Source organism: Butyricicoccus sp. (assembly GCF_977037065.1).
The window spans coordinates 1-57,671 of record NZ_CDRQNY010000002.1; the positions used below are offsets into that span (position 1 = coordinate 1).

Consider the following 57,671-nt stretch of genomic DNA (forward strand, 5'->3'; position numbering starts at 1 on the left):
TTTTCTTCCCTTGTATAAATTCCGAGATACATGCTCCCGGAATTTATGAATTTGCAAAGCAAATTCGATTGAATGCGTGCTGCCGCACGAAGCATAAAAATCGAATATTGCTTTTTCGACAAGCTGAAGCCTCGGAGATGTATGCTCCGAGGCTTTTCCTATTGTATCGTACCCGCAGATACGCTATAATAAACCTATCTCCGGAAAGAGAGGGAACCCTGATGTTTGAATGGTTTACAGAATTTATGGAATCGCCGATGGGAAAGCTGATTTCCACGGGAATACTGGCCGTGGCGGTGCTGCTCCTAACGCTGGCGGCGGCCGGACTGGTCAATCGGCTGATGAAAAAGCTGGTTGACCGTCACCGGAAAACGAACAGCAGTATTGCGACTGTCTTAGGATTTGTGCGCTACATAGCGGTTGCTGCGGTGTACTTTGCGGGCGGCATGGTCATCGTAGGTGCGATTCCGGTGCTGTCGAGTGCGGTGCGTACTCTGCTGGCTACCGGCGGTGTGATCGCGGTGGTTGCCGGTCTTGCTGCACAGGAAGCACTCGGCAGCGTGGTCAGCGGCATGATGATCCTTGCATTCAAGCCGTTTAAGATGGGCGATGTCGTGCGCTATGTCGATAATGACATCACCGGCACGGTCGAGGAGATCACGCTGCACCATACTGCGGTCCGCACGTTCGAGAACAAGCGCGTCATCATCCCAAACAGCAAGATGAACAGTGCCATCATCGAGAACGCCGACTATGCGGACAGCAAGGTCTGCGTGTTCCTGACAGTGGGGATTACCTACGAAAGCGACCTCAAAAAAGCCAAAGAGCTGCTCGCCCGCGAGGTGCGGAAGCAGCCGGCCTTCCTCGATATTCGCACCGAGCAGCAGAAAAAGGACGGCGTGCCCGATGTGCCGGTCGTTGTGCTTGAGCTGGCGGATTCCGCAGTTGTCCTGCGTGCATCGCTGTGGGCGAAGGATAACGCCACTGCATTCGCGCTCAAGTGCGCTGTGCTCGAGGGCATTAAGCTTACCTATGACGCGGAAGGCATTGATATTGCATATCCGCACATGCAAGTCGTAAAAAGTGAGGAATGAGGAGGCAGAAGTGAGGAGCGGACGATGATTTCCCGTGTTGTCGGGCGGCCGGTAGTCTCCTGCGCAGCGGTAAACCGCAACCGAAACTCCTGTCTCCTGCCTGTACGAAATCGCAAGATATTGTAAGACAACCACCCGCATTCCTTTTATAATATGGTCAAAGAGCAAAGGGAGGAACATAAGATGAAGAAATTACGCGTTGGTGTAATTGGCATTGGCGACATCAGCAATGTTTACCTGAACAATCTGAAAAAGTATGACGCAGTCGAGGTGGTGGCGTGTGCCTCACGCGGACTGGAGAAGGCACAGCGAAAGGCGGCAGAGCACGGTATTCCCAAGGCATACGCCTCCGGTATGGAGCTGATCGCTGACCCGGATATTGACATTATTCTCAATCTGACAACGCCGCAGGCACATTATGAGTATAATCTGGCAGCCTTGAAGGCAGGCAAGCATGTCTACACGGAGAAGCCGCTGGCGATGACGTTTGAGCAGGGCAGGGAGCTTGTTTCGCTTGCTAAGGAGAAGGGACTGCTGATTGGCTGCGCGCCGGACACCTTCCTCGGCGGTCGCTTGCAGAACATCCGCGAGCTCATCGACAGCGGCAGACTGGGCCGCATCACGGGCGGCGGTGCATGGTTTGTCGGTCACGGGCACGAGTTCCACCATCCGGCTCCGGCATTCTTCTATCAGCCGGGTGCGGGCCCGCTGTACGACATGGGGCCGTACTACGTCACCGCGCTGCTCAGCCTGCTCGGCCCGGTAAAGCGCGTTTGCGCAATGGCCACCAAGGCAGGAGAGACGCGCACCGTGCCGTCCGGCCCGAGCAAGGGACAGGTGCTGCCGGTGGACGTGGATACTCATATCAACGCGATTCTTGAGTTTGTGTGCGGCGCACAGGTGACGCTGACCTGCAGTTTTGACGTCTGGGATTCCGAGCTGCCGCGTATGGAGATTTACGGTACAGAGGGAACCGTTCTCATTGACGAGAAGGACCCGATTTCCGGTCCCAACCTGTTCGGCGGCGATACGCTCATGCGCACGCCCGACCAGTACCGCTGGGCGGATGCCGAGCGCCGTCCGGAGAACGTAAACGCGCCGTGGCCGGTCGTGCCGAACAGCCATCCGTACAATTCGGTCAGCCACGCCGAGAACCCGCGCGGTATCGGTCTGGTGGATCTCGTCTACGCGCTCGAGGAGGGCCGCAAGCCGCGTGCCTCCGGCGAGATGGCGCTGCATTCGCTTGAGGTGATGGAGTGCATCCTCAAGAGTGCACATGAGCACGTCTTCTGTGAGCCAACAACTACATTTGAGCAGCCGAAGCCGCTTGATTGGCAGTAATTGAAGTAAAAGCCAGAGACGAATTTTTCATTCTCAATTACACCGCATGTCTATCTGAAAAAGACACCCCAAGGGGTGTCTTTTTTATTCCGCAAGTCCCATCGTGCCGTTGCCTTGGGTGGTGATGCAGGTCAGATCATCGCGGACATACAGTACGACATCGGGCCGATAATCAGTGATATAGTCAAGGATATTCTCGCCGTCATAGTGACGGTAATCCAGACTGCGCATTTCGTCGCACGAGGTATACAGGATACCCTCTAAGGGGTTCGTGAACGAATCGCCGACGACAAGCACGCGCGGCAGACCGGGACGGTTTGTCTTGATAATGGTTTCGCCAATGTCGCCGCCCATGTAGTAATCGTACATGTTGTTGAAATTCTCATTGACCACCGTGCTGGCAACCGGCTTGCCGTTATCTTCTCGCGTAAAGGGCACGGGTGTGCCGAGCGTGAAGCGGTACAGCTTGTCATCCGTGGGGTACTCGCCGAGCAGTTTGCGGGAGCGGGAACCGAGGAACGGCCGCTCAATCTGCTCGATGGTCACATCGGTGGTGACAGGTGCGTCTATGCCGAGCGTCTGCAGGTGCTCCATAGTGCGCAGATAGGTCTCATACGCGCCGTAAAAGTTGTAGTGATGGTCGGTTTTGCTGTAATATTTCTCCGGATCGGTGCAGAGATAGTCCGCCATGTTCAGACAGTCAATGCCGCGCGCATCCAGTCCGGCGAGAAAGTCCGTGCGCATGGAATCATCCGTGTAGGTGCCGGACGTGAGGTACGACGGATATTTGTACCGCAAGGCACTGCTCTGCTCGGGAATGGACAGATAGACAAACCTTGCACCGACAGTCTCACACGCCGCGCTCACCTGCGAGAGCGCATCCAGTACGGTCTGCATATTTTCATGGTCATAATCGGTGCGCGGCTTGCTGTGATAGGGCAGCAGCGTATCGCCTGCGATAACCGTGTTGCTGACGACCGGATTGTGCAGCGCAAGCTCCTTGCGGACGTTCAGCCGCAGCAGCGGAACACGGCAGGCAAAGTGGTCGCTGATATAGGTTTCCACATTGGAAAAAAACGTGCCGTCCAGCACGGTCTCGACGCTCGGCACCGGAAAGACCGCCAGCCTGCGGTTTTCGTAAAACGAGCCTTTTTCCTTCGGACTGAATACGCTGACAGCCGAAAAAACGGCCAGCGTACCGCAGAACAGCACGGTTTTGACAATATGCTTCGCGTTTTTCATGTCTCAGCCCTCCTCAGAAGCGGAAGTAGATAAATGGGTTGTAGCTGCTGGCGAGCAGGCGCATCATGCACAGTGTGAACAGGACAGCCAGTACCGGAAACTCCAGTATACGCCAGATACGGGTGGACTGGAGACGCGGGAACACCGGCGCGGACAGTACAACACCGAACAGCAGGTAGGGCCAGAACCGCAGCAGATATTCGATTACGAACCGATTGAGCGGCACCGCCGAGGTGAACATGCTGCCGAGATACTGCACTGCCAGTCCCATCGAATCGCTGCGGAAGAACACCCAGCCGATGACGATAAAAAACAGCGCATAGACATGCTGCAGCACGGACGGCAGGCGCGTAATCCATCCGGCGAGGAATTTCTTTTCCAGAATGAGCAGTACGCCGAAGTACAGACCCCACGCCATAAACGTCCAGTTGGCACCGTGCCAGAAGCCGGTCAGTGTCCATACGGCAAGCAGATTGAAAATGTGCCGTGCGGGCGAGCACCGGTTGCCGCCCAGCGGAATGTACACATAGTCGCGGAACCAGGTGGACAGCGAGATATGCCAGCGGCGCCAGAACTCGGTGACCGACTTGCTGATGTACGGGTAGTTGAAGTTTTCGAGGAACGCAAAGCCGAACATCTTGCCGAGGCCAATCGCCATATCCGAGTAGCCGGAGAAATCGAAGTAAATCTGCAGCGTATAGCCAATCGCACCCATCCACGCACCGGCAGCGGACAGCTCGCTCGGTGCATATTTGAATACGCCGTCCGCAATCTGCGCAAATACGTTGGACAGCAGCACCTTTTTGCTGAGCCCGAACAGGAAGCGGCTGATACCCTCGGAGAACTGCGCAAACGAGTGCTTTCGCACGGCAAGCTGCACGTTGACATCGTGGTAGCGTACGATCGGGCCTGCAATCAGCTGTGGAAACATAGAAACGTACAGCGCCAGCGAAAACGGGTCGTGCTGCGGCGGAACCTCCCGGCGGTATACGTCAATGACGTAGCTGAGCGCCTGAAAGGTGTAAAACGAGATGCCGATCGGCATGACAATGCCTGTCACCGGAATACTCAGTCCAAGCAGACTGTCCGCCGTACTAATGAAGAAATTCAGATACTTGAACACACCCAGCAGGCTCAGATTGGCGATAACGCACAAAATGAGCAGTGGTTTTCTGTATGTACTGCGCATGGACAGACCGAACAGGTAGTTCATCAGTATCGAAAAAATTAGCATGCCGATCAGCCTTGGCTCTCCGTAGAAATAAAAGAACAGGCTGAATAAAAGCAGCACCGCGTTCCGCACGCGGATAAATTTCTGCGGCACGATATAATAGCAGAACAGCGTCGCCGGCAAAAAGAAAAATAGAAAAATCAGACTGCTGAAAACCATGTAGCAAACATCCCTGTATGGTAAAATTGCTGTCAGAAAGGCAAAACAACCGACAAAAAGCATCTTTAGTTTACCATGTTCTGCGCGGATTTGCAATCATGCGTCAGATAGCCGCATCGTTTCTGAATTGTTGTTTACTTTTTCCAAGAACTATGCTATATTAAGGATAAGCTATTGGCTGTTTCGATTAAAAGGAGGAAGACAATATGAAAAAGATGAGAATCGCACTGGCATCCATGCTGGTTGCTGCCGGTATTACGGCAACAGCCGGTGCGGCGAACTTCACAAACTGTGCGGACCGCCTGAAGGACGTGGGACTGTTCCAGGGCACTAATCAGGGTTACCAGCTTGATAAGGCACCTACCCGTGCCGAGGCTTCGGCAATGCTGGTCCGTCTGCTGGGCAAGGAAGCCGAGGCGGAAAAGCTGACCTACACCGCACCGTTTACCGATCTGAAGGGCTGGGAAAAGCCGTATGTGCAGTACCTGTACGATAACGGCCTTGCCAACGGCATGAGCGCGACTGCCTATAACCCGACCGGCAAGTGCTCTGCACAGATGTATACCACGTTCCTGCTGCGCGCACTCGGCTACTCGGATGCCAAGGGCGATTTTACCTATGCCAAAGCACTGGATTTCGGTGAGCAGGTTGGTCTGGTGGACGATGTCAACTGCAGCACCAAGAATTTCCTGCGTGACAACGTAGTTGCAATGAGCCTGACCGCGCTTGATACCGATGTCAAGGGCAGTGACAGCATTCTGCTCGATAAGCTGGTTGCAGACGGTGCGGTTGACAAGACCAAGGCTGCTTCTCTGGGCGCATTTTTCGCAGACGCGGACACATTCAACACCGCTGCGAAGAACACCTCGGCGGAATCCAAGATGGCTATGGATATGAACATCAAGGCAAGCGTTAAACTCGGCACCACCAAGCTGCTCGATATGTCCATGCCGATGACGATTAAGGCCGATATGAACCTCAAGGAGCTGGACAAGTCCGTGATGGCATTTGGCGGCAAGCTGAACATGACGATCGACCCGTCTTTGGCGAACGGCGGCGATACCAGTATTTCGCAGGATATTAACTATTACTTCACCAATGGCACTTACTACATGGATATGGGTGCACAGGGCAAGTACAAAATGGCGATGTCCTTTGATGATGTGCTGAACGGCATGGAGATTTCTGCTATGAACAGTTCTGTTCCGGTCAGCGCGATCGAGAGCATTACCAAGGGCAGCGGCGGTATGACCGTTAAGTACAACATGAACAGTGTCTTCAGTTCCGACCTGTTTGACGAGCTGCTCGGCGGCATGCTGGACGGTGTTTCCATCAAAACCCGCGATATGAATGTTACCGCGAAGGCAGTCAATGGCATGCTTACCGATACCGCGATTTCCGGTACGGTTGATATTACAGCAGAGGGCGAGACCATCAGCGCAACTCTGAACGCAGCCGCTAAGGTAACCGCTACCGGCGATGCGGTTAAGATTACGCTGCCGACCGATCTGAGCAGCTATGTCGATCTGCCGACCGAGATTAACTGACGGCTTGACAATTCTGCATCTTTTATGATAAACTTATCTCACTAAAATTTGTGTGGATTTTTACAGCATCTCAAGATGTTCTTTTTCGCCGCACGACCGGGATTCCGGTCGTGCGGTTTTTTATTTGCACAAAAGGGAGGAACCGAACGTGAACCAACGCTTTATGCGGGAAAAGCCGATACTGCCGCTGCTGCTCTCAATGGCGCTGCCGATGGTGGTTTCCATGCTGGTGAACTCGCTGTACAACATCATCGACAGCCTGTTTGTTGCAAAAATAGGGGAGGACGCGATAACAGCGCTGTCACTGGTCTATCCGGTGCAGAATTTGATAAACGCGCTCGCTATCGGCTTCGGCGTGGGCATTAACGCAGTGATTTCGTATCATCTCGGTGCCGGTGAGATCGACAAGGCAGACGCGGCGGCGACGCGCGGTATTGCGTGCTCAGTTGTTCACGGCGTAGTGAGCATGATCGTGTGCATCACCGTTATGCCGCGTTTCCTGCGGCTGTTCACGGATTCTGAGCAGGTAGCGGAGATGGGTACGCAGTACGCGTCTATTGCGTTCGCGTTCTCGGTGATTATCATGGTCGGTCTCGCGTTCGAGAAGATTTATCAGGCGATGGGCCGCATGCAGGTGACCATGACGGCGCTGCTGTTCGGCTGTGTGACAAATATCGTGCTGGATCCGCTGCTCATCTTCGGTATCGGGCCGTTCCCGCAGCTCGGCATGCGCGGCGCGGCACTCGCCACCGGCATCGGCCAGCTGGTAACGCTGGTATTCTATCTGGTGATATATCGGCTGCGGCCGGTGTCCGTGCATATCACACGCAAGGGGCTGCACGGTACTCGAGGCATCACGGCACGGTTGTATGCGGTCGGCATTCCGGCGGCACTCAATCTGGCGCTGCCGTCATTGCTCATCTCGTGTCTGAATGCGCTGCTGGCTGAGCTCAGTCAGGCGTATGTGGTCGTGCTCGGCATCTATTACAAATTGCAGACTTTCCTGTATTTGCCTGCGAGCGGCATTATTCAGGGTATGCGTCCGGTGATCGGTTACAACTACGGTGCGGGTGAGCGGGAACGCGTCAGCCGTATTTTTCAGGTAGCGCTTGCGCTGTGCGCGTGCATTATGATGATCGGCACGGTGCTGTGTCTGGCGTTCGCGTCTCCGCTGATGGCACTTTTCACCGAAAATGTCCGGACGGTGGTCATCGGTGCACATGCGCTGCGCATTATCTGTGTGGGATTTCTTGTTTCGGCGGTTTCGGTTACGGCGTCCGGCGCACTGGAAGGACTCGGAAAGGGTACGGCGTCGCTCGTGATTTCGCTGTGCCGGTATACCGTGGTCATTCTGCCGATCGCGGTCGTGCTGTGTAAGATTATGGGTGCGAATGGCGTCTGGCATGCGTTCTGGGTGACGGAGTTTATCTCGGCAGGAGTGGCATTGGTCGCTTGGAAGCGAGTGTAACTGCGCTGACGCCTGCCGCGCCCGCGGCGGTGGGCAGTCGGGTTACTACAGCGTTTGTTTCGCAACATATTCGCAGTTCACAGATACATTACTGCTACACATACGGACTGCTCTGCGCAGAGCGCGGCATAATCGTGCCGCGCAATTCGTTAGCGCGTTATGATAGATAGGGCCTGCGAAGATAAATTGTATCAAACGCCTAATCCGTAGGTGCCGTGCGGTATAACGTGTTAAAGAGTTTCGCAGCACGGGTATCCCTGTGGGACCGTCTCTTGCCCTTTGGGCAATTCACCTTGTGTTGCGCCTGCTTGAAGTAGCCGACCTGTGTAGCATAACACTATCTGACCCTGCGAATAGACTGCGAAAGCTACAGAAGAAAAAAACCTCTGCTGTTCCCCTGTTTCGAAGCGGTCGCCGCTCTCCGATTTTCGCCGGACTATCTAAACAAGGGAAAGGTAGAAGTTCAAAGGGGGAGGGCACTCATTTAATCCGCGCACGGCGCGGAAACAATGTTTAGCAGCTTACGGGCAAACCGCAGGTATCACTTTCTCGTTATCCCCACGATGGGCGCCGCGACGTTCCCGCTGTCCCTGTGGGCGGCGAATCCCCCGCTGAATCTCAGTGAAAAACACACCGCCCGTCAGGGGCGAACACGCTTGCGCAGTTCGTGTGTCCCGGTCAATCGGTGCAGGGAAACGACAGCTTTCCTATTGACACAGTAGGCATTCCCCGCTATACTTATAATTAAGCGAAAAACTGCACGAAAGGGAGAAAAAACTTGCTCAATCAATTTTCGAGAACCGAGCTGCTGCTTGGCAAGCAGGGCATGGAGCGCCTGTACAACGCGCGTGTTGCGGTGTTCGGCATCGGCGGTGTAGGCGGCTACACGGTAGAAGCGCTGGCGCGTTCGGGTGTCGGTACACTTGACCTCATCGACGATGATAAGGTGTGCCTGACCAACATCAATCGCCAGATCATCGCTACCCGCAAGACGGTCGGTCAATACAAGGTAGAGGCCGCCGCCGAGCGTATTCACGATATCAATCCGGACTGCAAGGTCAACATTTACAAAACCTTTTACACGCCTGAGACCGCTTCTCAGTTCGATTTCACCCAGTATGACTACGTAGTGGACGCCATCGACACCGTAACCGGCAAACTCGAGCTGATCGAGCAGGCAACCAAGGCCGGTACGCGCATCATCAGCTGCATGGGTGCAGGCAACAAGATTCACGCCGACAAGCTGGAAGTGACGGATATTTATAAGACCTCCGGCTGTCCGCTCGCGCGTGTTATGCGCTATGAGCTGCGCAAGCGCCGCATCCGCAAGCTCAAGGTCGTGTACTCCAAGGAGCCGGCTATGACGCCCATCGATGATATGGCGATCAGCTGCCGCCAGAACTGCATCTGTCCGCCGGGCACTGCCAGAAAATGCACACAGCGCCGACAGGTTCCGGGCAGCACGGCGTTTGTGCCTGCTGTTGCGGGTCTTATCATTGCAGGTGAAGTTGTTCAGGACCTGACCGGCGTGGAGAATAAAGGATAACACAGGCAAAAAACCGTCATCTCAAATGCAGAGATGACGGTTTTTGTTACTCTTTGACAATATTTGCAGCCAATGCCGCGTCAAACTCCGGCCAGCACCGCTTGAGGATAGCCGGTTTGCCCTCGGCGTTGATAAAGCAATGGCGGCTGTCGCCGGTACAGCGCAGCGTGCCGGTCGCCTTGTCGTAGACATCATAGTGCAGCGTCATGCGCACGCCGTTGTACTGCGTGATAGATGCTTCGATTCGCACGGTTTCGCCGAATTTCGACATGGTTTTGTACTGGCAGGAGACCTCCAACACCGGACCGCTGTAACCGGCCTCTTCAATGCGGTCGTAGCCGAAGCCGAGCTGCTCGAGCAGATCCACGCGCGCCTCCTCGAACCAGCGGATGTAGTTCGAGTGGTGGACGATGCCCATGCCATCGGTTTCATAGTATTGGACTTTGTGCTCACAGGGGTTCATAAAAACACCTCGTTATTGGAAGAAAGTGAGTTGCGAAGTTTTTGGATTGCAAGTTTGTTCTTTGACGTTAAAGAATATTTGGATAGATCATGAAAAGACAATTCATAGGAGCTATTATAGAAACCACGCTCTGTATAAATTTCTGTTGTAGGTGCTCCTGTTATAAATAATCAAGATTATTGTAGGAAACGGCACAAAGATGCGAACAAAATGAGTCGTTCGCATATACAAAGATCAAGCATGCGTGACTATTGACAGGATCAAACTCGGTTCGATATACACTGAAAGAAAGTCTATTTCGCTGGCAAATATGAGCAAGATGACAATCAAGCTGTGAGAAATCGGCAGTCTCCAATATTATTGGGGAAAATGCAGGAGTATCTCGTAGAATTTGCCGCCAATATGGGGATGAACTGATATATCCTAAAATGTCTTGCATTATGCGCTTATAGTATTTTTAACCGCTTTTTCATATTGTATTTTTCATATTGTATTTATTGATAGGAAAGCGCCCTCGTTGAGGGCGCTTTCTGCACAGGCTTTACTTAAAGTATTTCACGCCGTTTGCAAACAGCGGCTGATACTTTTCGCCGTAGATATTCTTGCCGACAAACGGGCTGTAACGCTCGGTGTGACCCATCTTGCCGAGCACACGGCCGTCCGGAGAGGTGATACCCTCGATGGCGCACATGGAGCCGTTCGGGTTCCACGCGATGTCCATGGACGGATCACCGTTCAGATCGGTGTACTGGAACGCTACCTGACCGTTCTTGATCAGGTCGTCGATGACGTTCTGCGGTGCTACGAAGCGGCCCTCGCCGTGCGAGAACGCGATGGAGTGCAGGTCGCCGACATTGCAGGAGGACAGCCACGGAGACTTAACCGACGCAACGCGGGTGGTAGCGTAGCGGCTCTGGTGGCGGCCGATGAGGTTGAAGGTCAGCGTCGGATCGTCGCCGGTCATCTCGTCACGGATTTCGCCGTAGGGAACCAGGCCCAGCTTAATGAGCGCCTGGAAGCCGTTGCAGATGCCGAGCATCAGACCGTCGCGCTTGTTCAGCAGCTCGTGGATGCTGTCCTTGATGCCTGCGTCGCGCAGGAAGGACGCAATGAACTTACCGGAACCGTCCGGCTCGTCACCGCCGGAGAAGCCGCCCGGCAGGATAACCATCTGCGCCTTACGGATGGAGTTTTCGAGCTGCTCAGCGCTCTCGCGGAGGGCATCCGCGGAGAAGTTGCGGACTACGACGATCTCAGCTGCGCCGCCTGCATTCTCAACCGCACGGGCGGTGTCGTACTCGCAGTTGGTGCCTGGGAATACCGGAATAACGGCCAGCGGCTTTGCACTCTTGACCGCCGGAGCGGCAGCATTGCGCTCGGTAAAGGAAACCTTGGTCAGATGCTCGTCGGAAGCAGCTGCCTTGGTCGGAAATACGCTCTCGAGCTTGCCTTCGAAGGCAGCCGTCAGCTCGTCAAGCGTTACGGACTCACCGGCAACCGTGATCTTCTCGTCGTCGGTGGTGTGGCCGACCAGCCAGTAAGCCGGGAGTTCGGATGCGGCTTCGATCAGAATGCCGCCGAAGTTCTTGAGGTACAGCGCGTCAGCCGGGAAGGAATCGTCCATCTTAAAGCCAATTTTGTTGCCGAGCGCCATTTTGCACACGCCCTCAGCGATACCGCCGGTGGACAGCGCCCACGCGGAAACCGCCTTGCCGGACGCAATCAGGTTTGCGACCTCGTTCCACATGAACTTGAGCGTGGTGTAATCCGGCGTGCCGTCCTGATTGTACGGTGCATCGAAGAAGTAAACCGGATGACCTGCCGCCTTGAACTCAGGAGAGATCAGGCGGGAAGCGTCCTGCGGCGCGATAGCGAACGAAACCAGCGTGGGCGGTACGTCCATATCGTCGAACGAGCCGCTCATGGAGTCCTTGCCGCCGATGGCTGCCAGACACAGGTTCTCCTGTGCGGTGTATGCGCCCAGCAGGGCGGACAGCGGCTTGCCGAAGCGCTTCGGGTCCTTGCCGAGACGCTCAAAGTACTCCTGGAAGGTGAGGTAAGCGGTCTCAAAGTCACAGCCCGCTGCGACCAGCTTTGCCACGGATTCGATTACCGCGGAGGATGCACCGAGATACGGGTTCTGCTCGGTGAAGTAGGGGTCAAAGCCGAACGCCATGACAGAGGCGGTTTCGCACTGACCGTTCAGTGCCGGCATGGTAGCCGCCATGACCTGCGTCGGGGTCAGCTGATACTTGCCGCCGAAGGGCATGAATACCGAACTTGCGCCGATGGAGCCGTCGAAACGCTCGACCAGACCGCGCTCGAGGCAGATGCCGAGGGTAGAGGCGTGGTTCAGCAGCTTTTCCTTCTCGGAATTGCCTGCCGGAGCGCAGGAGATGGACGGAGTCGGCAGTGCGCCAACCTCTGCGTCAACGTGCTTGGAGCAGCCATTGGTGTTGAGGAAATCACGGGAAACATCCACGATCTTAACACCGTTCCAGGTCATGCACAGGCGGTTCTTGTCGGTAACGGTTGCGACAACAACAGCCTCGATATTTTCCTTGGCAGCTGCGGCAATAAAGGCGTCTACGTCCTTTGCACGGACAACGACAGCCATGCGCTCCTGCGACTCGGAGATGGCCAGCTCGGTGCCGTCCAGACCGTCGTACTTCTTCGGTACGGCATTCAGATCGATGTCAAGGCCGTCGGCCAGCTCGCCAATGGCAACCGATACACCGCCCGCACCGAAGTCGTTGCAGCGGCGGATCATGCGGGTGACATTGCCGTCGCGGAACAGGCGCTGGATCTTGCGCTCTTCCGGCGGATTGCCCTTCTGGACCTCTGCACCGCAGGTCTCGAGGGATTCCTCGGTGTGCTTCTTGGAGGAGCCGGTTGCACCGCCGCAGCCGTCGCGGCCGGTCTTGCCGCCGAGCAGGATGACGATATCGCCCGGCTCGGGTACCTCGCGGATGACGTTCTCCAGCGGAGCCGCGCCGACAACAGCGCCAATCTCCATGCGCTTTGCGACATAGCCCGGATGGTAAATCTCGTGTACGAGGCCGGTAGCAAGGCCAATCTGGTTGCCATAGGAGGAGTAGCCCGCAGCAGCGGTCTGGCACAGCTTGCGCTGCGGCAGCTTGTGCTCGAGGGTCTCAGAGAGCGGCACGGTCGGGTCGCCCGCGCCGGTTACGCGCATTGCCTGATAAACGTAGGAGCGGCCGGACAGCGGATCGCGGATCGCACCGCCGAGGCAGGTAGCAGCACCGCCGAACGGCTCGATCTCGGTCGGGTGGTTGTGGGTTTCGTTCTTGAACATAAGCAGCCAGTCCTCGTAGTGACCGTTCACGAGCGCCTTCACCTTAATGGAGCAGGCGTTGATCTCCTCGGACTCGTCAATGTTCTTCAGGTAGCCGCGCTTCTTGAGCACCTTAGCCGCGATCGTACCCATGTCCATCAGCGTTACCGGACGCTTCGCAGCCTTTTCCTCGCCGTAGACTTCTACGCGGGCAGCCATGTAGCGGTCAAATGCGTCCTGCACCATCTGATCTTCGAACTTTACGTCATCGATCTGGGTGAGGAAGGTGGTGTGGCGGCAGTGGTCGGACCAGTAAGTATCGACCATGCGAACCTCGGTGATGGTCGGGTCGCGCTTTTCGGTGTCGCGGAAGTAGGTCTGCAGGAACTTGAGGTCGTCCAGATCCATCGCCAGACCCATATTATGCAGCAGGTCAGAGAGAGCCGTCTCGTCCATGTGAGTAAAGCCGACAACCGATGCCACGCTGGTCGGGATAGCGTACTCTACCTTGAGGGTTGCAGGCTTAGCCATCGAAGCCTCGCGGGTGTCTACGGGGTTAATCAGATAGCCGCGGATCTTGTCCATGTCCTCAGCAGTGAGTTCGCCTTCCAGAACGTAAATTTTAGCGGCTGCAACGGTCGGGCGTTCGCCGCCGGTGAGCAGCTGGATGCACTGTGCGCAGGAATCGGCGCGCTGATCGAATTGACCGGGCAGCGGCTCTACCGCAAGGATGGTGTGAGCGCCTTCCGGACGGGGAAAGTCCTCGTCATAGCACACATCAGCCATAGGCTCGGAGAATACGATGCCTTTTGCCTTCTCGTAGGTCTCAGGTGCAAGTCCCTCTGCGTCGTAGCGGCAGAGATAGCGCACATGAGTCAGGTTTTTGATTTCCAACAGGTCGTGCAGGCTGGAGAACAGGCTGCGTGCTTCGACATCGAAGCCGTTTTTTTTCTCGGAATAACAACGATTGACGCTCATGATCGTGTTCGCTCCTTTATTGCATGATACTTCTATTCTACATTTTTCACACAGATAAATCAATCGGTGAGGGCGACAAAATATTGTTGATTTCGATGGAGAAGTTTTCTATACCGTTAGAACAAATTCGTAATCAGGCATTCGTAAGCAGTAATTGACGGTGTGGTGCAGCCTTCTTCGTATGGTTATATCCTATAAAAATGGCAGCCGCAGGATGTGACAAAATGCAGCAGTGGGAAGAAGATGAAACCGTGAGGTGATCTCCGCTCCTCACTCTTTTCTTTCAATTTCCAAAGAGGTGTGATATAATGTAAATCAAAAGGAGGGCGACTGTACATGCCGCCCTCGTATTCAAAAAGACGGCGCCGTGCAAACCGGTTGAACACACAGGCGCGTCTGGTATCAAATTATGCCGCGGAACACTCTGCGGTTACAGGAGGAACTGTTATGGAAATCAAGCTCTCACCGTCTATTCTGTCCGCAGATTTTGCAAATCTTGCACGCGATATTAAAATTGCCACCGATGCCGGTGCGGAATACGTTCACGTTGACGTTATGGACGGTCACTTCGTGCCGAATATCACCATCGGCGCTCCGGTGGTTAAGGCGCTGCGCAAGGCGACCGACAAGGTGCTCGATGTACATCTGATGATCTCGGACCCCGATCAGTATCTGAACGACTTCATCAAGGCCGGCTCGGATATTATCACCGTACACTACGAGTCCAACGGTGATACGCTCGAGCAGCTGAAGAAAATCCGCGCAGCCGGTGTCAAGGCAGCCTGCGTTATCAAGCCGAAAACCCCCGCTGAGGTGCTGTTCCCGCTGCTGCCGTACTGCGATATGGTGCTCATCATGACCGTTGAGCCGGGCTTTGGCGGTCAGGGCTTTATCCCGGAGTGCATGGACAAAATCAAGGCTGTCCGCGCGGAAATCCAGAAGAACGGCTATAAGTGCGAACTGGAGATCGACGGCGGTGCAAAGCTGAACAATACCGCCGACATCGTAGCCGCCGGTGCAGACGTTATCGTAGCAGGTTCTGCCGTGTTCGGCGGTGACATTGCAGCCAATGTCAAGGGCTTCCATGAGGTGTTCAAGGAAGGCGCGGCCAAGGCAGCCTGGAGCAAGTAACCATATAAGTGTGAACAACCCCCAATCGTTAGTCTGTCTGACCGTTGGGGGTTTCCTAATAGAGATGAGGGATAAAATGAACGAACTGACAAAGCGAATCGTTTCGTGTGTGCTGCTGATGATGATCGGACTCGGGTGCTTTTTCGGTATCTCGGGATGGCAGTCCTCACCGGAGACGCACCGGACGAGCATTGAATACTTAAACGAAAAACAGGCGACTGTGATGAAGCTGACTGCAGCTTCCACGGCAGCGTCCGCAGCTGTTTCGGCTCTGCCGGGAGACACAGGTAGCGCCATCGCGGAAAAGCTGGCTGATCTCACGTCGGATTTTCTGATCGTGCTGTGTGCCATTATGTTAGAGAAATATCTGCTCACCATTACCGGATACGCGGTTTTTCGGTTTATTTTACCGGCAGCGTGCGTGCTGCTCATCGTTCGTCAGTTCCGCAGCAGTGAGATTCTGGCGAAACTCGCATTCAAGCTGGCACTGTTCGGCATGGCGGTTTGGCTTGCTGTTCCGGGCGGTATCACAGTATCGCGCATGATCGAGGCCACCTATGCAACCTCGCTGTCGCAGACCATTGAGGACACGCAAAGTGCAGCGGATGCTATCGATACCAGTGCGGGTTCAGACTCGGATTCGGACAGCGAAAAGAGCGGTTTCTGGTCGGGTATCACGTCCTCGGTGCAGAATGCGGTCTCCGGCGTGACGGAAAAGTTTGAAAAACTGCTCAGCAATGTCATGGAGGCACTCGCTGTGCTGATCGTTACCTCGTGTGTGCTGCCGGTGCTCGTGCTGCTGTTCCTGCTGTGGATTGTGAAAATGCTCACCGGGATTGACTTCAATCTGCCGAAGCGGAAATCAACGGAGTAATTAAGAGTGGAGATCGGAGAGTAAAGATGACGTAGCGATTTACCCTTCTTCACATGATTCTATCTTGTTATTAAAGGTATACCATAGGGGACGCTGGCTTGGCACATCGCCTGTAACTCATCTGCATAGACCTAACCGCAGGGGAGACCATTGGTCTCCCGAGCAGCATAAACTCAAACACTTCCTAAAGGGAGTGACAAACGTGGGTTTCAAATCTTGTCAGACCTGCAAGGTCAATCCGTCTCAAACCGGCAGATGTAAGACCCTGTCGAAATAATAAAACCGCCTGCAAAGGCGGTTTTATTATGTATTTTCCATGGTAAATTGATGTTGCGGGTGTTATTTTACGCTGTGTTTCATCTGGTATATGCATACGCCTGCATTTACAACAGCCGCCAACAGGAACAGTACGACTGCGCAGAACCGAATAGCGAACGATGTATCCAGAAGGGCGCTGAAATCCTGTGCATATACGCGGACATTGTACTCAAAAATCTGTCCGAGCAGCGCCAGTGAGCACAAACCCATACTGACCGCTGCAAACAGCAGCGCATTTTTCTGTTTGGCTAGTGCAATGAGCGGCAGTACAAGTGAAAGTATACCGCAGGTCAGGCTTCCCACAGAGCACATCACCGAAATTGAAATTGTAGTGGACATTTTTTGTCTCCTCCTTCCTTTGTGAGCAGTATAACACATTATGGGTGGAATAGAAAGGACAATATTACGCAGCCAATAAACCCTCACGTTAATTCCTAACGCTTAATTACTAATTCAGCATTGACAGAACCGCCCACAGAGGGTATACTGTATGTAGAAATTAACACACTATTAAAAAGTGTTTTGAAAAGAGGTGCGCCATGGCAGACACAGGAAAACTCAAGCGGGAGAACACAGCTCTGCTTCGGCAGGCGATGCAGCACGGCTCTGCCGGCAAGAACGATCTTGCGCGGCTGACACATCTCAGCTTTCCGACCGTCAGCCGCATTGTGGATGAGATGGTCGAGCGCGGAGAAGCGCAAGAAATCGGCACAGCAGCCTCCACCGGCGGACGCTGCGCCATGCAATACCGGCTGAACCCGCAGTACCGGCTGTTCCTGTGTCTGCGACTGGAGCAGGACACGCTGCACTGGTTTGTGTGTGACCTCGACGGTACACCGCTCGAACAGGAACAGCAGACCTGCTCCGGCGATGTGCGCGAATTTCTCGACACGCTTCTGATGCGTGTTAGGGCGCGTTACCCGCGGCTTGCAGCGGTGGTACTCGGCTTTGCGGGAACGATGCATAACGGCATCGTCACCGAGAGTTTCGGCTACCCTGAGCTGCGGGGCGTAAGCCTTAGCGCGTATCTTCACGATAAAACCGGTCTGCCGTGCATGGCGGCCCGTGATATGCAGGTCGTGGCTGCAGGCTACGCGGCGCAGTACACGCCCGCACCGAAAGCCGCTGTGTGCATTTACATCGGCAAGCTGGGTGCAGGCGCAGGTATCGTGCTGAACGGAAAGGTCTGGGGCGGTGCCGCAGGCTTTGCCGGAGAACTGCATTATCTTCCAATCGAACACAATCTCGAATACGCGCAGAATCACTTTGCAGGCGCGGATATAAGCGACTATTTCACCAAGGTCATCTGCGGCTGTGCGGCGCTCATCAATCCGGACAGGGTGGTGCTGTATGCCGATTCCCGTCTGACCGATAAGGCATCGCGGATACGCGAAAGCTGTGCGCAGGCGCTGCCGGAGCAGGCTATGCCGACCATAGAGCTGTCTCAGTCCTTCGAGCAGGACTATACCCGAGGGTTATTTACCTTGGCGAAAAAGATGGAGGAAACCACATGAAATACTTTGTTTTTGACATTGACGGCACGCTGATCGACTCCTCAAAGGTAGATCAGTGGGCCATGCACACTGCACTTGCCGAGTTCGGCTATGAGTTCACCTACGAGCAGCTGATCTTCTCCTTCGGTATGCCGGGCAGACGAGCATTGGCGAAATTAGGCATTCCGGCCGAGCGGGTTGAGCCAATCATGGCTCGCTGGGAAGCGCTGGCGTATGACCGTCTGGACGAAATCCCGATGTACGACGGCATTCCCGAAACGATAGAGGAACTCAGAAAATCCGGCTGTTCGTGTGGCATTGTCACCTCGCGGACACGTTTGCAGCTCAAGCAGGGGATTGAACCCATCGGCTTCACACCGTGGTTTGATGAGATCATCTGCGCGGATGATGTCGAGCATCCCAAGCCTGCGCCGGACGCTCTGCTCGAGTGTCTGCGTCGGTTCGGCTGTAAACCCGAGGACGCCGTCTATATCGGTGACAGCGAATATGATATGCAGTGCGCGAAAAGTGCAGGCGTCAAGAGCGTCCTCGCCCTGTGGGGGTGCTCCGAGGCGGAGAAGTTAATGTCGGATATGAGGTTTGAACATCCGGCAGAGATTCTGTCGCTCAGATAAATATAATTGTATATGCTTAGGGGCGGACCAATGTGTCCGCCCTCTCTTTCTGGTCTGTTCCTTGTTGTGGGTATAGGCAAAAAGAAACCCTTCCTCATTACGAGAGAGGGTTTCCTTTTGCACAGATTTACTCGGATTTATGCAGCAGATCCATAAATTCTTCGCCGGTGATGGTTTCTTTTTCCAGAAGGAAGTGCGCCAGACGGTGCAGGGCATCCATATTATTCTGCAGGATGCCGATGGCCTTCTCGTGCGCGGTCTTGACGGTGGCAATCACTTCCTCATCAATTTTCGCAGCGGTCTCCGCCGAGCAAGCGAGCGCGGTATCACCCGACAAATACTGATTCGTTACGGTCTCGAGAGCAACCATATCGAACTTGCGGCTCATGCCGTAGCGCGTGATCATCGAGCGCGTCAGCTTGGTGGCCTGCTCGATGTCGTTGGATGCACCGGTGGTAATCGAGCCGAAAATCAGCTCCTCGGCTGCACGGCCGCCGGTGAGCGTTGCCACCTTGTTCAGCAGCTCGTCCTTGCTCATCAGATTGTGCTCGCCCTCATCCACCTGCATGGTGTAGCCGAGTGCACCCGAGGTGCGCGGCACAATGGTAATCTTGGTGACAGGCGCGGAGTCGGTCTGCTTGGCCGCCACCAGTGCGTGACCGATTTCGTGATACGCAACGATCTCCTTCTCCTTGGCGCTGAGTACGGCGTTCTTGCGCTGCGCACCGGCAATGACGGTCTCGACGCTCTCATCCAGATCGGCCTGAATGACGCTGTTTCGTCCCAGACGAACGGCACGCAGAGCCGCCTCGTTGATAATGTTGGCAAGGTCAGCACCGGAAGCGCCGGAGGTTGCTCGGGCAATCGAGTTGAAGTCGATATTGCCGGACATGTGAACATCCTTAGCGTGCACCTTCAAAATTGCGATACGACCCTGCAGATCGGGCAGCTGCACCGGAATCCGGCGGTCAAAACGGCCCGGACGCAGCAGAGCCGGGTCAAGCGACTCCGGACGGTTGGTCGCCGCCAGAATAACGACGCCTTTGGTGCCGTCAAAGCCGTCCATCTCGGTCAGCAGCTGGTTGAGCGTCTGCTCGCGCTCGTCGTTGCCGCCCATGCCTGCGCCGTCGCGCTTTTTACCGATGGTATCAATCTCGTCGATGAACACGATGCATGGTGCTTTTTCGCTGGCCTGTTTGAACAGATCGCGCACCTTGGCCGCGCCCATGCCGACGAACATTTCGACGAACTCCGAGCCGGAAATCGAGAAGAACGGCACATGCGCTTCACCGGCAACGGCTTTCGCCAACAAGGTCTTGCCGGTGCCCGGAGGGCCGACCAGCAGTGCGCCCTTCGGCAGCTTTGCACCGATGGAAGCGTACTTGTTCGGGTTGTGCAGGAAGTCCACGATCTCAGTGAGGGCCTCCTTGGCTTCATCCTGACCGGCGACATCAGCAAAGGTCTTGCCGGTCTCGGTCTCGGCGTAAATCTTGGCGTTGGATTTGCCGAAGCTCATCATGTTGCCGCCCATGTTCTTCATCATCTTTTTCTGCAGCCACTGACCGACCGCGATAATGAGCACAATTGGCACAACGTAGCTGATGAGCATGCTCAGCAGGGGAGAGGTCTGGGTCGGAATCTCGGCAGCGAACTTGACATTGGCCTTCAGCAAGCGGCCGACCAGCTCGTCATCCGGGAAAATGCCGGTCTTGTAGAGTGCGTCCTTGCCCTTGTCATTGGTGGCCTCAAAGGTAATTTCCTGATCCTGCTTGTCGTAGGCGATGGTCTGCACCTTGCCGTCGTCCACCATGGCGATGAACTCGTCGTAGCCGACCTCGATAACCTGCCGCTGCAGCAGGCTCGGAAACAGCAACCAGTTGAGCATCATAAGCACGAGCAGCATGACCGCATAATAGAAGATCAGCGGTTTTTTAGGGTTTTTCGTCCCTTTTGGGTTGTTATTCATGTGAGTTTCGTCCTTTCGAGTAAATCGTTGAGGTTTTGCTGCATCTTGCGCATCACACCACACAGGGTCTGCATTTCCTGCTCGGAGATGCCCTGCTGCAGTGTCAGCGCAAAGGTTTCGCAGCGGTGATGGAGCGTTTTGGCAGCAGCGTGTCCTTCATCAGACAGGTGCAGGTGCACCAGACGGCGGTCATTCTCGTCGCGTACGCAGTAGAGCAGACCGCGTCTCTGCAGTCCGTCCACACTGCGCGTCACCAGCGGCTTGGAAACGTTCCACGCCTGTGCAATGACAGTTGCGGTGTCCTGCTCGGGCGCGTTGCGGTACAGAAACAGCAGCACGAACATCTCATTTGGCGTAAAGCCGCAGTTTTCGGTCAGCTCGCGGAAGCAGCTGCGGTACAGCTGACCCGCGTGGAACGCATCGGCGGCAAAATCATGGGGAGAGCCGGGCATGCGGTGTCCTCCTTTCGGCAAACGGTTTACTTGTAAACTATAATAGACCGAAAGCGAGCGAACGTCAATCGTCCAAATGTGAACATTCTGAAAATTCAGACATTCTCAATTCTTCATCCGAAACAAAAAAGACGCCGAGAAACTCTCAGCGTCTTTCTGCGGTTTACTTCATGGTACCGCGGGTGCCCCAGTTGGAGAACTCGGAGTACGTCAAGTAAATGCTGTCATCGTGCAGACCGGTGTGCAGCTCGACAGCATCAAACAGTGCCTTGGTCAGCGCCTTCTTGTTCTCAAACTCGGTCGAACCGTAGCAGCGAACATCAACGTACGCCAGCTTGCGCTTCTCGCCTGCAAAGTACATGGTGTGGTTGTCGGAAATGTCAACCATCAGAGCAGCCTCGGTCTTGCCCGGAATCAGGGAAATCTTCTGGCCGATGGTCTTCTTCAGCTCGTCCTTCTGCTCGTCGGACAGGGCCTTGGAGGTGGTAACAGCAATATACGGCATGGGTATATCCTTCTTTCTTTTGAATTGGGCAATACAGCACTGCCCGTGATTTATTTTATTGTAGCACATCGGTCGCTGTTTGCGATATCGTAATCCTGCATAATTTGCAGTCGGGAAAGGTATTTAAAAATCAGCAGTTTTTGACAGTGCATTTTTAAATGAACTGTGAACTTTATCAAAAAACAGGTGCACGATAAGTGGATTTGTGGTATAGTATTAACAGCAAAGAAGTACAGTCCATGATCGGGTGTTGTATATGAATATCAAGTGTACGCAAAATATTTACAAAAGTGCCAATGGTGTTTCCAATGTCACCTATTATATTCTTGTTCCCGAAGGAGTAGAGGTGCGCGGTATCGTGCAGCTGTCTCACGGCATGTGCGAGTATTTTTCGCGCTATACCGCATTTGCAAAATATCTCTGCGGACTGGGCTTTATTGTCTGCGGAAACGATCATATCGGACATGGAGCATCGGTCTCACGCACGGCGGATCTCGGATTTTTTGCCGCTCGCGACGGCTGGAAGTATCTTGTTGAGGATGTCAAGCACCTGACCGACCTGATGCAGCGCCGCTATCCCGACCTGCCGTATTTCCTGCTCGGGCACTCGATGGGTTCGCTGATCGCACGGTTGTACCTGCTCGATTACGGAGAGAAGCTGTCCGGCTGCATTCTTATCGGAACAGTCGGCCCGATCGCTGCCTCCGGCAGCATCGTACATCTTGCGGATTCGGTAGCGCGCTCGCGCGGCATCACCTATCGCAGCGGACTGCTGTCCAATCTGGTGTTCAAGGGCTTCAACAGGAAAATCAAGCAGCCGAAAACCGTGTTTGACTGGCTCAGCCGCGATGAGGCGGTCGTGTCGCTCTATCAGTCGGATGAAAAATGCAATTTCGTGTTTACCGCGACCGGATTCCGCGACCTGTTTACGCTCATCACCAAGGCGAACAATCCGGTGACCTTCCGGAAAACGCCGAAGGAGCTGCCGCTGCTGTTCATCTCGGGTGATAAGGACCCGGTTGGGCGGTACGGTGAGGGTGTGCGCCGTACGGTCAATCTGTACCGCGGCAACGGCGTGAAGAATATCGAAGTCATCTTTTATAAGGATGCGCGCCACGAGGTGCTCAACGAGCTTGACAGACTTGAAACCTTCGGAGATATTTCACGTTGGCTGGAGACACACCTTGCCGCAAGAGCTGCAAGGCAGGCTGTCGAGCAGGAGCCGGAAACGGCAGCGGAATAAAAATAAAACCTCTCTCAAAACGCTTGAGAGAGGTTTTTTGTGCTTTTTAGGCGCGGGAAGCCGTCTTGCTGTGCTGTCTGCCCTTGAAATACCGTGCATTGAGCACTGCCGAGACAACGAGCAGCACGCCTGCGATCAGCAGGATAGCAAAACCCCAGCGGATTCCCGTACGGTTGGCAGCGATGCCGATCGCGGCTGGAGCCATAGCCGCGCCGAAGCCATTGAGCGTAACATAAATGCCCATGGATGCCGGATAGCGCGAGAACAGGTCTCCGGCGTTGGCTACCGTTGTGCCGTACATGCCGGACATGCATAGACCCAGACCGATCGTTGCAATCGTGAGCACGGAAAGCGTGGTTCCGGTGACGAGCAGCACGAGAAATGCCGCCATGCCGAAGCACATGACCGTGATCATCTGCCACGGACGGAATTTCGCAGCGATCACGCTGCACGAGAAGCGGCCGATCAGCAGCGAAACCCACAGCAGGGAAGTGATGATCTGCGCAGCGTCTGCGGCGAGCACACCGGAATCAATGTAAAAGCTGGTCAGCCAGCCCATCATGGAAGCCTCAACAGCCTCGTAGAAAAAGCAGAGCGCTGTGCACAGCCAGAACAGCTTTTCGCGCAGGAATCCGTAGTCGGTCGCGGATTTCTGCCCGGTTTTCGTGGATTTATCATCGTCCATCTTCATGAACAGGCCGAAGATAAACGAAGCCGTCAGCAGCACAATGGAAATCTCGAGCGCGAGACGCCAACCGTTGTCGCCGCCCAGCTTGTGGCAGGCGAGCACAGCCAGCGGAGCCACACACGCGCCGAACGCATACGCCGCGTGCATCATGTTGAGCGGGGTCGCGCTGCCGTTCGCGTATTCGCTCATCACGCGGTTGTTGTAATCCGTGATAGCGCCCTTGGAAATGCCGGTCAGGAACATGGCCGCCAGCAGCCAGACCGGCGAGCCGTTGGTCAGCAGCATGACAAAGCCGACCGCGAATACATAATATAGGATGAGGTACGCGCGTTTGAGTCCCCATTTGATGGCGGCCAGACCGGACAGCAGGCCGATGCCGAGATAGCCGATCGACTGTGCGGACAGCAGCGTACCGCCGATCTGGTAATCCAGCGCGTAGGCCGCGCGTAAATCCGGCAGCACAGAGCCGAGCATGATGGAGCTCAGCCCCTGTGCGAAATAAACGAGAAGCAGTTCCGCGACAACATAGCGCTTGCTGCGGCTCAGCGAGGATAGAAATGCTTTCATTGGTGTATCCCTTCGATTTGTGTGGAATATGCGGTTTTTTTGACCGCGATTATTAGTATAATCTCCTGTGGTGCGATGTACTACTAAATTCTTGCGATTTACATCTGCGAAAAGATAGCGTGCTTCTGCGAAAAACTGCTGAAACAGGCTGCATGAGCGAAATCCTGTGCAGTGATGCTCACGGCTTTTATACAATCTTGCGATTGGGCGCAAAGAAACAGCGAACCACTATATTATGGTTCGCTGTCTGCGAATTTGCTTGTTAGATGCGGCAGGCTTCAAGAAGCTCGTTCTTGCAGCTCCACAGCTTTTTGGAAAGATCCACGAAGTAGGTCTGCGGATTTTCGAAACGCTTGATCTGATCCCACAGTGTATCGACCTCACGGATGCAGTACTTGCGGATGTCCTCAACATCCGGGCTGTTGTAAATGCACTTGCCGTGCTTGAACAGCTGTACGCGCAGCGGACGAACCGTATAATCGGTAACGATACGCTGCTTCCAGGTGTAGACTGGATGGAACAGTACATACGGCAGAGAAGCGTCGATCTGCTCGTCGTGCACGGTGAGCACGTCGCCGAGCGCCTTGCCGGTCTTGTTGTCGAACAGGCGGTACACCTGCTTGAAGTGCGGTGTGGTGATCTTCTCGACGTTCTCGGAAACCTTGATCTTCGGGATGATCTCGCCGTTTTCGTCCTCAACGGCAGCCAGCTTGTATACGCCGCCGAATACCGGCTCGGACTTGGAGGTGATGAGCCGCTCGCCGATGCCGAACGAGTCTACGCGGGCACCCTGCACGAGCAGGTCGCGTACCAGATACTCATCGAGCGAGTTGGACGCCATGATCTGCATATCCTCGAAGCCTGCGGCATCGAGCATTTTGCGTGCCTCGATAGAAAGGTAAGCAATATCGCCGGAATCCAGACGGATGCCGCGTGCGCGGATGCCCTTCTCTGCTTCCAGTTCCTTGGCGACACGGATTGCGTTCGGCACACCGGACTTGAGTACATTATAAGTGTCAACCAGGAATACGCAGTTATCCGGATAAATATCCGCATAAGCCTTGAAGGCTTCGTACTCGCTGTCAAACATCTGCACCCAGGAGTGCGCCATCGTGCCGCCGGCCGGAATCTTGTAGTCACGGTCGGACAGAACGCAGGCCGTACCCTGACAGCCGCCGATGTAGGCAGCGCGGGCACCGAGGATAGCGCCGTCGTAGCCCTGTGCACGGCGGGAGCCGAACTCGAGTACGGTACGGCCCTCTGCTGCACGCGTGATGCGGTTTGCCTTGGTGGCGATCAGGGTCTGGTGGTTGATGGTCAGCAGGATCATGGTTTCGACAAACTGTGCCTGAATCATCGGACCGGCCACCGTTACGAGCGGCTCACCGGGAAATACCGGCGTACCCTCGGGTACGGCCCATACGTCGCATTCAAACTCAAAATCGCGCAGATAATTGAGGAAGGACTCCGAGAAGCACTTGCGGTTGCGAAGATATGCAATATCCTCTTCGGAAAAATGCAGGTTATTGAAGTATTCAATCAGCTGTTCCACGCCTGCCATGATGGCATATCCGCCGCCGTCCGGTACACGGCGGAAGAACATATCGAAGTATGCGCGGCGGTTGCCGATACCCTTTTCAAAGTATCCGTTCGCCATCGTAAACTCGTAAAAGTCAGTGAGCATGGTTAAATTTCTTTCGGTCATTGCGAAAAACGCCCCTTTGCGCACCATTTTTTGTGCGCTTTTATTCATTCCGTGCAATCTGTCTTGACACAGTGCATTTATAATATAATAGTACGTTTTTACAGAAAGTGCAAGCATTATTTATCAAATTCAAATTCATAGTATGCATAAATATACAATAGAGAAAATAATTATAAATTTTGCTTGCCAAATGAGTATGGCGGTAGTATAATAAAACCATCGAAAAAAACGCAGAATGCGAGGTCGAAAAACATGGAAAAGAAATATAACAAAGTTGTTCTGGCATATTCCGGCGGTCTGGATACTTCGGTACTCATCCCGTGGCTGAAGGAGCATTATGGTTGCGAAGTCATCGCGGTTTCCGGCAACGTCGGTCAGGGCACCGAGCTGGACGGTCTGGAGGAGAAGGCGCTCAAGACCGGCGCGTCCAAGCTGTACATCGAGGATCTGACCAAGGACTTCGTCGATGACTACATCATCCCGACCATGAAGGCGGGCGCAACTTACGAGCAGTACCTGCTGGGAACCTCATTCGCTCGTCCGATTATCGCAAAGCGTATTGTTGATATCGCGCTGAAGGAAGGCGCTGACGCAATCTGCCACGGCTGCACCGGCAAGGGCAACGATCAGGTTCGTTTCGAGCTGGCTATTCATGCATTTGCACCGCAGATGGACATTATCGCTCCGTGGCGTTTCTGGGAGCTGAATAGCCGTGAGAAGGAGATCGAGTATGCGGAAGCACACAACATTCCGCTGAAGATCAACAAAGAGACCAACTACTCCAAGGATAAGAATCTGTGGCACCTCAGCCATGAGGGTCTGGACCTCGAGCTGCCGTCCAACGAAGCACCGATCAACAAGCCGGGCTTCCTCGAGCTGGGCGTTTCCCCGGAAATGGCTCCGGACAAGCCGACCTATGTTACCATTCATTTCGAGAAGGGCGTTCCGACCGCAGTTGACGGCGAGAAGCTCGAGTCTGTTGCCCTGATCGAGAAGCTGAACAAGCTCGGCGGCGAGAACGGCATCGGTATCCTCGATATCGTTGAGAATCGTCTGGTCGGCATGAAGAGCCGCGGTGTTTATGAGACTCCGGGCGGTGCGATCCTGTACGCAGCACATGCAAAGCTGGAGGAGATCACCCTCGACAAGGAGACCGCACATTATAAGAATCAGGTTGCTCTCAAGTTCGGCGAGCTGGTTTACAACGGCCAGTGGTATACGCCGCTGCGCAAGGCACTCTCCGCATTCGTTGACTCCACCCAGGAGACCGTTACCGGCGATGTTAAGCTGAAGCTGTACAAGGGCAACATCATCCCGGCTTCCGTAACCTCTCCGTACAGCCTGTACTCCGAGGATATGGCAACCTTTAACGAGGATGACTGCTACGATCAGGCAGATTCCGCAGGCTTCATCAACCTGTTCGGTCTGCCGCTCAAGGTTCGTGCACTGAACGATCAGATCCTGTACAAGAAGACCGGTGAGCATTTCCCGTCTGTTGAAAAGTAAGTAAAAGAAATCATAGGGCGGCACGCCCGTCGTGTGCCGCCCTATGAGTGTTTTGTGAGGTAACATAAATATGGCAAAATTATGGGCAGGACGTTTCCAGAAGGAAACCGATCTGGTGGTAAACGACTTTAACTCTTCCATCCTGTTTGACTGCCGCTTATATAAGGAAGATATCACCGGCTCTATCGCGCACGCTACCATGCTGGGTAAGCAGGGCATCATCGAGGAGCATGAGGCCGAAAAGATCGTTGAGGGTCTTAAGGGCATTCTGAAGGATATCGAGGACGGCAAGGTGGAGTTCTCGCTCGATTACGAGGACATCCACATGAACGTCGAGCAGCTGCTGACCGAGCGCATCGGTGATACCGGCAAGCGTCTGCACACCGGCCGTTCGAGAAACGATCAGGTTGCACTCGATATGCGTCTGTACGTCAAGAAGGAGATCAAGGAGATCATCAAGCTGATCCTCGGCTTCATGAAGGCACTGACTGCAAAGAGCCGTGAGAATCTCGATGCGGTTATGCCGGGCTACACCCATCTGCAGCGCGCACAGCCGACGACCTTTGCACATTATATGATGGCGTATGCCAACATGCTCAAGCGCGACGTATCCCGCCTGCAGGACTGCTACGAGCGCATGGACGAAATGCCGCTTGGCTCGGGCGCACTGGCTTCGACCACTTATCCGATCGACCGTGACTTCGTTCGTCAGCAGCTTGGCTTTGCCCGCCTGACCGACAACTCGCTCGACGGCGTATCCGACCGTGACTACTGCGTGGAGCTGCTCTCCGCGCTGTCCATCCTGATGATGCACCTGTCTCGTCTGTCCGAGGAGATTATTTCGTGGTGCTCGTGGGAGTTTAAGTTTGTTGAGCTGGACGACGCATACTCCACCGGCTCGTCCATCATGCCGCAGAAGAAGAACCCGGACGTGTGCGAGCTGATCCGCGGCAAGACCGGCCGTGTTTACGGTGCGCTGACCACCATGCTGACCGTACTCAAGGGTCTGCCGCTGGCGTATAACAAGGATATGCAGGAGGACAAGGAGGCTGTATTCGGCGCAATCGACACCGTAAAGCAGTGCCTTGAGGTATTCACGCCGATGTTCTCCACCATGACGCTGCGCCGCGACAACATGCGCAAGGCAGCCTCCCGCGGCTTTATCAACGCAACCGACTGCGCCGACTACCTGACCAAGAAGGGTGTTCCGTTCCGCGATGCGTACAAGACGGTCGGCCGTCTGGTCAACCAGTGCATCAAGGCCGATGAGACCCTCGAGACCATGACCATGCGCGACTTTGCAGCAATTTCCAACAAGTTCGGTGACGACGTATACGACGCACTCGACCTGCGCACCTGTGTTGCCGAGCGTAAGGTCATCGGCGGCCCGGCTCCGCAGGAAGTAACCCGCCAGATTGATAAAATTGACAAGTTCATCGCGGAGGTTGAGGACGATGAAGCCTAAAATTTACATCGACGGCAAAGAGGGCACAACCGGCCTCCAGATTTACGAGCGCCTCGGTGGCCGCGACGACATCGAGCTGCTGCTCATCGACGAGGACAAGCGCAAGGACATCGAGGAGCGCCGCAAGTTCCTCAATGCAGCCGACATTGCGTTCCTGTGCCTGCCGGATGCGGCGGCGAAAGAGGCGGTTTCGCTCATCGAGAATGATACCACCCGTGTCATTGATGCATCGACCGCGCATCGCACCGACCCGGACTGGGATTACGGCTTTGCCGAGCTGTCCAAGGCGCACCGCGAAGCCATCAAGAACTCCAAGCGCGTTGCCAATCCGGGCTGCCATGCAAGCGGATTTATTTCCTCGGTTTACCCGCTGGTAGCAAACGGTATCATTGCCGAGGACACCGCGCTCACCTGTGCTTCGCTGACCGGTTACTCCGGCGGCGGCAAGAAAATGATCGCGGAGTATCAGGACGAGAACCGCGATCCGCGACACGATTCCGAGCGCATTTACGGTCTGAACCTGCACCATAAGCACCTGCCGGAGATGGGCTACATCTGCGGTCTGACGCAGGCGCCGGTGTTCGTGCCAATCGTAGGTGACTTTTACAAGGGTATGGCCACCACAGTTATGCTCCCGGGCGTAGATGCACATCTCGTGCATGCGATGCTCACCAGGCACTACGAGGGTCAACAGCTTGTCACCGTGGCGCCGTTCGGCGGGGAAGAGCCGATGATCTACGCCAACACGCTGGCCGGTCACGACAGCTTAAAGCTCATTGTCTGCGGCCACGAGGAGCAGACGATCGTCACCGCTCTGTTTGACAATCTCGGCAAGGGCGCTTCGGGCGCTGCCGTACAGAATATGAATATCATGCTCGGTCTGGATGAAACGACCGGCTTAAACCTCTGATTTCAGCAGGAGGAAACAGTTATGAAGATTATCGAAGGCGGCGTTTGTGCCGCAAAGGGCTTCAAGGCGGGCAGCGTGCGCTGCGGCGTCAAGGAAAGCCGCTTAAATGACGATACTGCGATCATTTTCAGCGAATGCGAATGCACCGCGGCTGCCACTTACACGATGAATCGCGTTAAGGCGGCTCCGCTGTACGTTACCATGGAGCACCTCGAGGACGGTGTAGCACGCGCGATCGTTGCCAATGCGGGCAACGCGAACGCCTGTGCACCGGACGGTATGGAGAACGCTCGCCGTATGGCGCAGGCAGCGGCCAAGCTGCTCGGCGTAGCCGAAACCGATGTTGCCGTTGCATCCACCGGTGTGATCGGTCAGCGCCTCAACATCGAGTGCATCGAGGAGCACCTGCCGGAACTGGTTCTGGAGGACAACGCCTCCGAGAAGGCAAATCGCGCCATCATGACCACCGACACCAAGCCCAAGACGGCGGCTGTTGAGTTCACCATCGGCGGCAAGACCTGCCGCATCGGCGGCATCTGCAAGGGCAGCGGCATGATTCATCCAAACATGGGCACTATGCTGTCCTTCATCACGACCGACTGCGCCATCACGCATGAAATGCTGACTGACGCGCTGCAGGAGAATGTCAAGAAAACCTACAACCGCGTAACGGTTGACGGCGACACCTCCACCAACGATATGTGCATCGTGCTTGCAAACGGCATGGCAGGCAATACACTCATCGAGTGGCAGGACGAGGAATATCAGGCGTTCTGCAAGGCGCTGAACGAGGTGAACACCCGTCTGGCACGCCAGATTGCTGCAGACGGCGAAGGTGCAACCAAGCTGGTTACCTGCACCGTTAAGAACTCTCGCTCCGAGGAAGCGGCTGAGCGACTGGCCAAGGCCGTTGTCGGCTCCAACCTCGTCAAGGCGGCCATGTTCGGCGCAGATGCAAACTGGGGCCGCGTGCTGTGCGCAATGGGTTATTCCAAGGCACCGTTCCGTCCGGAGTACGTTTCTGTGGCGTTCGAGTCCGCAGCAGGCAGCGTAGCAGTCTGCGACAAGGGTGCTGCTCTGGATTTTGATGAAGATCTGGCGAAGAAGGTGCTCTCCGAGAACGAGGTTACCATTGCAGTTGACGTAAATGAGGGCGAGGACAGCGCTACTGCATGGGGCTGCGACCTTACTTACGATTATGTGAAAATTAACGGAGATTATAGAACGTAATCGCTGCTTATAACAGGATAAAGGAACGAATTAGTATGGATACTCAACTTGATGCGGAGCTGCGCGCCAATATTCTGGTCGAAGCACTTCCGTATATTCAGGAATATTACGGTCAGACCGTTGTTGTAAAATACGGCGGCAACGCAATGATCAACGAGGAGCTGAAGGACGCGGTCATCCACGATCTGGTACTGCTCAATCTGGTCGGCGTCAAGGTCGTTATCGTACACGGCGGCGGCCCGGAGATCAATGAAATGCTGGGAAAGATCGGCAAGGAGAGCAAGTTTGTCAACGGCCTGCGCTACACCGATCGTGAAACCATGGATATCGTCCAGATGGTGCTGTGCGGCAAGGTCAACAAGGACCTTGTAACCCTGATCGAGAAGGCAGGCGGCCGCGGCATCGGTCTCGGCGGCATGGACGGCGGCCTGTTTCAGGCGAAGCGCCTGACCGACCGCTCGGGTACGGATTACGGCTACGTCGGCGATATTATGGACGTAGATCCGGCTCCGGTTATCGATGTGCTGCAGCAGGGCTATATTCCGGTCGTTTCGACCGTTGCACAGGGCATCGACGATGAAACCAACTACAACATCAACGCTGATACCGCAGCCAGCAAGCTGGCAGTTGCACTCGGTGCAAAAAAGCTGATTCTGCTGACCGACGTACGCGGTTTGATGCAGGACATTAACGATCCGGACAGTGTCATTCACCGTCTCAAGGTGTCCGAGGTGCCGAAGCTGGTGCGCGACGGCATCATCAAGGGCGGCATGATCCCCAAGGTAGACTGCTGTGTTGAGGCAGTCCGCAAGGGCGTTGAGCGTGCCACCATTCTGGACGGCCGTGTCAAGCATTCGATTCTGATCGAGCTGCTTTCCAAGGTCGGCGCAGGCACTATGTTTCAGTAATTGAGAATTGAAAATGGAGAATGGAGAATGATTCGCTCCGTATCTCCAATAAAAGGTGATACCCTATGACTTACAATGAATTAAAAAGCGAAGAAAATAAATATGTAATGAACACCTATGGCCGTTTCCCGATTGCGCTGGACCACGGCGAGGGTGCGACCCTGTGGGACGTTGAGGGCAAGAAGTACATCGATCTTGCTTCCGGCATCGGTGTAAACTGTCTGGGTTATGCCAATCCGGCAATCATTGACGCGATCGATAAGCAGGCGCACAAGCTGATGCATGTTTCCAACCTGTTCACCACCGAGCCGATGGTTCAGGTTGCCAAGAAACTGGTAGAAAAGACGCATCTGGGCGGCAAGGTATTCTTTGCCAACTCGGGCGCCGAGGCAAACGAGGGTGCCATCAAACTGGCGCGCAAGTACTCGTTCGACAAGTATGGTGAGGGCCGCTTCAAGGTGCTGACGCTCATCAATTCCTTCCACGGACGTACCGTAACCACGCTGAAGGCCACCGGTCAGGAGCGTTTCCACAACTATTTCTTCCCGTTTACCGAGGGCTTTGATTACGCGGTTGCCAACGACATCAAGTCGGTACGCGCAAAGGCGGACGATATGACCTGCGCCATCATGATGGAGCTGATCCAGGGTGAGGGCGGTGTCCTGCCGCTTGACCGCGAGTTCGTCAAGGAGGTAGAGAAGCTCTGCCGCGAGAAGGATATGCTGCTCATCATCGACGAGGTGCAGACCGGTATCGGTCGTACCGGCAGCCTGTTTGCCTTCCAGCAGTACGACATCAAGCCGGACGTTGTCACTATGGCAAAGGGTCTTGGCGGCGGCATGCCGATCGGCGCTGTCATGGCGGCGGATACCTGCTGCAACGTCCTGACGCCGGGCACGCACGCGACCACCTTCGGCGGTACGCCGATTGTCTGCTCCGCAGCAAACGTCGTGCTCGATACCGTCGGTGACGGCCAGTTTCTGATGAAAGTACGCGAAAAAGGCGAGTACCTTCGCAACGGCATCCTGTCCCTTGGCTCGCCGAATATCAAGGGCGTGCGCGGCATGGGTCTCATGCTCGGCATCATCGTTGAGGAAGGAAAGCACTCCGTGTTTGCTAATAAGCTGATCGAAAACGGCGTTCTGGCGATCACCGCCGGCAAAAATGCCGTTCGTCTGCTCCCGCCGCTCACCATTTCGAAGGAAGAAATGGATGAAGCACTCGCTATCATGGCAAAGGTATTTTAATCAAAGGTTTTGACAATTAGTAATTAGAAATGAGAAATTAGTAATTAACGTGATTATCGCACTGGTGCAGCAGCACCTAAATAATTACTAACTACTAATTACTCATTGCTAATTTGCAGAAAGGGGTTATTACAATGAAGCATTTACTGAAGCTGCTTGACTGCTCCACCGAGGAGATCATCGGTCTGCTCGATCTGGCGGATCAGCTCAAGTATGAGAGAAAGCACAACATTTCCCATCGTCACCTGGAAGGCAAGAGCCTTGGCATGATCTTCCAGAAGTCCTCCACCCGTACCCGCGTTTCCTTCGAGACCGGCATGTATCAGCTGGGCGGTCAGGCGCTGTTCCTGTCCAACCGTGATCTGCAGATTGGCCGCGGCGAGCCGGTACAGGATACGGCCCGCGTGCTGAGCCGCTATCTGGACGGCATCATGATCCGCACCTACGAGCAGAAGGAAGTAGAGGATCTGGCAAACTACGGCTCTATTCCGATCATCAACGGTCTGACTGATTTCTGCCATCCGTGTCAGGTTCTGGCGGACCTCATGACCATCCGTGAGAAGTTTGCCGTTCTTGAGGGTCTCAAGATGTGCTACATTGGCGACGGCAACAACATGGCAAACTCGCTGATCGTCGGCGGTCTCAAGACCGGCATGAAGGTTTCCATCGCAACGCCGGTGAACTACCGTCCGGACGCTGAGGTTATGGCATTCGCAGAGCCGAATCCGAACTTCTTCATCACCGATGACCCGATGAAGGCTGCTGAGAACGCAGACGTTGTTATCACTGATACATGGGCGTCCATGGGTCAGGAAGCCGAGAAGGAAGTCCGCATGAAGGCATTCCAGGGCTATCAGGTCAATGATGAGCTGCTGGCTGCTGCAAAGCCGGGCTGCATGGTGCAGCACTGCCTGCCGGCATATCGTGAGCAGGAGATCACCACCAAGGTGTTCGAGGAGCACGCAAACGAGATTTTCGAGGAAGCAGAAAACCGCCTGCACGCACAGAAGGCCGTTATGGTTACTCTGATGAGCAGCAAGGAAGACTGATTTCTGATAAAAAGCCGCTTTCGCAAGGGAAGGCGGCTTTTATGTTTTTTCTTGCTGAAGTGTTGACAAGTCCTTTACTGGTGACTATAATAGCAATATAAATAAATCAGTTCTGTTTCAGGGCGGAGTGAAAGTCTCCACCGGCAGTATACAGGCTTCGAGCCTGATAGTCTGCGAGCCGCAAGGCATGATGGGTTAGAATCCCAACCGACGGTTATAGTCCGGATGAGAGAAACAGATGTACCTATCGCTACGTCTGTATGCCTCTGGAGCAATCCAGGGGCTTGTTTTATTTATGGAACAGGACTCCTGAAAGGGAGAAAAAACAGCAATGACAAAAACCAGCAAAATCACCTACACCGCAATTTTTGCGGCTATCGCAACCGTGCTGATGTACTTTGAATTCCCGATTCCGTTCATGCCGCCGTTCCTCAAGGTGGATCTGTCCGGCGCGGTCGTGCTCATCGGTGCGTTTATTTTCGGCATCGCTCCGGCAATCACGATGATCGGCATCAAGGACATTATTCATCTGACCCAGACCCAGACCGGCGGCTCCGGTGAGGTCGCAGATTTTCTGATGCTTTCCACGCTCGTTGTTATCGCCGTGCTGCTGTACCGCGGACACAAGAGCCGCAAGATGGCTGTCCTCGGCTGTGCAGCCGGCTCGGTTGCTATGGCGTGTGTCGGCATGTTGACCAACTATTTTCTTATCATTCCGTTTTATTCGCAGGTTATGCCGCTGCAGGCTATCTTTGATGCATGCAACGCGATCAACCCGTATGTGACCGGCATGCAGGGCTATCTGCTGCTCGGCGTTCTGCCGTTCAATCTCATCAAAGGCGCAATCCTGACTGCGATTACCATGCTTGCCTACAAGAAGCTGAGCGTGTTCATCAAGTCCAAGCAGATCGAATTGCACCACTCCAGACAGCGTGTCGGCTAAGTAAAAAACGAAGGTGCTCTCCAGCAAGCGGAGAGCACTTTTTTGTTCAATAATCGAAAACAGTGCGGTAGCATCTATGATTTCGACAAAGATCTGTATACGAATTGACAAAATGCGTGGCCAAGATTATATCACATGCGTGCATCTAATAGACTCGGTCCCGTCAAGATTTGTGCGCAAAATTGTTTGCAGGTTCTCCGTCTGAGTGAAGTCAGCCGGCAATGAAGGCATCGTCCAGCGCCGTCTCCGAGTGCTTCATGTTCATACATTTTTTGCTGCCCCACTGCGTGCCCGCCACATGGCGAAGCCGAGCGCAGACCAGCATCAGAGCAGAGTTGCCGTCAGGGAATGTTCCCACCACGCGGGTTCTGCGGCGGATCTCACGGTTCAGCCGCTCGATCACATTGTTGGTGCGGATGCATGTCCAATGCTCGCTGGGAAAATCGCAGTAGGTCAGCGTTTCCTCAATGCCGTCCTCCTTCAGCTTCATGGCGCGCAGTTCGGCAACGACCGCTTTAGCCTTCTCGCGGGATGTCTTTTTGCTCTCCTGGGCGTGGATCGCCTTGAGCATTTTTGCCACAATTTTGACCTTGGATTTAGGCACAACAGAGAAAACATTGCGATAGAAATGCACTGTGCGGCGCTGGTATTTGGCGTCCGGGAACACCTCGCCCACGGTCTACAGCAGCCCCATGCACTTGTCACCGACGATGAGTTTTACGCCGTCCAAGCCGCGTCCGCGGAGCCACTGAAAGAAGCTGACCTATCTGGTCTTGTCCTCTTTCATTCCCTCGGCGGCGCCTAGAACCTCATGGAAACCGTCATCATTCACGGCGATTGCCACTAGAATGGCTACATTTTCATACTCTCTGCCCCAGTTGCGGCGCAGATAGATGCCATCCATGTAGACATACGGATACCTACCGTCCTGCAAGGGGCGGTTCCGCCAGTCATCGATGTGAACGTAGGCTTTCTTGTTCAGCTCGCTAATGATGGCGGGCGAAACCTTGCTGCCCCACAGCGCCTCGGTGATGTCCTCTACCCGGTGCACGGAAACACGCCTGCCAGGTACATCTCGATGAGGGCCTCCTCCACGCTGCTCTCCCGGCGGCGATACCGTTCGATGATGGCAGTCTCGAAGGATACGCCCTTGAGTCGCGGCATATGGAGCGTGACGTCACCAGAGGCGGTGGTGAGATTCCGGTCATAGTGGCCGCTGCAGTAGCCCTGACGGGCCTCGCTGCGCTCGTAGTGGGTAGCCTGTGTCAGGGACTCCGTCTCCTTTTCCAGCAGTTCGTTCAGGGTTTCCTCCACGCTGCTGCGGACCAATTCCTTGATTTTCCCCTTGATAATTTCCTCATTCAGCTGTACAATTCTCTCGGACATAGTTTGCTGTCTCCTTTCAGAATGGTGTGTGGTAACTTCATTCTACCAGAGCCTGCAAGCTATGTCTTCTTTTATGCGGTTTCAATTTGCGCAACTTATTGTACCTTATCATATGAATCAGGAAGAATAGCATGGCTTTATGGAGAAACTAAACGATAGTGTATAATCAAGTTCGCAAAAGCAAACAGAGAATAGACAAGCCATTAGGGCTCCTGCAAAATGATAGTTGTCGAAAAAATCATGATGTAAAGGAGAGACCCTAATGGCTCACAAAAAGAATACCACAAATCTGACAGAATTGCTACTGCAATGTGTGACGCAACCGGATCCGATGCTGAGTATGGCTGGAATGGCTATGCACAGAGCTGATGGAGGCAGAGGTCGATCAGCAGCTAGGCGCAGAGAAAAGTCAACGCACGGACGGAAGAAGCGGCTACCGCAGCGGTTATCGTCCTCGTCGTTTGGATACCCGAATGGGCACGATGTACCTCATGGTACCCAAGGTTCGTCAGGGCGGCTACATTCCGTTCTTCGTTAATCGCTCCCTCGCTGATACAGTATACCCGGTTCTCCGGGTGGACGCACTGTGCGAAAAAGTTCGTGTAGATGGCAGAATTGTCAGCATGGCGGTGCTTATCGTGCGCGGTGTGGACGAAAATGGCCGCAGAGATATTATCGCGCATATGATGTGATCGACTCCTATGCCAAACGCTTTCCGAAAGCGGTTCAGTGCCTTGAAGACGGATTGGAAGATTCTCTGGCCTTCTATGCATTTCCAATGCTGGATGCGTGAAAAATCTCATCTTCCAACATGATTGAGAGATTGAATCGTGAAATCCGGAGACGTACCAGCGTGATTGGAATCTTTCCGAATAAAAGTTCCTATGTTCGTCTGGTGACAACGTATCTCATGGAATACGCCGAGGACTGGTCTGCTTCCAGAGTAAATATACAGCGCTCGTGTTTTTCGTCTTATTATTGCTCATCAACGGCGCAGCTCTGTGGAAAGCCTCACAGTGTTTTTTGCACTTATAGGATATTTATGCGAAACATAGATAAATGAACGCATAGTCATTAAACGAAAAAAATCAGACAGTATATATGGAAATGACATAATAGAGAATTAGTAGTCGTTTTTAAGATAATAACATAAATATGCAAATATGAATATTCTGCCGAATAAAAGGCACACTGCATAAGCGGATGAGACACGAAGAAACAGACTAACGACTGGCTGTGCCCTTATGGAAAATGCTGAATATTAAGTGTCGAATTTTGTCGATTAAAATATTGACGCATGCGAAACCTCATGGTAAGCTGAATAAAAATATGTGTGTTCTCTGCGAAAAATTGTGCAGAGTGCAGTGAACGAAGCGCACGCAATCGTCAAATCCCAGCTTGCGGGTCAGGAGGAAAACGTGAAACGTCTTAAAACGGCATTTTCGGCGGCCTTGGCGCTCTCGATGGCGTTCGGCATGGTAGTCATTCCTGCGGGAGCGGCCGACGGTACTTATCAGAATGCGGTTTATCCGGAACGGATATGTAGAAAGGCTCAACCGACTACATCAATCCGAATCAATCGAAATGGTACACCCGTAGTTGAAAAGTCGATTACTGTTTCGATTCCAACTGGTGATGAGCCATACAAGGATATGTATACGGCGGATGCACTTTTCCAGGATCTGACGGTCAACTACGAAGCGACATGCAATATTTCATTGCATGCAGAAGATAAAACAATAGTGGACGAAAACACGAATAATGGTGTCACATTTCGTAGGGAAGAAGAATCCAATAAGCAGACAAACAAAATAGCTGTGCACTGGGACATGATTGTTACTTGTAATGCAAAAGCAGGGCAAACATATCATATGAAAGCCGAGTGTAATGGTTTATCTGACGAACTCGAGATTGTTTTAATCTCAGAAGAAGGTTCAAAAGAAGAAACACCGATTATAGACTGGATTACGTCGGCTAAGGGCACATACGGCCAGACCTGGAATGAAATGGTTGATGCTTCCGGCTGCAGTGCAACGCTGAATGGCACAGAACTGTCCGGCACATTCGAGGTCGTAAACGGTGATACCGTCCCGAATATCGGGGACAAATATCGGCTCAAATTTGCGTCGGAGGACGGCAAGTACATCGTGGAAAGCGAGGAGTTTTCTGCAGAAATCCAACCGAAAGCGCTTACAATTACGGCGGAAAGTGCAGAGAAAGTGTACGATGGCGAACCTCTGGTGAAAGATGGCTACATAGCAGGCGCGCTGGTGTCCGACGACGAGACCATCGAGGTGAAGGTTTCTGGCACGCAGATGAATGTAGGAGAAGCGAAAAATGTACCGAGCAATGCTAAAATATGCAAAAACGGTATGGACAAGACGGAAAATTACGCAATCAGCTATGTCAATGGTACGCTGAAAGTTACTCCGCGGGATATTGCGGACGCGCAGATTGATATGAAGCAGACCGAGTATGTGTATAACGAAAGTGCGCATAATCCTAAGCCGATCGTTATGATAAATGGCAAAGAATTGTTAAAAGGTACGGATTTTGAGCTTTCCTACGCCAATAATGTAAACTGCGGTACGGCAACGGTGACAATTAGCGGTAAGGGTAATTACACCGGAAAAGTTGAGGAAACGTTCCAAATCACGCAGAAAATACAGGAAAAGGACGTGGATTACAAGGTTGCGCTGCCTGCGAATTCAATATATGACGGCAAGCCTCGTGAGGCGTCTGTGTGGACGAAAACAGGCGTTGGCGAGGTCACAGTTTGGTACAACGACAGCACGGCTTTGCCGGTTCATGCCGGAACTTACAACGTGGCGGTCGAGATTGCATCGAGTGCCAATTTTTCTGCGGTCCAACGGATGGATATCGGCAGTTTTTCAATCAATAGGCGCACGATTTCTTTGGATACAACAGCGCTGAAAATTGAAGGCAAGACATACAACGGACGCGATGATGATGCGAAGATTAGCGGTCTGGCGTTCAGCAACCTACCGGATGGCGCGGTACTGAGCGAGGGCACGGATTACACATTCGCTACGCGCTACGCATCTGCTGAAGTCGGCGAGAGGGACGTGACGATTGCAGTTACACTTACGAATGAAAATTACACGCTGAAAGACGGAAACTGCATCGTAAAAGGTAAAATCCTGCCTAAAACAGTCGAACTTGTTGTAATTGCGAAGGATGCAGTTTATACCGGCCTGCCGTACAGCGAGGGCAATCTAACCTGCTCGGGCACATCCGCGCCGACGTATCGCTACTACGCCGACAGCAACGGTACACAGAGCAATCAGCTGGCCGGTGCGCCGATCAACGCTGGAACTTACTGGGTGGAAGCGTATGCACCGGAAACGAGCAGTACGGCTTCCGCAACCTCGCAAGCGGTTCAGTTTCATATTGAAAAAGCACCGCTGTGTATTCGTGCTAAGGATAAAACCATAACCTATGGAGAAACGTTAAGTGATAATGGTGCGGAAATCAACGGATTCGTGAATAATGAGAACGAAACTGTGCTTTCGGGTCTGAACTATGCGTTTGGCTATGCGCAGTTTAGCGATATTGGAACTTATACGATTATTCCGATGGATGCACAAGCCGAAAATTACAAAATTACATACGAAAACGGCGTGTTGACCGTACAGCCGAAGCCTGTTGAGATAAAATGGAACAGCGAGAGTATTTTCTATTATGATGGTACGCCGAAGTTGGTTACGGCTGAAGCGATTGGCGCGGTGAACGGAGATGCGCTTACTGTCATAATCGAGGACGGCAGCCGGACCGAAATCGGGTCGTACACCGCACGCGCGGTCGCTCTGGCAGGCGGAAAGGCGGACAACTATGTGCTGCCCGAGGCACAAACCTTCTCGTTTCAGATCAAGAAGGCGCTCGAGACGGCAACTGTCACGCCGAGTACCGTTACTGCCGTAATCGACGGCCTGACGATTCGACTGACCGGCTTTGCGACCGAGCCGATCACGGTTTCTGCGCCGGATGCCGTGGCCGCGGGCGATACGCTGACCATCCATGGCGTGACGTACACGATCGACCGTTCCGCAGTGGATATGCGCCGCACGGAGATCGCGTTCGTGTTTGCGGACAGCAGTGCGCAGACCAACGTTTACGGCGCGGGAGATATCGGAACGGCGTTTCCGACCGACAGTAAGCGCGGATACACGTTTGACGGGTGGAAAATCGGTGATAAAACGTACACGACGCTGACGGAGGAAGCGCTTACTAAACTGAACGGCACGCAGACTGCAGCACCGGTGTTCACCGCTCAGCAGAGTGGCGGAACGAGCGGCAGTGGTGGCGGCGGTCCGGTCCGCACGCCGACCGGTGCGGTGACTGCGGCTAAGAGTGAGCACGGCGAGGTCTCAATCACGCCGAAAAACGCAGCCAAAGGCAGCACAGTGATGATTAAAGCTGTGCCAAAGGAAGGCTATGCGCTCAAAACAATCGCGGTTACCGACCAGAACGGCAAGCCGGTCGCAGTGACGGAGAAGGACGGTCAGTTTACATTCGTCATGCCTGCGTGCAATGTCACGCTTACGCCTATTTTCGAGAGACAGCCTGCTCAAAATGTGCGCTTCGATGACATCAAGCCAACCGAGTGGTACGCCGATGCCGTGCGCTGTGTTGTGGAAAAGGGTCTGATGAGCGGCACAGGTACGGATGCGTTCTCGCCGGATGGCACGACCACGCGCGGTATGCTGATGACGATTCTCGCACGGTATGCGGGTGCGGATACGACCGGCGGTGCAAACTGGTACGAGAAGGGTATGGCGTGGGCGCAGTCGGCAGGCATTTCGGATGGCCGCGCGCCGGAGGCTGGCATTACACGAGAGCAGCTCGTCACCATGCTGTACCGCTATGCGGATGTCCACGAAGCCGGCGGCACACTGGATGCCTTTGCAGACGCAGATACCGTCAGCGCCTACGCGGTCGATGCTATGCGATGGGCGGCAGCGAACGGAATCGTCAACGGCTCGCACGGCAGGCTGAATCCACAGGGGAATGCCACCCGCGCACAGGCCGCGGCAATGCTGATGCGGTTCTGTGAAAAGATGGAACGATAATACATTATGCCGCGCATGTCGGAGAACGCTGTGCGCGGCGTAAATTTTCGGGTCTAAAAATTTTTTGAAATTTTTTCAGAAAATGTGTTGACAGATTCGTAATTCTGTTATATACTAAACAAGTCGTCAGGGATGAGACAACGACGACAACGACCCGATGGAAGTTTAGCTCAGCTGGGAGAGCATCTGCCTTACAAGCAGAGGGTCACAGGTTCGAGCCCTGTAACTTCCACCATGGAGCACTCATTGTAAGATGAGTGCTTTTTCTTTGCCTTTTTGCAGCTGGGTTCGTCATGTACCAACCGGCAGAGGGTCACAGGTTCGAGCCCTGTAACTTCCACCAACATGCAGCCCTCTAAGCCATGCGGTTTAGAGGGATTTTGTTTGTTTATTGCAACTTTTTATGCACTCTACTCGGTTAACGGGTAGAGTGTACTTTTTTGTAAAATGCGCTGCATCAGGCTATTTTCGGCTGTTTGATGTGTCACCTGTTTCCTACGGATTTCTTCTTTGCCTTGCGCTGCTGTGCGTGCTGGAAGTTGATAACCTTGAGCGATGCCTCGGCAAAGGCATCGACGGACAGGTGAGTGTAGATCTGCGACGTCATGGCAATCGACTGGTGACCCGGAAGATCCTTTGCGACATTAAGCGGGACACCGGCGGACTGCAGGTCGGTCGCATAAGTGTGTCGCAGGCAGTATGGCGTGAGATCGTCAGCCACGACGGACGTTTCAGAGGCGATCGCGCCGTGTACCATCTGTGCGCCCATATCGAGATCAAGCGCCTGCTTGATCGAGTGCCACATCTGCTTCATGGACGTTTCGGTGTGCGGTCTGCCGGTAGTCGGCTGCATAAAAAGATAGCCGCTACTCTTTTCCTCGACCTCGTGCCAGAGATCGCGCGCGGTCTTTACCCGGACGGAGTACCGCTTGCCATTATAGCTAAACGTTTTGCGGAAACATCCGTCTAATGTGCTTGTTTTTATTGTAAAACATCTTTGGTTGTAAAATAAGAGGGTAGAATGCACTCGCTAACGCTCATCGGTTGCAGCCGGTGGGCGTAATTCTTATATTTAGAACGCGCGTATCAGTACGCGCGGGATACCGATAATACGGTATCTTTCCGGGTCGGTGACTTCGATCCGTCCGGGCGGGTAAGACGGGTTTCAGGGGCACAAGCTCCAGCCAATCCTCGTTCTGAGCGTAGTTGATGCGTTTGATGGTCATTTCGTCATCGCCATAGCTGATGATTCCGATCTCGCCGCTGTGGTTCATGGTGTTCTGCTTGAGCACCAGCACGATATCACCATCACGGAAATCAGGATACATACTGTCACCGCGGACATGCATAGCGCAGAAATCCTCCAGCTTGCGGCCTTTGAGATAGGTGTCGGGAACTTCGACCATTTTCTCTTTTGATTCGTTCTCCTAATGTCAGAACAAACACCCTTACTTTATATCAAACATTCGATTGCTTGTGATTAGTGTACCACCTGTGTGATTATAAATCACACAAGAAGGTGTAAAACATAAACGCCTGAACCAATCAGGAACTCCGTCAGGGGGGGCAAGAACGACCTGATGCGGATGTATTCGAACATGGTATTGCTGACACTGGAGCAAGTCGCAAAAATCTACGGTTTTACCGACAAGCACAAAGCCAAGCGCATAATTGGCGCACCGAGAGTGTCCGGCGAGCATCGCGTGACGCGTACTATCTTGGCGACGTTGCGACCGACATCGTCAAGCGGCGTATTGGCATTGTACGATAAAATGCACAAGAAAGAAGAAGATTCAATGTAAAACAACAACTTCGCAGCCAATCTGGCTGCAGTCGAGAAGCACAGCTGCGGCATCAAGCCGAGCAAGCGTTTTCACTTCTGCTGGACAGAGGAGCAGCTCGAGCAGCTGGTCGCTCTGTGGGATACGGCATCAAGAACCTGTGGAAAGGCAACCGTCCGCAGATGCGTTATCCGGTCCTCTATGACGGCGATGGCACCCGCCCGTCCGGTGAGCCGTTCGGCCCGGAGTGCAAGGGCCACTGGGTCATCACCGCCTCCGGCAAGCAGAAGCCGCAGTGCGTGCATATTTCCAACGTCCATGCCGACCTGCTGCCGACCGACGTTTACTCCGGTATGTATGCCCACGTGACCGTCAACTTCTTCCCGTATGACGCTTCCGGCAACCGCGGCGTAGGTTTCGGTCTGGGCGCGGTATCAGTACGGTGAGGACCTTGTGAAGAAGCCTGCCGAGGCTATGTAGGAGTAAAGCGAAACCTCTCCGAGAACTGGTTTTATGCCGGCTCTTGGAGGGACTGTTTTTATTCAGTTGCCTTCGGCGTATCTCCGTCAAAGATTACATGAGCAAAGCGGAAACGCTGCGTAACATCAGGGTACTTCTCGTGATCCACCTCGGAGGCGAACATATCATACGGCCGCGCGTAGATTTTGAAGTCGCCGTAGAGCGCCTGATAGATCACCAGCGGTTCGCCGGTTTCCGTGTGCGTGGCGATAGCGAGTACCTGATATAGTTTGTTTTTGAAGTGCAGGTATTTCTCACCGACCAGAATTTTTCTTGAAGCCATTCATATTTCCTCCAATCCTATGTTTTTATTATAACAGAGAGGAGGGCAAAGAAAAAGAGCACACCCACAATCAGGTGTGCTCTATTCTGATGGTTAATGCGAAAACATTCCGAACTATGAAAACAGTTTGTATCTTCGCATTATGGTGGAGCGCTTGCGTCCAAATCCGAACCGTTTATATCGTCCAAAGTAATTGTTTCCGTTCCGTCTTGATAGTTAAAGGTCAGAATGATTTTATCATCGTACACATAAACCGCGTTGACAAAGCTATCAATCAAGCGCTGCCGCTGCTCCTGCTTGGTAGTATCAATGGCGCGGAAGCGTTGCAGAAAAAATAAAATCTGTTCTCTGCTAAGATGCGGCTTTTGAAGTTCTTCCTGTAAGATGCTGACCGTCAACCGTTCCTTGGTGGCTTCCAGCTCCTCCAACCGCTGTTTTGTAGACACGGTGAAAATTCCCTGCTGAATGGCGTTCAACATATTTTGTATGCCTTGCTCGGTCTGCGCCAACTGTGCCTTTAGAACGGGCAGAGAGGTATTTTCCCGCGCTTGCACATCAAGCACCATGTTTGCGATTGCGTCAAGCGTTGTATCATCAAATATCATCTGCATGGTACGCTCGACCACCAGATTTTCTATCCAGTCCTTTTTTACCGCCTTTTTGGTGCAGCCGGTTTTCCGCTTTGCGCTTCCGCACTTGTAATAGTAGTGCTTCTTCCCGGTATGGCTTGTACCGCTTTCGCCTACCATCAGCCGCCCACACTTGCCGCAAAACAGCTTCGTTGTCAGCAAAAAGGCTTCATCCGCTTTACTCATAGCCGGGGCGCGTTTGTTCCGTGCTATGCGTGCTTGTACCCGGTCAAATAGTTCCTGCGGAACAATGGCAGGAACGCCGCCGGGGATAACTACATCTTGATACCGATACTCGCCTATGTACTTTCTGTTTTTCAAGATGGCGTTGAAGCTGCCTAAACTGTACGGCTTGTTGTGCTTGGTCTGCAACCCTCGCTCATTGAGAGATTCCACGATAGCACGGACGGTTTCGCCATCGGCATAGCGGGTAAAAATCTCCAACACCACGGGCGCGGTCATGGGGTCAACCGCCAATCGTTTATCACTTCCCAACACATACCCCAACGGAATACCGCCGCCGTTGTTCAACCCCTTTAGGGCGTTTTCTTTCTGCCCTCGGTGTATCTTCTCGGACAGTTCAACGGAATAAAACTCGGCGTACCCCTCTAACAGACTTTCCAGCAAAATACCAGTGCTGTCCTCTGCAATAGCCTCTTTTGCCGATACCACCTTAACGCCGTTTTTCTTCAAAATGGCTTTGTAGTGGGCGCTGTCATAGCGGTTTCTGGCGAACCTGTCCAACTTCCAAACAAGGACAATATCGAACAGGCCATTTACGCTGTCCTTAATCATGCGTTGGAAATCCGGGCGGTTATCTGTTTTCGCGGACAATGCACGGTCAATATAGGTGCTTAACACCGTTATGCCGTTGCGCTCGGCGTATTCCTTGCACTCCCGAAGCTGCCCCTCTATGCTTTCCTCACGCTGACTATCGGAAGAATAGCGGGCGTAAATCACAGCTTTCATACTTGCACAACCTTTCGTTACTCTGTGGGTGGCTTGCCCGCCTCACTGGTGGGCGTTTCCCTTGATGTCCTGCCATTCAAAAATCTCCGTTTGTCAAGGTCTGGCGCAGCCAGTTCATTTTAACCTTGACGGGCGGAGATCTTTTGAATATTCTCCGCAAGGGGAAACTCCCGCCTTATTTTCGCTGTTCTTCCAACAGCTTTGTCAGTGTTTCCCGCAATTTTTCACTGACCGGGGAAGTCGGGTCAAAGCACATATCTACAAACTGCCGTAGTTCCTTGTTGTCCTGTGTAATAGCTTCCACCACTTTCGGCTTATGCTCATATAGCTTTCCCTCCGGCTGCTCCGTTCTGGCAAAGATATAATCTAAAGAAACATCAAAAAAATCGGCATACCACCGCAAAATCTTTAGCGGCGGAGAGGACTGCCCGTTTTCATAGCGGTTCACACTGGCTTGTGTTGCGCCCATCAGCGCGGCCAATTTAGCCTGTGACACGCCGACACTTTCTCGCAGAGATTTAAGCCGCTGCGCTACCTCTTGCATAGTCAACACTCCTTTCTTGTTTTATTATGATACAATATACGAGTTAAATAGTCAACACGAATACAGCATAAAATGAGGCGGTCAGAATAAATACTCTGACCGCCTCTGAAACAATAAAGGCTTATTTAGAAAATGCTCGATACAGGAAGGTCACAATCTGGGCGCGGGTGCAAGTGGTATCGGGGGAGAAAGTTGTTTTGCTTGTGCCGCTTGTCACGCCTTTTTCAACCGCCCAATCAACAGCGGGGGCATAAATCGTGGTAGTGGCTACATCGGTAAAGCTGCTGCTTTTTGTCGCAGCGGGGAAGCCTGTCGCACGCCAGATATAAAGAACCGCCGAACTGCGAGTGCAAGGGGTATTTCCATTGAAAACAGTGCTATCTCTGGAAACGATATTATTTTCTTTCGCCCACAACGCGGCCTTATAAAAATAGTCGCTTTCCTTTATGTCGGTGAATGTGTTCGTCTTGCTAGTCGGTTCGGGCGAACCCTGTGACCGCCAGAGGAAAGTCAAAATCTGCGCCGTAGTGCAGGTGCTATTCGGGGAAAAGGTTGTTTTAGATGTTCCTGCTGTGATACTCTTATCAACCGCCCAAGCCACCGAGTTCGCATAATAGGCGTTTGCGGCTACATCGGTAAAGGTCGGGGTTGCAGGAGAGTTGGCAGATTCAGGAGTATTCGGTGTATTACCGGCAAACGGATTGGAAGCGGCAGTATTTCCGGTAACATAAAAATATATTGCACCAGCATCAACTTCGCTTGGACTGCTTCCCCAACTGTCGTTATCCGGAAGATTTGCCAATATCAAATCTATCTTTGCAAGATATTCCGTATCCGATAGCTTGACAGATGTCAGCCCGGGAAAGAGCACCGTATTCGCCTCTGTTGCGTAGCAAGTTCCGTTCTTGAACGCTAAGTCAATCGAAATATAGTCCGATGTCAGAATACCATCCGGCAGCTCGATGTTCGTGCCTTCTGGAACGGCATAAATCGTAGCTGCTTTGGCAAAGAAATAGTCGCGTAGATAAGACTGTGCCGAACCAAAATAATCCTCGTTAATGGGTTCGCCACCGATAAATACCGATACAGAATCCATGTTGATTTTTTCCAGTTCTGAGCGCGAAATGGTGTAAAGAATAGGTTTTGAGAGGGTGTAAGTGCCGTTTGCGTCTGTAATCGTAGTGTCACCCGCTTTGTTTGCGGCAAATGCGGGAACAGTCAGACTGAAACAGAGCGCTAATGCGAGTGCAAGGGATAGCAGTTTTTTCATGTGGGTCACTCCTGTCTTTTAATTTGTCCTCTCATCATACCATAAATATATGGGAAAATCAACGACATATCGTTAGCTGTTTAAGCGGATAACCTTATAGACTGATTACAATACTAATCTGTATAAAGGTGTTGTAAAATGTGAATGTAAGAGATGCGGTAAAGCAGCGAATCCTTGATTTGTGCGAAGCCAACAATATAACAATCAATAAACTGGCTCTGGAATCCGGTTTAACGCAATCGACTTTGAATAGCATCATCAATACCGGGAGTAACAATCCAACATTGACAACCATCGCAAAAATATGTGTTGGGCTGAAAATTACAGTTCGTGAGTTTTTTGATGATGCTTTGTTTGAAAACATAGAGCAGGAAATTGGGTAAATAAAAGATGAATAATAAAAATCCTGATATTGCTAACGAACAAGCGCTTTTAATCAATTTTATTAAAGATAGCGAACGCACACAAGAAGATACACTCAAAATATTTCAGGAAAAAGTTGAGAACATAGTATCTCGCGGTATAGATTCAGGTGAATCTGCAAATGATGAGAAAGAAGCGTTAAGTAAAGCAATAGAGGCACTTTATCGGGAGGCTTCCGTTATTCAAAAGCCTTTCGGAAAAACGGTCGAAGCTATTATGATAGAAAAAGGGCTCACAAAGATATGGCACGGAAAAACCATTCTAGATGTTCCGAAAGCTACGGAGTTGACGGGTCTAAACGCCAATGTATTTCGCACTAATATGCACAGATCAGAATGTGTTGTAGACATGGGAACAGTTATATCAATGTGCATTGGATTTAAGCTAAGTCCAATTCTTACAGATAGGTTATTACAATCTGCGGGATTGGCTTTCCGTCTGGATAATCCGGAACATCTTGCTTATCTCTTTTTGTTGGAATATTGCATGGATTATAGTATTGAGCAGTGTAACAAAATATTAGAAAAATTGGGTATTCCCAAAACGAAGCGATTAGGTTCCTATGGCAGAGAAAAAAACGGAGAAAGCATGGAATATAAAAAACGCAATAAAGAGCCTAAATAGGAAGTCGTCCGATATAACGGACGACTTCCTTGTTTTTTTGTAGAAAATGCCGAATTTCACCGAAAGAATTATATTCCCCGAAAACGCTGCTTTTGATGGCTTTTTGCCATATCAAAAACAGCGTTTTCCTTGTGATAGGGCAATTCCATATGTATTCGCTCAATTACTGCGCCAGATAAAAATTTGGACTACAATACACTTACCAGCTGGACAACAGAGATGATGGCCCATCAAATGAAAATTATGTAGCTGTCCTATCGGCTCGACGGGGAGAAAGGTGCTTAAAATGTCAAGAAATAAGAAACTCACTTCGATTCAATTCATTCCGGTAGGAACTAAGGAGGAACAGAAGTTTCTCGTCCTGTATGCTGACGAGGCCGCAACTGCGCAGTACTTGGCTGGAACTATCAATGATGATACGCGGTTTACGGCGTTCTGTATTCCAACAGCGAATATGTCCACAGATTCCATGACGATTCTTATGGAAGATGGCGTAGTGCGGAAAGTAATTTCCAGTAGCGAAAACTAATTTGTAAACCAGCTGTCCTATCCGGCTTGACGGGGAGAAAGGAGCATACAGTGCCCTACAAACTGAATGTTGATCTGACTGCTGTTAACGGCAGGGACTTCGCCATTTTGACGGGGAAAGCCGATATTTTTTCATACGGAAGCGATGGAAAACGCGCTTCAGAGGAAGCTATCGGGGTTAAGCTGACCGTGGCGCTGCAAGGCGCGCGCCTCGCCCCTCTTACGGTCAAGTTTGATTATGATCCGCTGCCCAAAGTGACTGATGAAGAAATTGAGGAAGCTGTTATGAACTGTAAGCCCTTGTTTGTGCAGATTCCCGACTGTGCTGTGAGCCTTTTTTCCAGCAATGGTAGTGGTATCGGTATGACCGCTACCGCCCAGACCGCCCAGATCGTTACCCTTAACAGCAAATAAAAATATAGGGCAGACATAGGGTTTCCTATGTCTGCCCGGAAAGGAATTTTGCATGGAGCAAGTAAAAAATCTAATATTTCAAAATGATAATTTCACTTTCTATGCTGTTGCACTTGCCCTCACCTTGACTGTGGTTATCTGCCTTATTCAAGTCATTCGTACACCGCCGCTTTTGAAACGACGATTTGACCGCGCTGTGCGATGCTGCGGATTGCATAACGCGCAAAACGAATACCCTGCGCTAGTCAGCGTTAAACGCGATAAAGGCAAGCCCCACGGCTTGATTTTGAAGGTCAATAACAAGGGGTTGTCGCTGCCGGATTTTAACAGCCATTATGAGCGACTGCGGGTAATAATGGGCGGAATTTTCCGCATGGAGTACGGGCGTAATATAAACTATACCCTTTTGTACTTTCTTCCGCAAAAATATATTCGCCCCGCCTTATTCACGCCCGACGATTCCGCTTCGGGCAGTATTGATGTAAAACACATAATCAATATGCTTATCGTTGGTGCGACTGGCACAGGGAAAACCGTTGCCCTTAAAATTCTGCTTACGAAGATTGCACGCTTTCAGCCGGACGCGAAAATCTGGTTACTTGATTTCAAGCAATTTGACTTTCGAAGTCTTTCTGACAAGCCCAGATATTATGGCTATGCAGACTGTCTACAAGGCTTGGAAGATTACTATGCGGCGTTCAAGCAACAGCAGGAAAACAGCACAGCGGGTGCGCCCCAATATCTTATTATTGATGAGTGGGGCAGCTTTCTTCTATCCTTGGATAAGAAAACCGCTGAGCAGGCAAAGGCGAGGCTCGCGGAGCTGCTCATGCTAGGGCGGGCATATCGCTTCTTTCCTATTATCGGAATCCAAAGGCCGGACGCGACTTATTTTGCCGGGGCGAGAGATAACTTTCAATGCTGTCTTGCCCTTGGCAATCTTAGCCGTGAGGGGCGGAGAATGCTCTTCCCGGATGAAGTTGCAGAATCCATTACACAGTGCAGCAAGCGCGAGGGGCATCTTTATATTGATGGCGTTGGTATCGAGAAAATCAGAATTGCAGAGGTGCAGAGCATGGATGCTTTGGACAAGGCGATTCAAGAGGCAATGAGCCGTTAAAACGGGCGGAGCGGGCGGCGAAGCAGCGCGAGAGCCGCCGAACCGCCCGCCGCCGCAGGCGGCTTAACTTGATATTTTATGAACATTGACAGAATCCCGGATGTGCGGCCAGACAGGGCGGAAACGCCTGTGACGGTCAAACGATGCGGGAATGTGATTGAAGTTCGCTATATGCGTTCCACTCCATGTGCTGTCATTGAAAAGGTAAACGCCGACTTATATGTTGATAAGCGAACGGGCGAAGTCAAAGAGTTCTGTCATTCCGCAAACCGGGCAGACAGCAAAGCCAGTGTTGCACAATCGCTCCGCAAGCTGCGCGACTTAATCAATGCCAATCTAACAGCCCCGGAAACGGCATTGTGGGTAACGCTGACATATAAAGAAAATATGCGGGATGAAAGGCGTGTCTACGAGGATTTCCGCCGTTTCTGGCAGCGGTTTCGGTACTATCTCAAAAAGCATGAATACCAACCTGCGGAATATATCACAGCAGCAGAACCGCAAGGGCGGGGCGCATGGCATTTGCATTGCCTCTTTCTGTTCCCGAAAAAAGCACCTTTCATTCCTAATGCAGATATGGCGCGGATTTGGGGGCATGGATTTACCAAGACCAAAAGCCTACAAGAAATTGACAACCCCGGCTTGTACCTAACCGCATATCTGGGCGATATGGAATTATCGGAAGCGCTCCGCGTCGGAAATGCAAAAGGACAGATAGCCGAGGCGGAAATAACAGACGAACAAGGCAAGCACCGAAAGAAAGCAATTATCAAAGGGGCGCGGCTGCACCTGTACCCGCCCGGCTTTAATCTGTACCGGGCAAGCCGGGGGGTGAAAAGGCCGGAAATATGGCAGACAACGGAAGCCGAAGCGCAAGCATTGGTACACGGCGCACCGCTCACCTATGAAAAGACAATCTCCATTACCGATGAAGCCGGGGCAGTCAAAAACATTATCAACTATCGACAATACAATAGTGCCTCAAAGGAGGGAGGCCAGATTGACACAGCGCAAGAAGCAATACCATCCAAAGATACCTGACTATGAGTTAGAGGCGATTGCCCGCTGTCTGCTCCCGGATATGCAAAGCTATTTTAAAAGTGACGAGGGCAAACGGGCCTTTGCCGAATGGCAAGCACAGCAGCAAGAACAGGGGGATAATCCCCAATAACAGCGGCGGCAGTATGTACCACACATACCGCCGCCGTTTTGCGTTACACTATTTCGTCTAAATAAATGATAAATCCGAACCCATTCCCTACCGGAAAAAGGTTCGGATTATCTTGATTTGGTGGACTTGAAGGGGATCGAACCCTCGACCTCTCGGATGCGAACCGAACGCTCTCCCAAACTGAGCTACAAGCCCGAATATATGTTGTCAAGAAAAGTGTTTTGACCAAACTCAACTGAACAGGGAAGGCGGGGACTGCTTTCCGCACCGCTTTCAACTGCGCTAATCGCCCAAATGTCAACTTTTTGCAAGCAATTTACCGATCAAACCAAACTCTATTCGTTTAATTAGCTAAACTACCCTTGACAATTATTAATTATAACGGTAGAATAATTTCATGTCAAGCACTTTTTCCGGTGCAAAGCAAAAACAGCGTGCAGCAGCCAGCTGTGCCAAAAGGAGAATTTAACATGAAAAACAGCGAAAAAACAATGGAAAAGATCGTAGCGCTCTGCAAGGGCCGCGGCTTCGTATACTCCGGCTCGGAGATTTACGGCGGTCTTGCAAACACCTGGGACTACGGTCCGCTCGGCGTTGAGTTCAAGAACAACGTCAAGGCAGCATGGCGCAAGAAATTTGTGCAGGAGAGCCAGTACAATGTAGGTCTTGACTCCGCGATCCTGATGAACCCGATGACCTGGGTTGCTTCCGGTCATGTTGGCGGCTTCTCTGACCCGCTGATGGACTGCAAGGAGTGCAAGGAGCGTTTCCGTGCCGACAAGGTAATTGAGGATTGGTGTGCTGAGAACAACTACGATCTCGGCAAGAGTGTTGACGCACTCAGCCAGGCTGAGATGAAGGCATTCATTGATGAGCATGAGATCGCATGCCCGACCTGCGGCAAGCACAACTGGACCGACATCCGTCAGTTCAATCTGATGTTCAAGACCTTCCAGGGCGTTACCGAGAACGCGAAGAACGAGCTGTATCTGCGTCCGGAGACCGCACAGGGCATCTTCGTAAACTTCCAGAACATCCAGCGCACCACCCGTAAGAAGATTCCGTTCGGCGTTGGTCAGGTAGGCAAGTCCTTCCGCAACGAGATTACCCCGGGCAACTTCACCTTCCGTACCCGCGAGTTTGAGCAGATGGAACTGGAGTTCTTCTGCAAGCCGGGCACCGACCTTGAGTGGTTCAAGTACTGGAAGGATTACTGCCACAACTTCCTGCTGTCTCTCGGCATGAAGGACGAGAACCTGCGTCTGCGCGACCACGATCCGGAGGAGCTGTCTCACTACTCCAACGCTACCACCGATATCGAGTTTATGTTCCCGTTTGGCTGGGGCGAGCTGTGGGGCATTGCCGACCGCACCAATTTCGACCTGACCCAGCATCAGAACACCTCGGGTGTTTCGATGGAATACTTCGATCAGGAAGCAAATGAGAAGTATATTCCGTATGTTATCGAGCCTTCGCTTGGTGCTGACCGTGTTGCGCTGGCCTTCCTGTGCGACGCTTACGACGAGGAAGTCGTAGGTCAGGACAAGAACGGCAAGGACGATGTTCGTACCGTTCTGCGTCTGCATCCGGCTCTGGCACCGTTCAAGGCTGCTGTACTGCCGCTGTCCAAGAAGCTGACCGACAAGGCTATGCCGATCTGGCAGGAGCTGGCTAAGCAGTTCTCTGTTGATTTTGACGATGCAGGCTCTATCGGTAAGCGCTACCGCCGTGAGGACGAGATCGGTACGCCGTACTGCGTAACCGTCGATTTCGAGACCGAGCAGGATGGCTGCGTAACCGTTCGTGACCGTGACACTATGGAGCAGGAGCGCATCAAGATTGAGGAAGTTGCTGCTTATATCGCAAAGAAGATCGAGTTCTGATTTTTCGCTGCTGAACATTGATCATCAAAACCGCTGCACAATCCCTGTGCGGCGGTTTTCTTTTATTTGGATGGCGAACAGGAAACACCACTCCAAAACCTATCGAAAAAATAGGGATTGGGCCATCGGAAATTGGGCAATCTGCCGGAACGAAAAAAGTTTGTCGGAAAGGGTTGACAGGAGAGGGGGTATTTAGTATAATCATAGCAATCCCAGTGAAATAATATGAATTTAGGAGAAGCGGTTATGCGATACTACTTTGAAAAGCTGCTCCGCTCGAATTTCCGATTTGGGCGAATGTGATTCTTCTTTTTATTACAGCAAGTCACAAACAACTTTATGGAATGTATAAAAAGGAGATAATTCATCATGGCAACTATCAAGAATACCGAAAACTGGTCCTTTGAAACCAAGCAGCTGCACATCGGTCAGGAAACCGCTGACCCGGTTACCGATTCCCGTGCAGTTCCGATCTACCAGACCACTTCTTATGTTTTCCATGACAGTCAGCACGCGGCAGACCGTTTCGGTCTGGCTGACGCAGGCAATATCTACGGTCGTCTGACCAATTCTACGCAGGATGTGTTCGAGAAGCGCATTGCAGCGCTCGAGGGTGGTGTTGCTGCTCTGGCTACCGCTTCCGGTGCCGCAGCAATCACTTACACCATTCAGGCACTTGCTCAGGCCGGCGACCACATCGTAGCACAGAAGACCATCTACGGCGGCAGTTATAACCTGCTGGCACACACTCTGCCGCAGTTCGGCGTTGAGACCACCTTCGTTGATGCACATAATCTGGAAGAACTGGAAGGCGCTATCAAGGACAATACTAAGGCTGTTTACATCGAGACTCTCGGCAACCCGAATTCCGATATTCCGGATATCGAGGCTATTGCAAAGATTGCGCACAAGCACGGTCTGCCGCTCGTAATTGACAACACCTTCGGTACTCCGTACCTCATCCGCCCGATCGAGTACGGTGCTGATATCGTTGTTCACTCTGCTACCAAGTTCATCGGCGGTCACGGCACGACCCTCGGTGGTATCATCGTTGATTCCGGCAAGTTCGACTGGAAGGCATCCGGCAAATATGCACCGATTGCTGAGCCGAACCCGAGCTATCACGGCATCTCTTTCGCAGATGCAGTTGGTCCTGCTGCCTTTGTAACCTACATCCGCGCTATCCTGCTGCGTGATACCGGTGCTACCATTTCTCCGTTCAACGCATTCCTGCTGCTGCAGGGCACCGAGACGCTGTCTCTGCGTATCGAGCGTCACGTTGAGAACACCAAGAAGGTTGTTGAATTCCTGACCAATCACCCGCAGGTTGAGCATGTAAACCATCCGTCTCTGCCGAATCATCCGGACCATGCACTGTACGAGAAGTACTTCCCGAACGGCGGTGCGTCCATCTTCACATTTGATATCAAGGGCGGCAAGGAAGCAGCTTTCAAGTTTATCGACAAGCTGCAGATCTTCTCTCTGCTGGCAAACGTTGCTGACGTTAAGAGTTTGGTCATCCATCCGGCAACCACCACTCACTCGCAGCTGACCGCAGAGGAACTGGAGGATCAGGGTATCCATCAGGGCACCATCCGTCTGTCCATTGGCACCGAGAATATCAATGATATTCTGGCTGACCTCGAGCAGGCATTCAACTAAGCAAAGTATCGGTATTCCTATTTACCTCTTACAATTTGATAAGCAAAGCCCGCCGTTCCCGGCGGGCTTTGCTTTTTATTCAACTTTTCGGCTGCTGTGTGGTGTCATCCTGTCGGAAGAGCAGCGAGATACACCATGCTGCCGCCAGTCCGACTAGGGTGTAGACGATGCGGCTGATGGCGCCGGTCTGTCCGCCGCACAGCAGCGCGACCAGATCGAGCTTGAAAATGCCGATCAGTCCCCAGTTCAGACCGCCGATAATCATCAGTATCAGTGCGATTTTGTCGATAAGCATAGAAAAACTCCCCTTTCGGTTTGCATTCAGTATAACCGAAAAGGGGAGTTTCATGCATTTTTTACGTTACAGTTGGGAGAAAACCTCACCTATCGGCGCATGAATGACCAGATCAGCACGGCGATCCGCAGGAGTGGGGGACTTGTTGACCAGAACCAGCTTATTGCCGCGGTAATAGTCGATCAGGCCGGCCGCCGGATATACCGCTAGCGACGTACCGCCGATGATCAGGATATCCGCCTTGGAGATGTACTCCACGCTCTTGTTGATGGTGTAGCTGTCGAGTCCCTCCTCGTACAGCACGACATCCGGCTTGATAATACCGCCGCAGGAGCATCGCGGAATACCGGTGCCCTTGACGATATCCTCAACCGGATATGGCTTGCGGCAGCGCATGCAATAGTTTCGCAACACCGAGCCGTGCAGCTCAAGCACTTCCTTCGAGCCTGCCTTCTGGTGCAGACCGTCGATGTTCTGCGTTACAACGGCACGACACTTGCCCTCGCGTTCCCACTCGGCCAGCTTGAGGTGTGCGGCATTCGGCTCCGCATCCAGTGCAAGCATCTTTGCGCGATAGAAGCGGTAAAACTCCTCGGTTTCACTCAAAAAGAACGTGTGGCTGAGAATGGTCTCCGGCGGGTATTTGTACTGCTGGTTGTACAGACCGTCCACCGAGCGGAAATCCGGAATGCCGCTCTCGGTCGATACGCCCGCACCGCCGAAAAAGACGATATTGTCGCTGCCGTCGATCCACTCTCTCAGTTTAGCAATCTTCTCATCCATGATATTAGCTCCTTTCGTCGCTAATGAATTGAAAACGGATAATGGAGAATTGAAAATTAAGGTATTGGGCATTTTCTATTCTCGGTTTTCCATTGTTTCGATTATTCGGTAATCGAAACCAGACCCTCATGGCGCGGCTTTGCCGGCGTTTCCTTTTCGATGTAGCCGATTGCAGCGGAGCAGACAACGATGTGGTCCTCCGGTACGCCGTACTCGGTCAACAGTGCACGAACCTCGGGCACGTCGCAGGTCTCGCGCAGCTGGTTGATCCAGCAGGAGCCGAGGCCAAGCTCGGTAGCCATCAGCAGCAGATTCTCCATTGCAGCAGCGCCGTCTACCAGAGCGTGGTGCTCATCCCGCTTGTAGGAAATGATAATATTGACCGGTGCACCGTAGAAATTATACTCCGGACCGCGATTGTCTGCCTCAGCAACGGCACGGGCCAGCTTGAGCGACTTCTCTGCATTGTAAATCACGGTAAAGTGCCACAGGTACTTGCCCATGCCGGAAGGGCCCATTCAGCAGCTTCAACAATCTGCATGATCTGATCCTTCGGCGGCAGCTCGGACTTGAACGCGCGCGTAGAGCGGCGAGACTTGATAACTTCCATCAGGTTAGACATAGGGAAAAACCTCCTGAAACAAATAGGGATTGATATTTATAAATATAGTATATAGCATTCTGGGTGTCGTTTCAAGACAACATGAACAAAAATACGGCTGCATCTGTAAATTATCTGTGAAAACAGCGGTTTATGTGGTATACTGATTCTAATTGAAAAATAATGCGGGAGGAATCTCTTACATGATCACTATCAGCGATCTTAGCTTAAACTTCAGCGGCGAGCCGCTGTTCAAAGATGTAAACCTGAAATTTACCCAGGGCAACTGCTACGGTGTTATCGGTGCAAACGGTGCAGGCAAGTCTACCTTCCTGCGCATTCTGTCCGGCGATTTGGACCCGTCCACCGGCACGGTTTCGATTGCGCCCAAGACCCGTATGAGCGTACTCAAGCAGGACCACTTTGCCTTCAACGAGGAGACTGTTCTCAACACGGTTCTCGGCGGCAATGAGCGTCTGCTTGAGGTCATGCACGAA

General features: G+C 52.8%; 48 protein-coding genes, 2 tRNA genes, 3 pseudogenes and 1 riboswitch (1 of these 54 running past the window's edge). Of the genes and pseudogenes, 32 read left to right on the plus strand and 21 right to left on the minus strand.

What is annotated here, in order from left to right:
- The first annotated feature begins 221 nt into the window (after positions 1-221).
- Entirely contained in the window at positions 222-1,094 is an 873-nt protein-coding gene (locus ACWVX6_RS00885) for a mechanosensitive ion channel family protein (RefSeq protein ID WP_455152092.1), read from the plus strand.
- Between the two features lie 183 nt (positions 1,095-1,277).
- Positions 1,278-2,435, plus strand: a complete 1,158-nt coding sequence (locus ACWVX6_RS00890; RefSeq protein ID WP_110436725.1) for a Gfo/Idh/MocA family protein — start codon at positions 1,278-1,280, stop codon at positions 2,433-2,435.
- An 84-nt stretch (positions 2,436-2,519) separates the two neighbouring features.
- Here ACWVX6_RS00890 and ACWVX6_RS00895 read toward each other — a convergent pair whose 3' ends face one another.
- Together ACWVX6_RS00895 and ACWVX6_RS00900 are read right to left on the minus strand one after the other, a co-directional pair.
- The gene (locus tag ACWVX6_RS00895) at positions 2,520-3,677 is read right to left on the minus strand and encodes a DHHW family protein (protein ID WP_455152093.1); all 1,158 of its coding nucleotides are present in this window, start codon (positions 3,675-3,677) and stop codon (positions 2,520-2,522) included.
- Positions 3,678-3,690: 13 nt separating this feature from the next.
- A complete protein-coding gene (locus tag ACWVX6_RS00900; RefSeq protein ID WP_455152094.1) occupies positions 3,691-5,067 on the minus strand; it encodes an MBOAT family O-acyltransferase in 1,377 nt (458 codons plus the stop codon).
- Positions 5,068-5,273: 206 nt separating this feature from the next.
- Between ACWVX6_RS00900 and ACWVX6_RS00905 the strand changes: the two genes are divergently transcribed.
- From ACWVX6_RS00905 to ACWVX6_RS00915, 3 genes are all read left to right on the plus strand, one after another.
- The gene (locus ACWVX6_RS00905; RefSeq protein ID WP_455152095.1) at positions 5,274-6,614 is read left to right on the plus strand and encodes a hypothetical protein; all 1,341 of its coding nucleotides are present in this window, start codon (positions 5,274-5,276) and stop codon (positions 6,612-6,614) included.
- 148 nt (positions 6,615-6,762) lie between these two features.
- Positions 6,763-8,082 carry an MATE family efflux transporter gene (locus ACWVX6_RS00910; protein ID WP_455152096.1) on the plus strand — a complete coding sequence of 440 codons (1,320 nt, stop codon included), beginning with the start codon at positions 6,763-6,765 and terminating at the stop codon, positions 8,080-8,082.
- Positions 8,083-8,860: 778 nt separating this feature from the next.
- Positions 8,861-9,628 carry a tRNA threonylcarbamoyladenosine dehydratase gene (locus tag ACWVX6_RS00915; protein ID WP_270384871.1) on the plus strand — a complete coding sequence of 256 codons (768 nt, stop codon included), beginning with the start codon at positions 8,861-8,863 and terminating at the stop codon, positions 9,626-9,628.
- A 46-nt stretch (positions 9,629-9,674) separates the two neighbouring features.
- Here the strand turns inward: ACWVX6_RS00915 and ACWVX6_RS00920 are convergent, their stop codons facing one another.
- Both ACWVX6_RS00920 and ACWVX6_RS00925 read right to left on the minus strand, forming a co-directional pair.
- Positions 9,675-10,091 (minus strand): acyl-CoA thioesterase, encoded by a 417-nt coding sequence (locus tag ACWVX6_RS00920; protein ID WP_188886207.1) that lies wholly within the window; start codon positions 10,089-10,091, stop codon positions 9,675-9,677.
- 541 nt (positions 10,092-10,632) lie between these two features.
- Positions 10,633-14,364 carry a phosphoribosylformylglycinamidine synthase gene (locus tag ACWVX6_RS00925; RefSeq protein ID WP_455152097.1) on the minus strand — a complete coding sequence of 1,244 codons (3,732 nt, stop codon included), beginning with the start codon at positions 14,362-14,364 and terminating at the stop codon, positions 10,633-10,635.
- Positions 14,365-14,811: 447 nt separating this feature from the next.
- Here ACWVX6_RS00925 and rpe point away from each other — a divergent pair, with 447 nt between their 5' ends.
- Both rpe and ACWVX6_RS00935 read left to right on the plus strand, forming a co-directional pair.
- A complete protein-coding gene (rpe, locus tag ACWVX6_RS00930) occupies positions 14,812-15,495 on the plus strand; it encodes a ribulose-phosphate 3-epimerase (RefSeq protein ID WP_455152098.1) in 684 nt (227 codons plus the stop codon).
- Between the two features lie 76 nt (positions 15,496-15,571).
- Positions 15,572-16,369 carry a hypothetical protein gene (locus ACWVX6_RS00935; RefSeq protein ID WP_455152099.1) on the plus strand — a complete coding sequence of 266 codons (798 nt, stop codon included), beginning with the start codon at positions 15,572-15,574 and terminating at the stop codon, positions 16,367-16,369.
- A gap of 339 nt (positions 16,370-16,708) precedes the next feature.
- Here the strand turns inward: ACWVX6_RS00935 and ACWVX6_RS00940 are convergent, their stop codons facing one another.
- Positions 16,709-17,026 carry a hypothetical protein gene (locus ACWVX6_RS00940; RefSeq protein ID WP_455152100.1) on the minus strand — a complete coding sequence of 106 codons (318 nt, stop codon included), beginning with the start codon at positions 17,024-17,026 and terminating at the stop codon, positions 16,709-16,711.
- A 200-nt stretch (positions 17,027-17,226) separates the two neighbouring features.
- On the opposite strand from ACWVX6_RS00940, the gene ACWVX6_RS00945 reads away from it, so the two are divergent.
- Together ACWVX6_RS00945 and ACWVX6_RS00950 are read left to right on the plus strand one after the other, a co-directional pair.
- A complete protein-coding gene (locus ACWVX6_RS00945) occupies positions 17,227-18,201 on the plus strand; it encodes an ROK family protein (protein ID WP_455152101.1) in 975 nt (324 codons plus the stop codon).
- Positions 18,198-18,815 (plus strand): HAD family hydrolase, encoded by a 618-nt coding sequence (locus ACWVX6_RS00950; RefSeq protein WP_118480156.1) that lies wholly within the window; start codon positions 18,198-18,200, stop codon positions 18,813-18,815. The genes ACWVX6_RS00945 and ACWVX6_RS00950 overlap by 4 nt, the downstream gene beginning before the upstream one ends.
- A gap of 127 nt (positions 18,816-18,942) precedes the next feature.
- Here the strand turns inward: ACWVX6_RS00950 and ftsH are convergent, their stop codons facing one another.
- The 3 genes from ftsH to ACWVX6_RS00965 all read right to left on the minus strand — a co-directional run bounded on the left by ftsH (position 18,943) and on the right by ACWVX6_RS00965 (position 21,738).
- Positions 18,943-20,781: an ATP-dependent zinc metalloprotease FtsH gene (gene ftsH, locus ACWVX6_RS00955; RefSeq protein ID WP_118761615.1), complete on the minus strand. Its 1,839-nt coding sequence runs from the start codon at positions 20,779-20,781 to the stop codon at positions 18,943-18,945.
- A complete protein-coding gene (locus ACWVX6_RS00960) occupies positions 20,778-21,233 on the minus strand; it encodes a MarR family winged helix-turn-helix transcriptional regulator (RefSeq protein ID WP_118729819.1) in 456 nt (151 codons plus the stop codon). The genes ftsH and ACWVX6_RS00960 overlap by 4 nt, the downstream gene beginning before the upstream one ends.
- A 163-nt stretch (positions 21,234-21,396) precedes the next feature.
- A complete protein-coding gene (locus tag ACWVX6_RS00965; RefSeq protein ID WP_158580311.1) occupies positions 21,397-21,738 on the minus strand; it encodes a phenylpyruvate tautomerase MIF-related protein in 342 nt (113 codons plus the stop codon).
- Positions 21,739-21,994: 256 nt separating this feature from the next.
- Between ACWVX6_RS00965 and ACWVX6_RS00970 the strand changes: the two genes are divergently transcribed.
- Positions 21,995-22,981: an alpha/beta fold hydrolase gene (locus tag ACWVX6_RS00970; protein WP_118761617.1), complete on the plus strand. Its 987-nt coding sequence runs from the start codon at positions 21,995-21,997 to the stop codon at positions 22,979-22,981.
- 46 nt (positions 22,982-23,027) lie between these two features.
- On the opposite strand, the gene ACWVX6_RS00975 is transcribed toward ACWVX6_RS00970, so the two are convergent.
- A complete protein-coding gene (locus ACWVX6_RS00975; RefSeq protein WP_455152102.1) occupies positions 23,028-24,236 on the minus strand; it encodes an MFS transporter in 1,209 nt (402 codons plus the stop codon).
- A 262-nt stretch (positions 24,237-24,498) separates the two neighbouring features.
- A complete protein-coding gene (locus ACWVX6_RS00980; protein WP_118480144.1) occupies positions 24,499-25,941 on the minus strand; it encodes a nicotinate phosphoribosyltransferase in 1,443 nt (480 codons plus the stop codon).
- Positions 25,942-26,193: 252 nt separating this feature from the next.
- On the opposite strand from ACWVX6_RS00980, the gene ACWVX6_RS00985 reads away from it, so the two are divergent.
- The 8 genes from ACWVX6_RS00985 (at position 26,194) to ACWVX6_RS01020 (ending at position 35,199) form a co-directional block, all read left to right on the plus strand.
- Positions 26,194-27,447, plus strand: a complete 1,254-nt coding sequence (locus ACWVX6_RS00985) for an argininosuccinate synthase (RefSeq protein ID WP_117487980.1) — start codon at positions 26,194-26,196, stop codon at positions 27,445-27,447.
- A gap of 70 nt (positions 27,448-27,517) precedes the next feature.
- Positions 27,518-28,912, plus strand: coding sequence for an argininosuccinate lyase (gene argH, locus ACWVX6_RS00990; RefSeq protein WP_118359490.1), 1,395 nt, complete (start codon positions 27,518-27,520; stop codon positions 28,910-28,912).
- Entirely contained in the window at positions 28,902-29,822 is a 921-nt protein-coding gene (gene argC, locus ACWVX6_RS00995; protein ID WP_118761620.1) for an N-acetyl-gamma-glutamyl-phosphate reductase, read from the plus strand. The genes argH and argC overlap by 11 nt, the downstream gene beginning before the upstream one ends.
- 21 nt (positions 29,823-29,843) lie before the next feature.
- Entirely contained in the window at positions 29,844-31,052 is a 1,209-nt protein-coding gene (argJ, locus tag ACWVX6_RS01000; RefSeq protein WP_118761621.1) for a bifunctional glutamate N-acetyltransferase/amino-acid acetyltransferase ArgJ, read from the plus strand.
- A gap of 35 nt (positions 31,053-31,087) precedes the next feature.
- Positions 31,088-31,960 carry an acetylglutamate kinase gene (gene argB, locus ACWVX6_RS01005; RefSeq protein WP_118761622.1) on the plus strand — a complete coding sequence of 291 codons (873 nt, stop codon included), beginning with the start codon at positions 31,088-31,090 and terminating at the stop codon, positions 31,958-31,960.
- A gap of 65 nt (positions 31,961-32,025) precedes the next feature.
- Positions 32,026-33,207: an aspartate aminotransferase family protein gene (locus tag ACWVX6_RS01010; RefSeq protein ID WP_118729826.1), complete on the plus strand. Its 1,182-nt coding sequence runs from the start codon at positions 32,026-32,028 to the stop codon at positions 33,205-33,207.
- Positions 33,208-33,341: 134 nt separating this feature from the next.
- A complete protein-coding gene (gene argF, locus ACWVX6_RS01015) occupies positions 33,342-34,256 on the plus strand; it encodes an ornithine carbamoyltransferase (protein WP_118761623.1) in 915 nt (304 codons plus the stop codon).
- A 109-nt stretch (positions 34,257-34,365) separates the two neighbouring features.
- Positions 34,366-34,497, plus strand: a riboswitch (FMN riboswitch).
- A 90-nt stretch (positions 34,498-34,587) separates the two neighbouring features.
- The gene (locus ACWVX6_RS01020) at positions 34,588-35,199 is read left to right on the plus strand and encodes an ECF transporter S component (RefSeq protein WP_110436750.1); all 612 of its coding nucleotides are present in this window, start codon (positions 34,588-34,590) and stop codon (positions 35,197-35,199) included.
- A 211-nt stretch (positions 35,200-35,410) separates the two neighbouring features.
- On the opposite strand, the pseudogene ACWVX6_RS01025 reads toward ACWVX6_RS01020, so the two are convergent.
- Positions 35,411-36,585 (minus strand): annotated as a pseudogene (locus tag ACWVX6_RS01025) (IS256 family transposase).
- Between the two features lie 262 nt (positions 36,586-36,847).
- Here ACWVX6_RS01025 and ACWVX6_RS01030 point away from each other — a divergent pair.
- The 3 genes and pseudogenes from ACWVX6_RS01030 to ACWVX6_RS01040 form a co-directional block, all read left to right on the plus strand.
- Positions 36,848-37,558 (plus strand): annotated as a pseudogene (locus tag ACWVX6_RS01030) (transposase); the annotation flags it as partial.
- 898 nt (positions 37,559-38,456) lie between these two features.
- A complete protein-coding gene (locus tag ACWVX6_RS01035) occupies positions 38,457-41,675 on the plus strand; it encodes an S-layer homology domain-containing protein (RefSeq protein WP_455152103.1) in 3,219 nt (1,072 codons plus the stop codon).
- A gap of 159 nt (positions 41,676-41,834) precedes the next feature.
- A tRNA-Val gene (locus ACWVX6_RS01040) sits at positions 41,835-41,910 on the plus strand.
- Positions 41,911-42,159: 249 nt separating this feature from the next.
- Here ACWVX6_RS01040 and ACWVX6_RS01045 read toward each other — a convergent pair.
- Together ACWVX6_RS01045 and ACWVX6_RS01050 are read right to left on the minus strand one after the other, a co-directional pair.
- Positions 42,160-42,702: a tyrosine-type recombinase/integrase gene (locus tag ACWVX6_RS01045; RefSeq protein ID WP_455152104.1), complete on the minus strand. Its 543-nt coding sequence runs from the start codon at positions 42,700-42,702 to the stop codon at positions 42,160-42,162.
- A 10-nt stretch (positions 42,703-42,712) separates the two neighbouring features.
- Positions 42,713-43,081, minus strand: coding sequence for a S24 family peptidase (locus ACWVX6_RS01050; RefSeq protein WP_455152105.1), 369 nt, complete (start codon positions 43,079-43,081; stop codon positions 42,713-42,715).
- 192 nt (positions 43,082-43,273) lie between these two features.
- Here ACWVX6_RS01050 and ACWVX6_RS01055 point away from each other — a divergent pair, with 192 nt between their 5' ends.
- Both ACWVX6_RS01055 and ACWVX6_RS01060 read left to right on the plus strand, forming a co-directional pair.
- A complete protein-coding gene (locus ACWVX6_RS01055; RefSeq protein ID WP_147356540.1) occupies positions 43,274-43,477 on the plus strand; it encodes a hypothetical protein in 204 nt (67 codons plus the stop codon).
- A 116-nt stretch (positions 43,478-43,593) separates the two neighbouring features.
- Positions 43,594-43,902 (plus strand): ssDNA-binding protein, encoded by a 309-nt coding sequence (locus ACWVX6_RS01060; protein ID WP_455152106.1) that lies wholly within the window; start codon positions 43,594-43,596, stop codon positions 43,900-43,902.
- Between the two features lie 92 nt (positions 43,903-43,994).
- On the opposite strand, the gene ACWVX6_RS01065 is transcribed toward ACWVX6_RS01060, so the two are convergent.
- The 4 genes from ACWVX6_RS01065 to ACWVX6_RS01080 all read right to left on the minus strand — a co-directional run bounded on the left by ACWVX6_RS01065 (position 43,995) and on the right by ACWVX6_RS01080 (position 47,670).
- Positions 43,995-44,258, minus strand: coding sequence for a DUF1653 domain-containing protein (locus ACWVX6_RS01065; protein WP_118761239.1), 264 nt, complete (start codon positions 44,256-44,258; stop codon positions 43,995-43,997).
- A gap of 140 nt (positions 44,259-44,398) precedes the next feature.
- Complete coding sequence (locus tag ACWVX6_RS01070) at positions 44,399-45,856, minus strand: recombinase family protein (RefSeq protein ID WP_455152107.1); 1,458 nt, start codon at positions 45,854-45,856, stop codon at positions 44,399-44,401.
- 175 nt (positions 45,857-46,031) lie between these two features.
- Complete coding sequence (locus ACWVX6_RS01075) at positions 46,032-46,400, minus strand: helix-turn-helix domain-containing protein (RefSeq protein ID WP_455152108.1); 369 nt, start codon at positions 46,398-46,400, stop codon at positions 46,032-46,034.
- Between the two features lie 121 nt (positions 46,401-46,521).
- On the minus strand, positions 46,522-47,670 hold the full coding sequence (locus ACWVX6_RS01080; RefSeq protein ID WP_455152109.1) for an S-layer homology domain-containing protein: 1,149 nt from the start codon (positions 47,668-47,670) through the stop codon (positions 46,522-46,524).
- Positions 47,671-47,810: 140 nt separating this feature from the next.
- Here ACWVX6_RS01080 and ACWVX6_RS01085 point away from each other — a divergent pair, with 140 nt between their 5' ends.
- From ACWVX6_RS01085 to ACWVX6_RS01110, 6 genes are all read left to right on the plus strand, one after another.
- Positions 47,811-48,053, plus strand: coding sequence for a helix-turn-helix domain-containing protein (locus ACWVX6_RS01085; protein WP_081029018.1), 243 nt, complete (start codon positions 47,811-47,813; stop codon positions 48,051-48,053).
- Between the two features lie 7 nt (positions 48,054-48,060).
- A complete protein-coding gene (locus tag ACWVX6_RS01090; protein ID WP_009256789.1) occupies positions 48,061-48,717 on the plus strand; it encodes a hypothetical protein in 657 nt (218 codons plus the stop codon).
- Positions 48,718-49,296: 579 nt separating this feature from the next.
- A complete protein-coding gene (locus ACWVX6_RS01095; RefSeq protein WP_118761232.1) occupies positions 49,297-49,659 on the plus strand; it encodes a hypothetical protein in 363 nt (120 codons plus the stop codon).
- Between the two features lie 52 nt (positions 49,660-49,711).
- Entirely contained in the window at positions 49,712-50,779 is a 1,068-nt protein-coding gene (locus ACWVX6_RS01100) for an FtsK/SpoIIIE domain-containing protein (RefSeq protein ID WP_118761231.1), read from the plus strand.
- Positions 50,780-50,908: 129 nt separating this feature from the next.
- Entirely contained in the window at positions 50,909-51,820 is a 912-nt protein-coding gene (locus ACWVX6_RS01105; protein ID WP_243105714.1) for a helitron helicase-like domain-containing protein, read from the plus strand.
- Positions 51,780-51,950: a hypothetical protein gene (locus tag ACWVX6_RS01110; protein ID WP_202183519.1), complete on the plus strand. Its 171-nt coding sequence runs from the start codon at positions 51,780-51,782 to the stop codon at positions 51,948-51,950. The genes ACWVX6_RS01105 and ACWVX6_RS01110 overlap by 41 nt, the downstream gene beginning before the upstream one ends.
- A gap of 118 nt (positions 51,951-52,068) precedes the next feature.
- Here ACWVX6_RS01110 and ACWVX6_RS01115 read toward each other — a convergent pair.
- Positions 52,069-52,145: transfer RNA gene (locus tag ACWVX6_RS01115), tRNA-Ala, on the minus strand.
- A 275-nt stretch (positions 52,146-52,420) separates the two neighbouring features.
- On the opposite strand from ACWVX6_RS01115, the gene ACWVX6_RS01120 reads away from it, so the two are divergent.
- The gene (locus ACWVX6_RS01120; RefSeq protein ID WP_110436756.1) at positions 52,421-53,833 is read left to right on the plus strand and encodes a glycine--tRNA ligase; all 1,413 of its coding nucleotides are present in this window, start codon (positions 52,421-52,423) and stop codon (positions 53,831-53,833) included.
- A 369-nt stretch (positions 53,834-54,202) separates the two neighbouring features.
- Positions 54,203-55,495 (plus strand): O-acetylhomoserine aminocarboxypropyltransferase/cysteine synthase family protein, encoded by a 1,293-nt coding sequence (locus ACWVX6_RS01125; RefSeq protein WP_117488003.1) that lies wholly within the window; start codon positions 54,203-54,205, stop codon positions 55,493-55,495.
- Positions 55,496-55,574: 79 nt separating this feature from the next.
- Here the strand turns inward: ACWVX6_RS01125 and ACWVX6_RS01130 are convergent, their stop codons facing one another.
- The 3 genes and pseudogenes from ACWVX6_RS01130 to ACWVX6_RS01140 all read right to left on the minus strand — a co-directional run bounded on the left by ACWVX6_RS01130 (position 55,575) and on the right by ACWVX6_RS01140 (position 57,195).
- Positions 55,575-55,790, minus strand: coding sequence for a DUF378 domain-containing protein (locus tag ACWVX6_RS01130; RefSeq protein ID WP_118285795.1), 216 nt, complete (start codon positions 55,788-55,790; stop codon positions 55,575-55,577).
- 66 nt (positions 55,791-55,856) lie between these two features.
- On the minus strand, positions 55,857-56,573 hold the full coding sequence (locus ACWVX6_RS01135) for an NAD-dependent protein deacylase (RefSeq protein ID WP_455152110.1): 717 nt from the start codon (positions 56,571-56,573) through the stop codon (positions 55,857-55,859).
- A 101-nt stretch (positions 56,574-56,674) separates the two neighbouring features.
- Positions 56,675-57,195: pseudogene (locus ACWVX6_RS01140) on the minus strand (nitroreductase family protein).
- Between the two features lie 182 nt (positions 57,196-57,377).
- Here ACWVX6_RS01140 and ACWVX6_RS01145 point away from each other — a divergent pair.
- On the plus strand, positions 57,378-57,671 hold the beginning of the coding sequence (locus tag ACWVX6_RS01145) for an ABC-F family ATP-binding cassette domain-containing protein (protein WP_110436760.1). 1,311 nt of this gene lie beyond the right edge of the window; 294 of the gene's 1,605 nt are visible here — the first part of the coding sequence; it begins with the start codon at positions 57,378-57,380; the stop codon falls past the right edge of the window.

Bases quoted from the DNA above. Each gene is read 5' to 3' on its own strand.
- ACWVX6_RS00885 (WP_455152092.1), top strand. From the start codon at position 222: ATGTTTGAATGGTTTACAGAATTTATGGAATCGCCGATGGGAAAGCTG.
- ACWVX6_RS00890 (WP_110436725.1), top strand. From the start codon at position 1,278: ATGAAGAAATTACGCGTTGGTGTAATTGGCATTGGCGACATCAGCAAT.
- ACWVX6_RS00895 (WP_455152093.1), bottom strand. From the start codon at position 3,677: ATGAAAAACGCGAAGCATATTGTCAAAACCGTGCTGTTCTGCGGTACG.
- ACWVX6_RS00900 (WP_455152094.1), bottom strand. From the start codon at position 5,067: ATGGTTTTCAGCAGTCTGATTTTTCTATTTTTCTTTTTGCCGGCGACG.
- ACWVX6_RS00905 (WP_455152095.1), top strand. From the start codon at position 5,274: ATGAAAAAGATGAGAATCGCACTGGCATCCATGCTGGTTGCTGCCGGT.
- ACWVX6_RS00920 (WP_188886207.1), bottom strand. From the start codon at position 10,091: ATGAACCCCTGTGAGCACAAAGTCCAATACTATGAAACCGATGGCATG.
- ACWVX6_RS00925 (WP_455152097.1), bottom strand. From the start codon at position 14,364: ATGAGCGTCAATCGTTGTTATTCCGAGAAAAAAAACGGCTTCGATGTC.
- rpe (WP_455152098.1), top strand. From the start codon at position 14,812: ATGGAAATCAAGCTCTCACCGTCTATTCTGTCCGCAGATTTTGCAAAT.
- ACWVX6_RS00935 (WP_455152099.1), top strand. From the start codon at position 15,572: ATGAACGAACTGACAAAGCGAATCGTTTCGTGTGTGCTGCTGATGATG.
- ACWVX6_RS00940 (WP_455152100.1), bottom strand. From the start codon at position 17,026: ATGTCCACTACAATTTCAATTTCGGTGATGTGCTCTGTGGGAAGCCTG.
- ACWVX6_RS00945 (WP_455152101.1), top strand. From the start codon at position 17,227: ATGGCAGACACAGGAAAACTCAAGCGGGAGAACACAGCTCTGCTTCGG.
- ACWVX6_RS00950 (WP_118480156.1), top strand. From the start codon at position 18,198: ATGAAATACTTTGTTTTTGACATTGACGGCACGCTGATCGACTCCTCA.
- ftsH (WP_118761615.1), bottom strand. From the start codon at position 20,781: ATGAATAACAACCCAAAAGGGACGAAAAACCCTAAAAAACCGCTGATC.
- ACWVX6_RS00960 (WP_118729819.1), bottom strand. From the start codon at position 21,233: ATGCCCGGCTCTCCCCATGATTTTGCCGCCGATGCGTTCCACGCGGGT.
- ACWVX6_RS00965 (WP_158580311.1), bottom strand. From the start codon at position 21,738: ATGCCGTATATTGCTGTTACCACCTCCAAGGCCCTGTCCGACGAGCAG.
- ACWVX6_RS00970 (WP_118761617.1), top strand. From the start codon at position 21,995: ATGAATATCAAGTGTACGCAAAATATTTACAAAAGTGCCAATGGTGTT.
- ACWVX6_RS00975 (WP_455152102.1), bottom strand. From the start codon at position 24,236: ATGAAAGCATTTCTATCCTCGCTGAGCCGCAGCAAGCGCTATGTTGTC.
- ACWVX6_RS00980 (WP_118480144.1), bottom strand. From the start codon at position 25,941: ATGACCGAAAGAAATTTAACCATGCTCACTGACTTTTACGAGTTTACG.
- ACWVX6_RS00985 (WP_117487980.1), top strand. From the start codon at position 26,194: ATGGAAAAGAAATATAACAAAGTTGTTCTGGCATATTCCGGCGGTCTG.
- argH (WP_118359490.1), top strand. From the start codon at position 27,518: ATGGCAAAATTATGGGCAGGACGTTTCCAGAAGGAAACCGATCTGGTG.
- argC (WP_118761620.1), top strand. From the start codon at position 28,902: ATGAAGCCTAAAATTTACATCGACGGCAAAGAGGGCACAACCGGCCTC.
- argJ (WP_118761621.1), top strand. From the start codon at position 29,844: ATGAAGATTATCGAAGGCGGCGTTTGTGCCGCAAAGGGCTTCAAGGCG.
- argB (WP_118761622.1), top strand. From the start codon at position 31,088: ATGGATACTCAACTTGATGCGGAGCTGCGCGCCAATATTCTGGTCGAA.
- ACWVX6_RS01010 (WP_118729826.1), top strand. From the start codon at position 32,026: ATGACTTACAATGAATTAAAAAGCGAAGAAAATAAATATGTAATGAAC.
- argF (WP_118761623.1), top strand. From the start codon at position 33,342: ATGAAGCATTTACTGAAGCTGCTTGACTGCTCCACCGAGGAGATCATC.
- ACWVX6_RS01020 (WP_110436750.1), top strand. From the start codon at position 34,588: ATGACAAAAACCAGCAAAATCACCTACACCGCAATTTTTGCGGCTATC.
- ACWVX6_RS01035 (WP_455152103.1), top strand. From the start codon at position 38,457: ATGAAAGCCGAGTGTAATGGTTTATCTGACGAACTCGAGATTGTTTTA.
- ACWVX6_RS01050 (WP_455152105.1), bottom strand. From the start codon at position 43,081: ATGGTCGAAGTTCCCGACACCTATCTCAAAGGCCGCAAGCTGGAGGAT.
- ACWVX6_RS01055 (WP_147356540.1), top strand. From the start codon at position 43,274: ATGGTATTGCTGACACTGGAGCAAGTCGCAAAAATCTACGGTTTTACC.
- ACWVX6_RS01065 (WP_118761239.1), bottom strand. From the start codon at position 44,258: ATGGCTTCAAGAAAAATTCTGGTCGGTGAGAAATACCTGCACTTCAAA.
- ACWVX6_RS01070 (WP_455152107.1), bottom strand. From the start codon at position 45,856: ATGAAAGCTGTGATTTACGCCCGCTATTCTTCCGATAGTCAGCGTGAG.
- ACWVX6_RS01075 (WP_455152108.1), bottom strand. From the start codon at position 46,400: ATGCAAGAGGTAGCGCAGCGGCTTAAATCTCTGCGAGAAAGTGTCGGC.
- ACWVX6_RS01080 (WP_455152109.1), bottom strand. From the start codon at position 47,670: ATGAAAAAACTGCTATCCCTTGCACTCGCATTAGCGCTCTGTTTCAGT.
- ACWVX6_RS01090 (WP_009256789.1), top strand. From the start codon at position 48,061: ATGAATAATAAAAATCCTGATATTGCTAACGAACAAGCGCTTTTAATC.
- ACWVX6_RS01100 (WP_118761231.1), top strand. From the start codon at position 49,712: ATGGAGCAAGTAAAAAATCTAATATTTCAAAATGATAATTTCACTTTC.
- ACWVX6_RS01120 (WP_110436756.1), top strand. From the start codon at position 52,421: ATGAAAAACAGCGAAAAAACAATGGAAAAGATCGTAGCGCTCTGCAAG.
- ACWVX6_RS01125 (WP_117488003.1), top strand. From the start codon at position 54,203: ATGGCAACTATCAAGAATACCGAAAACTGGTCCTTTGAAACCAAGCAG.
- ACWVX6_RS01130 (WP_118285795.1), bottom strand. From the start codon at position 55,790: ATGCTTATCGACAAAATCGCACTGATACTGATGATTATCGGCGGTCTG.
- ACWVX6_RS01135 (WP_455152110.1), bottom strand. From the start codon at position 56,573: ATGGATGAGAAGATTGCTAAACTGAGAGAGTGGATCGACGGCAGCGAC.